General features: G+C 41.6%; 41 protein-coding genes and 2 pseudogenes (1 of these 43 running past the window's edge). 17 read left to right on the top strand and 26 right to left on the bottom strand.

Features of this window, described 5'->3' with window-relative positions; all coding sequences use genetic code 11:
• Positions 1–148: the 3' end of an aliphatic sulfonate ABC transporter substrate-binding protein gene (locus V7L12_RS14370; RefSeq protein ID WP_335085015.1), read on the top strand. Its footprint begins 890 nt before the window's first position; 148 of the gene's 1,038 nt are visible here — the last part of the coding sequence; its start codon lies beyond the left edge, outside the window; the stop codon is at positions 146–148.
• Positions 149–409: 261 nt separating this feature from the next.
• Here the strand turns inward: V7L12_RS14370 and V7L12_RS14365 are convergent, their stop codons facing one another.
• A complete protein-coding gene (locus V7L12_RS14365) occupies positions 410–3,448 on the bottom strand; it encodes a hybrid sensor histidine kinase/response regulator (protein WP_335085013.1) in 3,039 nt (1,012 codons plus the stop codon).
• A 506-nt stretch (positions 3,449–3,954) separates the two neighbouring features.
• On the opposite strand from V7L12_RS14365, the gene V7L12_RS14360 reads away from it, so the two are divergent.
• Both V7L12_RS14360 and V7L12_RS14355 read left to right on the top strand, forming a co-directional pair.
• On the top strand, positions 3,955–4,239 hold the full coding sequence (locus tag V7L12_RS14360; RefSeq protein ID WP_335049890.1) for a hypothetical protein: 285 nt from the start codon (positions 3,955–3,957) through the stop codon (positions 4,237–4,239).
• 180 nt (positions 4,240–4,419) lie between these two features.
• Positions 4,420–6,627 carry a CHASE2 domain-containing protein gene (locus V7L12_RS14355; protein ID WP_335085011.1) on the top strand — a complete coding sequence of 736 codons (2,208 nt, stop codon included), beginning with the start codon at positions 4,420–4,422 and terminating at the stop codon, positions 6,625–6,627.
• Positions 6,628–6,959: 332 nt separating this feature from the next.
• Here the strand turns inward: V7L12_RS14355 and V7L12_RS14350 are convergent, their stop codons facing one another.
• Positions 6,960–8,615: an NB-ARC domain-containing protein gene (locus tag V7L12_RS14350; protein ID WP_335085007.1), complete on the bottom strand. Its 1,656-nt coding sequence runs from the start codon at positions 8,613–8,615 to the stop codon at positions 6,960–6,962.
• 198 nt (positions 8,616–8,813) lie between these two features.
• On the opposite strand from V7L12_RS14350, the gene V7L12_RS14345 reads away from it, so the two are divergent.
• Positions 8,814–9,377: a calcium-binding protein gene (locus tag V7L12_RS14345; protein ID WP_335085004.1), complete on the top strand. Its 564-nt coding sequence runs from the start codon at positions 8,814–8,816 to the stop codon at positions 9,375–9,377.
• Between the two features lie 526 nt (positions 9,378–9,903).
• On the opposite strand, the gene V7L12_RS14340 is transcribed toward V7L12_RS14345, so the two are convergent.
• From V7L12_RS14340 to V7L12_RS14330, 3 genes are all read right to left on the bottom strand, one after another.
• A complete protein-coding gene (locus tag V7L12_RS14340; protein WP_334926631.1) occupies positions 9,904–10,887 on the bottom strand; it encodes an RNA polymerase sigma factor, RpoD/SigA family in 984 nt (327 codons plus the stop codon).
• 653 nt (positions 10,888–11,540) lie between these two features.
• Complete coding sequence (locus tag V7L12_RS14335) at positions 11,541–13,271, bottom strand: ATP-binding protein (protein WP_335085002.1); 1,731 nt, start codon at positions 13,269–13,271, stop codon at positions 11,541–11,543.
• Between the two features lie 148 nt (positions 13,272–13,419).
• Positions 13,420–14,214 carry a glutathione S-transferase gene (locus V7L12_RS14330; protein WP_335085000.1) on the bottom strand — a complete coding sequence of 265 codons (795 nt, stop codon included), beginning with the start codon at positions 14,212–14,214 and terminating at the stop codon, positions 13,420–13,422.
• A 745-nt stretch (positions 14,215–14,959) separates the two neighbouring features.
• Here V7L12_RS14330 and V7L12_RS14325 point away from each other — a divergent pair.
• On the top strand, positions 14,960–15,844 hold the full coding sequence (locus V7L12_RS14325) for a fasciclin domain-containing protein (RefSeq protein ID WP_335084998.1): 885 nt from the start codon (positions 14,960–14,962) through the stop codon (positions 15,842–15,844).
• Positions 15,845–15,920: 76 nt separating this feature from the next.
• On the opposite strand, the gene V7L12_RS14320 is transcribed toward V7L12_RS14325, so the two are convergent.
• Complete coding sequence (locus V7L12_RS14320) at positions 15,921–16,841, bottom strand: polysaccharide deacetylase family protein (protein ID WP_335084996.1); 921 nt, start codon at positions 16,839–16,841, stop codon at positions 15,921–15,923.
• A 725-nt stretch (positions 16,842–17,566) separates the two neighbouring features.
• Complete coding sequence (gene hemL / locus V7L12_RS14315; RefSeq protein ID WP_335084995.1) at positions 17,567–18,865, bottom strand: glutamate-1-semialdehyde 2,1-aminomutase; 1,299 nt, start codon at positions 18,863–18,865, stop codon at positions 17,567–17,569.
• Between the two features lie 229 nt (positions 18,866–19,094).
• Between hemL and hisIE the strand changes: the two genes are divergently transcribed.
• Positions 19,095–19,745: a bifunctional phosphoribosyl-AMP cyclohydrolase/phosphoribosyl-ATP diphosphatase HisIE gene (gene hisIE / locus V7L12_RS14310; RefSeq protein WP_335084993.1), complete on the top strand. Its 651-nt coding sequence runs from the start codon at positions 19,095–19,097 to the stop codon at positions 19,743–19,745.
• A gap of 16 nt (positions 19,746–19,761) precedes the next feature.
• On the opposite strand, the gene V7L12_RS14305 is transcribed toward hisIE, so the two are convergent.
• Positions 19,762–20,655, bottom strand: a complete 894-nt coding sequence (locus V7L12_RS14305) for a phosphotransferase family protein (protein ID WP_335084991.1) — start codon at positions 20,653–20,655, stop codon at positions 19,762–19,764.
• Positions 20,656–20,819: 164 nt separating this feature from the next.
• On the bottom strand, positions 20,820–22,079 hold the full coding sequence (locus tag V7L12_RS14300; protein WP_335084989.1) for an MFS transporter: 1,260 nt from the start codon (positions 22,077–22,079) through the stop codon (positions 20,820–20,822).
• Positions 22,080–22,565: 486 nt separating this feature from the next.
• On the opposite strand from V7L12_RS14300, the pseudogene V7L12_RS14295 reads away from it, so the two are divergent.
• Positions 22,566–22,757, top strand: a pseudogene (locus V7L12_RS14295) (DUF2811 domain-containing protein); the annotation flags it as partial.
• A gap of 684 nt (positions 22,758–23,441) precedes the next feature.
• Here the strand turns inward: V7L12_RS14295 and V7L12_RS14290 are convergent.
• Positions 23,442–24,869 (bottom strand): GUN4 domain-containing protein, encoded by a 1,428-nt coding sequence (locus tag V7L12_RS14290; protein ID WP_335084987.1) that lies wholly within the window; start codon positions 24,867–24,869, stop codon positions 23,442–23,444.
• 381 nt (positions 24,870–25,250) lie between these two features.
• Positions 25,251–25,970, bottom strand: coding sequence for a response regulator transcription factor (locus V7L12_RS14285; RefSeq protein WP_104905561.1), 720 nt, complete (start codon positions 25,968–25,970; stop codon positions 25,251–25,253).
• Between the two features lie 650 nt (positions 25,971–26,620).
• Here V7L12_RS14285 and V7L12_RS14280 point away from each other — a divergent pair.
• The gene (locus V7L12_RS14280; protein ID WP_289798780.1) at positions 26,621–27,247 is read left to right on the top strand and encodes a CPP1-like family protein; all 627 of its coding nucleotides are present in this window, start codon (positions 26,621–26,623) and stop codon (positions 27,245–27,247) included.
• A gap of 155 nt (positions 27,248–27,402) precedes the next feature.
• Here V7L12_RS14280 and V7L12_RS14275 read toward each other — a convergent pair whose 3' ends face one another.
• The 8 genes and pseudogenes from V7L12_RS14275 to V7L12_RS14240 form a co-directional block, all read right to left on the bottom strand.
• Positions 27,403–28,095, bottom strand: a complete 693-nt coding sequence (locus tag V7L12_RS14275; RefSeq protein WP_292856695.1) for an HAD family hydrolase — start codon at positions 28,093–28,095, stop codon at positions 27,403–27,405.
• A 67-nt stretch (positions 28,096–28,162) separates the two neighbouring features.
• Positions 28,163–28,603, bottom strand: a complete 441-nt coding sequence (locus V7L12_RS14270) for a GNAT family N-acetyltransferase (RefSeq protein ID WP_335084983.1) — start codon at positions 28,601–28,603, stop codon at positions 28,163–28,165.
• Positions 28,600–29,676 carry a 4-hydroxyphenylpyruvate dioxygenase gene (gene hppD, locus V7L12_RS14265; protein WP_335084981.1) on the bottom strand — a complete coding sequence of 359 codons (1,077 nt, stop codon included), beginning with the start codon at positions 29,674–29,676 and terminating at the stop codon, positions 28,600–28,602. Before hppD ends, V7L12_RS14270 begins: the two co-directional genes overlap by 4 nt.
• Before the next feature lie 106 nt (positions 29,677–29,782).
• Entirely contained in the window at positions 29,783–30,487 is a 705-nt protein-coding gene (locus V7L12_RS14260) for an SDR family oxidoreductase (RefSeq protein WP_335084979.1), read from the bottom strand.
• 81 nt (positions 30,488–30,568) lie between these two features.
• Positions 30,569–31,846 carry an IS1/IS1595 family N-terminal zinc-binding domain-containing protein gene (locus V7L12_RS14255; RefSeq protein WP_442947887.1) on the bottom strand — a complete coding sequence of 426 codons (1,278 nt, stop codon included), beginning with the start codon at positions 31,844–31,846 and terminating at the stop codon, positions 30,569–30,571.
• Positions 31,847–32,032: 186 nt separating this feature from the next.
• Positions 32,033–32,812 carry a phosphate ABC transporter ATP-binding protein PstB gene (gene pstB, locus V7L12_RS14250; protein ID WP_335084974.1) on the bottom strand — a complete coding sequence of 260 codons (780 nt, stop codon included), beginning with the start codon at positions 32,810–32,812 and terminating at the stop codon, positions 32,033–32,035.
• Between the two features lie 605 nt (positions 32,813–33,417).
• Positions 33,418–33,689, bottom strand: a pseudogene (locus V7L12_RS14245) (phosphate ABC transporter permease PstA); the annotation flags it as partial.
• 6 nt (positions 33,690–33,695) lie between these two features.
• On the bottom strand, positions 33,696–34,649 hold the full coding sequence (locus V7L12_RS14240) for a stage II sporulation protein M (protein WP_335084972.1): 954 nt from the start codon (positions 34,647–34,649) through the stop codon (positions 33,696–33,698).
• 80 nt (positions 34,650–34,729) lie between these two features.
• Between V7L12_RS14240 and V7L12_RS14235 the strand changes: the two genes are divergently transcribed.
• Together V7L12_RS14235 and V7L12_RS14230 are read left to right on the top strand one after the other, a co-directional pair.
• On the top strand, positions 34,730–35,575 hold the full coding sequence (locus V7L12_RS14235; protein WP_335084971.1) for a hypothetical protein: 846 nt from the start codon (positions 34,730–34,732) through the stop codon (positions 35,573–35,575).
• A 45-nt stretch (positions 35,576–35,620) separates the two neighbouring features.
• Positions 35,621–36,406, top strand: a complete 786-nt coding sequence (locus tag V7L12_RS14230) for an RDD family protein (protein WP_335084969.1) — start codon at positions 35,621–35,623, stop codon at positions 36,404–36,406.
• Positions 36,407–36,476: 70 nt separating this feature from the next.
• Here V7L12_RS14230 and V7L12_RS14225 read toward each other — a convergent pair whose 3' ends face one another.
• Positions 36,477–37,265 carry a DUF1868 domain-containing protein gene (locus tag V7L12_RS14225; protein WP_335084967.1) on the bottom strand — a complete coding sequence of 263 codons (789 nt, stop codon included), beginning with the start codon at positions 37,263–37,265 and terminating at the stop codon, positions 36,477–36,479.
• A gap of 365 nt (positions 37,266–37,630) precedes the next feature.
• Between V7L12_RS14225 and holA the strand changes: the two genes are divergently transcribed.
• Entirely contained in the window at positions 37,631–38,620 is a 990-nt protein-coding gene (gene holA / locus V7L12_RS14220) for a DNA polymerase III subunit delta (RefSeq protein WP_335084965.1), read from the top strand.
• Positions 38,621–38,729: 109 nt separating this feature from the next.
• Entirely contained in the window at positions 38,730–39,212 is a 483-nt protein-coding gene (locus V7L12_RS14215) for a DUF4168 domain-containing protein (RefSeq protein ID WP_335084963.1), read from the top strand.
• Between the two features lie 443 nt (positions 39,213–39,655).
• Here V7L12_RS14215 and V7L12_RS14210 read toward each other — a convergent pair whose 3' ends face one another.
• Entirely contained in the window at positions 39,656–44,074 is a 4,419-nt protein-coding gene (locus V7L12_RS14210; RefSeq protein ID WP_335084961.1) for a PAS domain S-box protein, read from the bottom strand.
• 187 nt (positions 44,075–44,261) lie between these two features.
• The gene (locus V7L12_RS14205) at positions 44,262–46,613 is read right to left on the bottom strand and encodes a glycoside hydrolase family 31 protein (RefSeq protein ID WP_335084959.1); all 2,352 of its coding nucleotides are present in this window, start codon (positions 46,611–46,613) and stop codon (positions 44,262–44,264) included.
• Between the two features lie 434 nt (positions 46,614–47,047).
• On the opposite strand from V7L12_RS14205, the gene rsgA reads away from it, so the two are divergent.
• The 4 genes from rsgA (at position 47,048) to nifH (ending at position 50,844) form a co-directional block, all read left to right on the top strand.
• On the top strand, positions 47,048–47,653 hold the full coding sequence (gene rsgA / locus V7L12_RS14200) for a ribosome small subunit-dependent GTPase A (protein WP_335084957.1): 606 nt from the start codon (positions 47,048–47,050) through the stop codon (positions 47,651–47,653).
• A gap of 47 nt (positions 47,654–47,700) precedes the next feature.
• Positions 47,701–48,327: an AraC family transcriptional regulator gene (locus V7L12_RS14195; RefSeq protein ID WP_335084956.1), complete on the top strand. Its 627-nt coding sequence runs from the start codon at positions 47,701–47,703 to the stop codon at positions 48,325–48,327.
• A gap of 9 nt (positions 48,328–48,336) precedes the next feature.
• Positions 48,337–48,525: an AraC family transcriptional regulator gene (locus V7L12_RS14190; protein ID WP_335084954.1), complete on the top strand. Its 189-nt coding sequence runs from the start codon at positions 48,337–48,339 to the stop codon at positions 48,523–48,525.
• A 1,428-nt stretch (positions 48,526–49,953) separates the two neighbouring features.
• Complete coding sequence (gene nifH / locus V7L12_RS14185; protein WP_334825644.1) at positions 49,954–50,844, top strand: nitrogenase iron protein; 891 nt, start codon at positions 49,954–49,956, stop codon at positions 50,842–50,844.
• Between the two features lie 285 nt (positions 50,845–51,129).
• On the opposite strand, the gene V7L12_RS14180 is transcribed toward nifH, so the two are convergent.
• Positions 51,130–51,426, bottom strand: a complete 297-nt coding sequence (locus V7L12_RS14180) for a hypothetical protein (RefSeq protein WP_335084952.1) — start codon at positions 51,424–51,426, stop codon at positions 51,130–51,132.
• Between the two features lie 222 nt (positions 51,427–51,648).
• A complete protein-coding gene (locus V7L12_RS14175) occupies positions 51,649–53,745 on the bottom strand; it encodes a TonB-dependent receptor plug domain-containing protein (RefSeq protein ID WP_335084950.1) in 2,097 nt (698 codons plus the stop codon).
• Between the two features lie 542 nt (positions 53,746–54,287).
• Here V7L12_RS14175 and glgX point away from each other — a divergent pair.
• The gene (glgX, locus tag V7L12_RS14170) at positions 54,288–56,414 is read left to right on the top strand and encodes a glycogen debranching protein GlgX (protein WP_335084948.1); all 2,127 of its coding nucleotides are present in this window, start codon (positions 54,288–54,290) and stop codon (positions 56,412–56,414) included.
• A gap of 73 nt (positions 56,415–56,487) precedes the next feature.
• Here the strand turns inward: glgX and V7L12_RS14165 are convergent, their stop codons facing one another.
• Together V7L12_RS14165 and V7L12_RS14160 are read right to left on the bottom strand one after the other, a co-directional pair.
• Positions 56,488–57,042 carry a hypothetical protein gene (locus V7L12_RS14165; protein WP_335084946.1) on the bottom strand — a complete coding sequence of 185 codons (555 nt, stop codon included), beginning with the start codon at positions 57,040–57,042 and terminating at the stop codon, positions 56,488–56,490.
• A gap of 12 nt (positions 57,043–57,054) precedes the next feature.
• Positions 57,055–57,671 (bottom strand): hypothetical protein (locus V7L12_RS14160; protein WP_335084944.1); only part of this gene is annotated, 617 nt, incomplete at its 5' end.

Here is a 57,671-nt window from a genome sequence, read left to right as displayed (position 1 = left end):
AAAAATTACACCTGCGATCATTGCCGAACAGCAGCGCGTTGCTGATTTTTATTTTGATGAAAAAGTCATCTCGCGTAAGATTGATATCAAACAAGGGATTCTTTCTGATCTAGAATATAAAGCGAGCATACCTGATAATATCAAGTAACGGTAAACAGGTAGAGGCAGGTTTATTCAGCTATTAATTTGGCTAGCTATTAGACTGTAGCGGAAGTTTGCCTAACTTCAACAAGGGGCTTAACAAGTTGCTTAACTAACTTGTTAAGCCTATTGTCTGGTTAAGTAAAAACCAAGGAAGGAACAAGCGATCGCAAATCTTCTTACAGATATGATTTGGGAGTGACTATTAGTTTTAACTAAAATGTTCCACTCAACGTATACAAGTAACGGTGAACAGGTAGAGGCAAGTTTATTCAGCGATTAAGTTGGCGATCGCATCTACTAATTCGCTTGGCTCTACTGGTTTGGCAATATGCTTGTTAAATCCGGCTCTTAGTACCTGTTGAGCGTTCATTTCTCCAGCATAGGCGGTAAGTGCGATCGCTCGAATTTGACCTCCCTGCTCTGCTGGCAGTGTTCTCAACTGTCGCATGAACATACATCCATCCACTTCTGGCATCCCAATATCGCTTAAAAGTATATCTGGCAAGGATTGGGCTAAAGCGGCTAGGGCTTCATTTGCTGATGTTACTGCTGTCACATTTGCCCCATACTGCTCTAGTAAGAAGACAATAAATTCTCGCGTATCTGTATCATCATCCACTACTAAAATTTTCACACCATTCAAATTTGAGGATGGCTCAGAATTGCTATTGTCTTGTTTAATCTCTAATTGATTTTGGATTAATGGTAGTCTTACAGTAAAAGTTGCCCCCCGATCTTCGCCCTCGCTTTCTACCTGGACTGTGCCGCCATGCAGTTCGACTAAGTGACGGACGATCGCTAATCCTAACCCCAATCCACCAAATTTTCTGGTGGTGCTGCTATTTTCTTGGCGAAAATATTCAAACACGTAAGGCAGAAAATTCGGGTCGATGCCTTTACCTGTGTCGCTGACTTGAATGATTGCTGAGTTGGAATTTGACTTAGAACATGATGATAGCCGAATATCAACCCGTCCGCCTTCTGGCGTAAATTTAACCGCATTTGAGAGCAGGTTCCAAACGATTTGCTGCAATCGGCTGGAGTCTCCCAAAACTTGTCCCAAATTTGGTTCCAGGCTGATGTGCATCTCAATTGACTTAGCTTCTGCCGATAGCCGCACTGTCTCCATTGCTGCGGAAATCACAGATGTCAGATCGACTGGGTAGATATTCAAGCTGATTTTACCTTGTAAAATCCGGGAGATATCCAGTAAGTCTTCAATCAGTTGAGCCTGTAACTTCGCATTTCGCTCAATAGTCTTTAGCGCTTGAGGAATTGTCTTTTCATCAAGTTTTTTGGTTTGGAGTAACTTTGACCAACCTAAAATTGGGTTAAGTGGCGATCGCAATTCATGAGAAAGTACTGCCAGAAACTCGTCTTTAATCCGGTTGGCGTTTTCTGCTGCTTTCCGGGCGGTTTGCTCTGCCTCGTATAGGCGGGCACGTTCCATCGCTTGAGCGCACTGCTGTGCTAGTGCCAGCATAAAGGCTCGATCATCTTGATTAAACTTCTGAATTTCGGTAAAAGCTAGAGACATTCCCCCGATAGCTCGTCCCTCGATGATCAATGGAATCGAAATCCAAGCGCCGTAGTTGTACTGGGCGTATTCCTGAGCCAGATTTGAGTAACGAGCCACCCTTGTTTCGGTTGGCTTTTGCCAAATAGGTTGCTTAGTTCTTACTGCTTCTGCCAGTGGCGCGGGTGCATTAATCGAGAATCGACGCGATGAATCGACTATTTCTTGTTGCTCGCCAACAGTTCGGACAATTTCTAATTCAGTGCCGCTTTGAGTCAGTAGTGCTACAAAAACAAAACTAGCTCCCAAAGCTGCCATACCTTGCTCCACAATTACTTCAGCGACTTGTGTCGGAGTTAAAGATTCAGAAAGTGCAGCGGTAATCGCTTGCAGACGGGTAGTGCGAGATGCTGCGCGTAAAGCCGCCTGTTGAGATTGCTGTGCTTCTCTGTAGAGTCGGGCATTATCAACAGCGATCGCCGCCCGCCCAGCCAACTCCTCAGCTAACATCAGGCTTTTGGTGTTGTAGCGACGACCTGAAGAAGATACCAAAGTCATAACTCCCAACACCCGTCCCCGAAGGATTAGCGGTACACTCATACCAGATGTCGGATTTAATTCTTGCAATATTTTAAAGTGACTGGCGTTGTGGGTTGCCTCTTGGATCTGTTGATCAGAAATCAAATGAATAATTTGTGATTTGCCTGTCTGTATTACCTCAGCAACACCTGCTGTTTGTGCTAAATCAGGCGGATAATTTTGTAACTGTTCTACCAATTCTTGTTTCTCTGGATTGGCATGGGTTGCTGCAACCCGACGGAGTAACTGATTGTCACTAATGATATCAACTAAGCACCAATCAGCTATTTCTGGCACAGCCAAACGCGCTAAACCTGCTAAGGTTGTCTCGTAGTCCAATGATGCAGCCAAAATCCCACTAGCCTCAGCCAGAAAACGCTGCTCTTCTTCCACCTGCTTACGCTTAGTAATATTTCGCGAAGACGCCTGCATCTCTAAAATTTCTTGAGTTTGGCGATCGCGGATAGCTCGAATAGTTGCTTCCAACCAGATATAATGCCCCTCGTAGTGACGCGCACGGTGAGTAACAGTATAAATATCTGGTAAATCGCCATTGACTGGGTAATTTCTCGCAATCTCTACCAAATCGTCTGGATGAACTAACTCATGGCTAGGATGACCGACTAATTCCTCTGGTTGATATCCCAGCACTGTGTAGCAAGCTGGTGAAACGTAGAGAAGAATTCCATCGACTGTATGGCGGGAAATAATATCAGTTGAATTCTCAGCCAGCAGCCGAAAACACGCCTCACTCTCGCGCAAGTTGGCCTCAGCCTGCTTGCGTTCGGTAATATCGACGCACATTCCCACCCATTCGCGGATTTCGCCTATTTCGTCGAGTATCGGCACACCGCGTATATTCATATAACGGTATTCGCCGTCATGCCGCAGAACTCGATACTCAGCAACTGCAACGCTGCGTGTAGGGAATGCCTGTTTCCAAATTTCCGCTATCGAGGCACGATCTTCTGGGTGCAGTGCTTTAACCCAACCCCATCCTTTATATTGTTCGGGATTTTGCCCTGTGAACGCCTGCCAAGTTGGAATATCATCAACAACGTTGCCCCAAGGTGCTGCCCTCCAGACAATTGATGCGCTTGCCTCTGCCAGTGAACGGTAACGTGCTTCACTATCGCGCAGTGCAGCTTGCTGTTCGCTCAAATATTGCTGCAATTCAATAACCTCTTGAGCTTTCAGGTTCTCACTCATTTTAAAAGTATTTGGCTAAAAGCGACTCACCGGGTTTTCTCATCTGCTGTAGTAGTTCTTTAATTTGTTTCATTGCCAGTAGTGAAGGTTGTATCCGTCCGTTTTACCATCGGTTTATAGTGTGGAATGAAACTCCTAACATGATTGCCAGTTTTACCTGTGTAAATTTGAGGCACTGCCGAGTCTCACGAACCAACTGTGCAATCCTTAGCCGTTAGATTGCAGCCATAAGCTAAATCTAAATATATTTTTATTTTTCTAATGCAATATAGCAGATGCTATAACTCTAACTGCACCCATCTAAGGTTATAGAGGTTGTCAAGAAGAGGTAGGGGAGGCAGGGGAGCAGTGGGGAAGAAGATCGCCTACAAGGGGCGGGGCTTGTACCGAAAATCATTTTTCTCCTCTGCCCCTCTGCTTTATTGTAAGTTGGTGATTATGTACTACATCAACTATCAGCTATTTAAGCTAGTAATAGAGTTGTTTCAATCCAGGGGGATAAGAATATGAAGGTTTGGCTTGCCTGCTTTTTGGTGCTATTTGCCTTGGCGGAACTGTTTGACTGGTTGCAAGAATTTAATCTGCCATTACCTATCTATATTTTGGGTGGCGCTTTTTTAGCTGTTGCTTCTAACTATGATAAAATTGTTGGCTCCTATTTTGCTGATTCAAGCATTGAAGCATCACTTGAACAACCCCAGTTAGATTCACTAACTCCATCTACTAATCCGATTTCTTTCCCAATTACCAGTCCTGTTGAAGATGTTCAAACATCTCAAACAGATGACTAGTGCTTGTTTTATTCTATGGTTGAGGCTGGGCGTTAAAAGTAGGAATATGTCAAAGTCTCTAACTAGCAAGTAAATTGCTACATTAATAGAAGCTCAGGTTAACTAGCTTTTCACCTAGATTCCGAAAATTAACTTCTGCGCCTGCAACATCTACCCAATTCAGGCTACCGCCCCAACGCCGTGATTAGTGGACTATTAGAAAAACTCCGTGTACCTTTTTTGAAAGTTCAGGATTCCCGTGAAACTTCTAAGAGCAAAAGCTGGCTGCAAATTATTTTTGTTACCAGTGTAGGAGTCACCGCCTTTATCTGGGGAGTTCGGGAACTCAAATGGTTACAGCCTTGGGAGTTAAGAGTTTATGACCAGATGTTGCGATCGCGTCCAGCACAAGCACCCGATCGACGGATTTTGCTAGTAACAATCACTGATAAGGATCTCAAACAAGAGAAATGGCCTTTATCAGATCGGACAATCAATCAGCTATTAAAGAAAATAGAATCTTATCAACCGCGAATTGTTGGTTTATATCTTTTCCGACCAGAAGACAATAATTTGGCGGCTAATTTCCAAAATCAAGATAACATTGTCACTACCTGTTTGTTCAGCAGCTTGGGTAGAGATGAAATTCCCCCGCCGCTGAATGTCCCTGTAGATAATGTTGGGTTTAGCGATGTGGTTGCTGACAATGAAAACGACCAAATTATCCGCCGCAGTTTGTTATTTGCTAACCCTACAGACAAGAAATGTACAACATCATTTGCATTTGGTGCATTAATTGCAATTAATTATCTGGCAAAACAAGGTATTGAATACGATTTCACTAAAAAAGGAGATTTTCTGTTAGGTAAAACCCTGTTTTTGCGTTTACAACCTAATTCTGGTGGCTACCAACATTTGGATGCAGAGGGCTATCAAATATTATTAAATTACCGTCACCCCAATAGCCTCGCCAACCAAGTAACCCTTACAGATGTACTTAGTGGTCGAGTCAACCCCAGTTTATTCAAAGACCGTCTGGTAATTATTGGCACTACGGCAGCTAATATCCCTCCAGGTGGCTTTTATACGCCCTACAGCGCTTTACCAGATCAACCAGCCAGAATGCCTGCTCTGTTTATTCATGCACAGATTGCAAGTCAACTCATCAGTACAGTGTTGGATGGGCGACCCTTGATTTGGTATTGGCCCGACTGGGCGGAACTTATTTGGGTATGGGGCTGGTCCCTATTAGGTAGTGTTTTAGCATGGCGGTGGCAAAATCCGCTGCTTTTGCTAGTGGTGGGAACGATAACTCTATTTGGCTTAGTAGTAATCTGCATTGCTTTGTTTTTGCAAGCTGGATGGGTGCCGTTAATCCCTCCTGCTCTTGCTTTGGTGATTAGTAGTATATGTGTGATTGCTTATACTAGCTACCAAAATCAACAGCAAACTCAGGTGATTGTTCTGCAAGTTGAAAAACAACAAGAAGCGATCGCTCAATTAAATGTACTCTTAGAAGATAAAACAGCACTTCCCGACTCGTCTATTGACTTTCTTCCCGCAGTTGATTCACCAGAAACAAAATCAGGTGATTTGCTTTTGAGTGGACGCTACAAAATCTCTCAAACTCTCGGTGCTGGTGGATTTGGTCGGACTTATTTAGCACAGGATACTCAACGACCTGGTAATCCTACTTGTGTAGTTAAAAAGTTAATGCCAGCCCGTCAAGATACACGATTTTTGCAAGTCGCTCGCAGGTTGTTTCATAGTGAAGCTGAAATTTTAGAAACTTTGGGTAAACATCATCAGATTCCCGAACTACTTGCTTATTTTGAAGATAACCACGAATTTTATTTAATTCAACAATATATCGAGGGACATACCCTAAGCGAAGAATTACCACCTGTACAAAATGTGCAAAACGAATCATTTGTGATGGAAATGCTCAAACAAGTTTTAGAAATTCTAGAATTTGTTCATCAACATCGAGTGATTCATCGCGACCTCAAACCAACTAATATTATTAGATGCGTTCAAAATAATCGACTGGTATTGATTGACTTTGGTGCTGTCAAATTGATGCAACCGTCGAGTAGTGAGCAAACAGAATTAGCGACAGTAGCCATCGGGACGCGGGGTTACACACCTCCAGAACAATTTGCCGGTCATCCCCGTTTATGCAGTGATATTTATGCTTTAGGAATGATTGCTATTCAAGCCATAACTGGGATACCACCGCAAGAACTCCACCCAGATCCAGAAACGGGGAATGTGATGTGGCGGCAAACAGCGCCAGTCAGCGAAGAATTAGCGGCAATTTTAGATAAGATGGTTTGCTATCATTTTAGCGATCGCTATCAATCAGCCACCGCAGTTTTACAAGATTTAAAACGTTTTTCAACTAAGTGATATCATGTCCGTATAATTAGTTATGATTTCCACAGTCATTGCACCCCACCCCCCAGCCCCTCCCCGCTCTTCGGGAGGGGAGACAAAGCATAGTTTTGGCGGGGTGGGGTTCTTTCTTCAGGTTTAATAAGTAATCTAGCGGACATGATATGAACTGGTAACTGGGGATTAGGGACTCGGACATATACACCAGATTTCAAGTTGGTAGGTACACACTCCTGAATTCTCAATTCTGAATTCTGCTGTATCAATCCACTTCTAGCGCTCCTAAAGTTTTTAAAGTTACTACCTCTGCTTCAGTCAACCCTGTCACCCTAGTAATAATCATGCCTTCATAAGTGCGGGCTGGTCTCAACGTTTGTTGACAATCTGGACTGCACCGCAACTGCCCAAACATGGTTTGAGTCTGCCTTGTTCCCGCGCCCTCTTATCTCGTTATCCCATTCCCCATGCCTAAAAACTTCATCCCCTTGTGGATAGGGTTTTTCATTTTGGAGCTTTCTAACTAGTCTGCTAAGTTTATCCTCAAGCTGATCAGCAGAGCCAAGGGTTATTCGTAGTTGATTTAGGATAGGTCTTACAATCAGATGAATTTGACTATTGTGAATGTAGTCTTTTGCTTGGGCTTGCATCGAAGCATAAGTCAGCAGATATTGCGGTGATTCTGTTATGATTTCCTCGCAGACTTGCTCAATCAAGCACTTTGTCACATATTCCATCACCACAGGTTGCTGTGTGAATCCTCCAGTATTGCTTTCTATCAAGCTACGCCAGCGTAAAGATTCGAGGACTGACATTAACTTAGGCTTAGGTAATATTGGTGTGAAAGCTGTTTGCAATTCTGTCGAGGAAAGCTTGCCCCGATTAATTGCCAGCCAGTACATCACTAACTGCTCAGACGTGGAGAGTCTTTTGAATTGTTGTTCTAGAAGATTGCCAATGCCCTGAAATACGGTTGTGCCTTCGGCAAAGAAGCAGGCGATGTTACCTTCATGTAAGTCCCGAATGGAAGTGGCGGCAATTTTCAAAGCTAGGGGATTACCAGCGTAACACTCAACCAGTTGACGGGTTTCTTCCTCGGAGCCTGATAGCCCTTTGAGTTTTAGAATTGTTTGCCCGGCTGCGACTTCTAATCCTGATAAAGCAAGGGTACGGACTGGCAAACCATCACCTTCCAAGGCAGCGACTTCAGTAGGTTTTTGCTGGCTGGTGAGTAGGACAGAGCTTTGATGCCCAGTTTCTCCTAATCGCCACAGAAGTTCGCCGTAGGGTTCGTAGCCCTCACGGTAACAGCCTGTCCCTTTACCTTGCTCCAATAATGTGTCGAAATTATCCAGAATCAGCAAGCATCGATATTTGCGGAGGTAATCGATTAAACAAGTAATTTGCTCATAGGGGGAAGCAGACAATGTGGTAACTTGTTGATGAGAAAGAATTTTGATGCACTCCGTCACCTTGTCGTGAAAAAAAGGTGCGTGTCGGAGCGATCGCCAAATCACATATTCAAATTTTCCCTGCAATTGTTCTGCTAACTTCACCGAGAGCGCGGTTTTGCCCATACCACCCATACCTAATAGTGTGACTACACGAGCGCGATCTCTCACAATCCATTGGCTGAGGGTTTCTAATTCTGTAGTACGTCCATAGAACTGGGAAACATCAATTGCTTCCCCCCAATTTGTATAGTTCGTAAAGGGTTGAAAGTTTAAGGTTGAGGAAGTGTTTATGTCCTGTTGTCGCTGTGCGGTTCGCTTCAGCACTCCTTGCAGGTTATTTTTGGTAACTTTTTCGCCCAAAGCTTGAGAGAGCGATCGCCATAATTCCGAGCCAACGTCTTTGATGTGACCTGGGTCATAAGTGACTGCTCGCGCCATTTCTAGATAAGTTTTCCCTTCCCAAGCGTAGCGAAATACAATCTCTTGCGCTCTCGTTAAGCGTCCTCGTTCCAATAATTGCTCGACTATTGCGATCGCTTCTTCAACCGTCATTTCTTTCGGTAATAATACAGGCTCACTACAATATTCACACCAGAAACTTGATTTTTTGTCAAAAGTTTACGTAAATCTACGAAAAAGAACCCGACCTTTTCCCGACCTTTTCCGACCGACAAATTTGATACTAGCCCTTTAGAATCTATCTAAGATCAGAGCGATCGAGAATGTAACCAAATTATTGAGGGCAAAGACATGGCTTCCTATTTCGGCACAAGTGGAAATGATTATTATAACTACAATGGTTCAGAGAGTTTTCAAGGTTATGGTTTTGGGGGAAATGATTCTATCTATGGCAATACTAACAATGATTACATCGCTGGATCTAGTGGCGATGACTACCTAATTGGTTACACAGGTGACGACCAATTATACGGGGACTCTGGTAGTGACACCTTATATGGCGGAGGTGGTAGCGATACTTTATACGGTTCTTACTCAACTGCCTACGACGGTTATGAATATGATGTCTTAAATGGTGGTGATGGCTACGATAGGTTTGTTTTGGGTACATCCGGTACATCCTATAGTGGAAACTATTATCAGGGAAATGGCTACGCTACGATACAAGACTACAATCCTGCGAATGACTATATCCAACTGAACGGAAGTGCAAGTTCTTTTTATCTTGGTACTGCAAATTATGAGGGAACTAGTGACCTTGATACACTCATATATCAGAATGATGGTGACTTGTTAGCAGTAGTTCAAGATAAGACTGGTATACAGTTAACCAACTATTATTTTAGCTTTGTCTAGTCCTACTACAGTTGGGAAATAACTCTACAGTTACAAATCTTTGATGACTTTAGAGCAACGTAATTTTATCTCGCTCCTCAGCTTTATTTATCTGAATTTACACTCTTATATCTACAATCAAGGAAGTTAAAAATCCACTTGCGAGGGGAGCATTCCAATTGTGGATAAAAGTTTGATCACTCTCATTCTCTAATCCAGTCTCCTAATACCAATTTGAAAAAAGAATGTAACAGATACATACGGATATACCTTTGTTCTGTCTGGCTTTCTTAATTTTGAATTGGTATAAGAGGTTGTTTGAAAAGTATCATTGCTCACATCTGAGCCTCAAAAACCTAGCCCCCATTCCCTACTAGTGAATGGGGGTTTTAAATTCAAAGCCTTTTGACCTTTAAACTGATAAAAAATTTGCCTACGGAGAAGCAAGCACACATTTTTCTAGTTTTCAGCATAAAAAATCGCCCCCTGAATTCAGGAGGCGGATCATCAAAGTGGTGTAGAGAGGCAAAATTCCGCGTCTCTATTTTTAGCTAGCAACGTATTCTTTGACATTGGCACGACGGCGACGCAGATGAGCTAAAGCTTGATGCTCTAACTGACGGACGCGTTCGCGGCTGAGATTTAATCTCTCACCCACTTTTGCCAATGACATTTCATTACCATCTTCTAAACCAAAGCGTAGGGCTACAACTTCTCGCTGTTGCGGGGTTAATTCTGCTAGCAGGTTGTTCAAGTCTTGGCGTAAGAATTCCTGGTTGGTGTAATACTCTGGTGATGGCCCATCATCTTCGAGCATTTCTTGCAACTCAGTATCCTGGTTCTCGCCAACTCGCACATCCAAAGACACAGGTTGACGAGCCATATTCAGATACTCACGAATCTGAGTCGGTTCTAGTTCCAGTTCTTTGGCAATTTCAGCCGGAGTCGGCGATCGCCCCAAGGTTTGAGCCAACTCGCGCTGCACTTTTTTGATTTTGTTCAGTTTCTCGGTAATGTGGATCGGTAAGCGAATAGTCCGACCTTGTTGAGCGATCGCACGAGTAATTGCTTGGCGAATCCACCAGTAAGCGTAAGTCGAGAACTTATAACCCCTCATCGGATCAAATTTCTCTACACCCCGCTCTAATCCTAGTGTTCCTTCCTGGATTAAATCCAGAAACTCCATATTCCGCTTTTGGTATTTTTTGGCAATAGCGACGACCAAGCGCAAATTCGCTTCGATCATTTTTTGCTTTGCCCGCTTACCTTGTGCCACCGTTTGTTGGACATCGGTTTCTGATTGTTGAACGTGATCGGCCCACTCTGACATCTCCGGTTCGCGTTGCAACTTCTTCGCCAAAGCTTCCTTGGCGTCGATGAGCTTCATCATTTGTTGCACTTGCTTCCCAAAGACAATTTCTTGTTCGCGGGTTAGCAGTGGTACACGACCAATTTCTCGCAGATAGGTTCGCACCATATCAGCCGTGAATTTGGTGTTGAGGTTTTCCGTTTGGGTATTGACAGTAGGCATTGGTGCGATGTCCTCTACTTCGTAAAGATAATGTATGTTTTATTACTAAAATGGATGGAAAAAAGTAGTACATCTATCACAAAATATCGGGAGCTACCAAAATCAATTAATTAATTGATACAGCCGTTGTTAAGACGGTAAGCCCCCAATGATCGGTTCCCCTACTTTCCCTAAATTTTCAATCTTTTATAAGCACGCTGGTTATTTTTGAGAATTCTTCTCTTGGACAGTTACTAACACCGATCGGCAAAACCGAAGTCGGTATGAGTTCTACTTAACTTATGATACGATAAATCAGGCAAATAGTAAACTATCTTAAGATAAAACCTATGATTATAATTCAAAAGCAGCCGTTATAGAAAAAATTTTTAAATTTCCTTTAAATTACTGACTACATCTATAGTGACGCCAAAAACCCCTCTTCTGTTGCCCAAAACTAGCCGGATAACCGAACTTAATTTGCTGTGACAATGGAGGGATGTCACGAATTAGTGATTAGTGATTAGTCATTAGTCACTTGTACTGAGTTTCGACTGCGCTCAACTACCGCTTAGTCATTGGCGCAGCCTCTCCAAGAGTTGTATTGGTCATTTGCAAAGGACATAGACGCATCAGCGGCTTCGCGCAGGGTAGGACAACTGACAAATGACAATCTAAAATCCAAGGTCAGCTTTAGCTAGTTCAGCAGCGGCGAATACTTCTGCGTCAGGTTTTTCTTCCCAGGCTGGCTCACCAATTTCTGCGTAAAAAGTTGCGTCGTAAGGACGGGTACGCACTACTACTGGCATAGGAACGGCGTGACCCAATATTAAAGCTTGTTGTTTCGAGTCTAGCTTTGCCAATACCGATCGCAGTCCGCTACCACCAGATACACCTGTAAAAATCGCGTCAATGTCTTTTTCATCATTCAGCAAAGCGGTAATGCGAGTCCCAATTTGGGACATAACTTCATTATCTATGCCTGATGGACGTTGATCAACTACCAAAAGTGTGACAAAATATTTCCGCAGTTCACGAGCAATAGTCCCAAAGATAGTACTTTGGACGATAGCCGGGTCAAGGAAACGGTGCGCCTCTTCGATGGTAATCATCAATGGCGTTGGGCGATCGCTAGGATTTTTGCTTTGCAGGAATTTGTCTGCTTTCTTGACATAATGCTCATGAATACGCCGGGTGATCATATTCGTCACCAACATATAAGAGAGCATATTAGACTGGGAACCAAATTCTATCACAACATTCTTCCCAGATTCCAGGCATTGCACAATTTTACTAATATAATTCTGGGGGCAAACTGCTCGCATATACTTCAAGCTATCCATCCGCAAGAGTTTGCGCTGCAATGCCATAATCGAGCCTTTGTGTCCGCGTTTCTCGTCGCAGAACATCTCGATTTCTTCGTTAGTCATATTCAGCAACTGGACAATCCAAGACTTGCCAAACTCGCTATACAAAATATTGGCGTTATCTAAGGCTGCGTCAGAGAGTCCTAAATCTCGGCTACATAATTTAATATCTTCAACTTCTATTTGCTCATAGCTCAAATAAAGTTCTTGAGCATCACGCACACCCCGACGCTTTGTCGATTCCGGGTCGAGGGTATAAACTTCCACTTTACTAGGAAAAAGTTGCTTTAAGCCTTTAACCGTATTGACATTCTTACCTTCTGCAACGGCTTCCCAGCCATACTCAGAGTGCATATCAAAAATCAAGTTTACTGCCGCATTTTTACGGATAACGCCAGCTAAAAGTAGCCGTGTTAAAAAAGATTTACCAGTACCAGATTTACCAAAAACCCCATTACTCCGTTCCACGAAGCGATTTAAATCGATACAAACTGGCACATCCATATCCAAAGGTTTACCGATGGAAAAGTTGCGCCTTTGGGGGTCATCTTCCCAACCAAATACCCGGCGAAAATCGTCAACACTTGCTTCGTAAACTTGACTAAAGTGACTAGGAATAGTTTTAACAGGCAACAATTCCATTGTCGTGCTGGTTTGTGGCACAAATGAAGCTAAACCCGTCACCGATGGGAGGAAAGGATTTGCCGATTTGCCATTTGTTGGGGAGAAAGATTCTTCAGTTTCGGGAGTGAACATCAACATCGGCGCGAGGTTGATAGTACCATAAATACCACTTCCGGCTAAAACATCTCGTAAAAAAGTGTCTTCCCAACTGGGGGGATTAGCAATAATTCGGGCATTAGCAGCTCCCAATGCTACATCTGTCAGCATACAAAAAAAACGCGATCGCATCCCTTGCACAACAAGAAACTTACCCACCCGCATATCTTCTACAGAAATGTCAGGATGCAATCGTACTTCTAAACCTTCAGTTAGAGAACCTTGAATGACTGAACCTAATGGCTGTGCCGAATTCATCTAATTAATTACACAATTGTTGGTGCTATCTCTTATGTTGAATTTTAATTGCATAGGGCAAAAGTTGCGAATTTGTCATCAGTCATTCGTCATTCGTCATTTGTGTTGAGTTATTCTCTCTCAATGCCCCATGCCAATTCCCCATTCCCTAATCAATCTGAATCGAGGTTGGCGCACTTCCCGTTGGTGGAGTGGTACTAATTAACGGTGTGCGGAATTGGGCGTAAAGGCGATCGCGCCAGCTAAAGAATGGTTCATAATTTATATTCTCGGCAAAGATTGGCAATCCTTTACCTCTGATAGAAGCTGGTAAATCCAGATAGGGTCCACGAGGAAACTTGAGTAATATCGATAAGCCAGCCACTGCTAAGTCAGCTAAAGTCGGCTCATCTCCTGTTAAATAGGGACTATCTGCCAATAATAACGTCAAGGCTTCCAAGTCTTGTTTTAAAGATGCGATCGCTGACTTTATCACATCTGGGCTGTAACCGACGCCAAAACCTAACACTGTCAGTAAGTCACTAGGAACACCTTGAACCAGACTTTTAAATATATCTGGTGTTGAGGTGGGTAATAAAGACTTACGGAAATTTTGATCTTGACTTATGGCAGCAAATAGTGCTTTACGACCTTTAATGCCTATGGACTCATCCGCCCATTCTTCTATTAATAAAGTTAAACCTCGTTGTTTAGGATCTTGCGGGATTATCGGGCGATCGGGATACTCTAAGTCTAAATACTTAGCTATTTCCGTAGAATCCGCAATATACTTATTACGATCCTTTAATACTGGCACTTGTTTTTGACCAGTTAGCCGGAACAGTTCTACCTGTCCAATCCCAGGCGTAACCTCGATTTTGCGGTAATTGAGTCCTTTAAAATCTAGAATTAGGCGCACTTTCTCTGAGTATTGAGAGAGTTCCCATTGGTATAATTCCAGCATGTGTTCTATCTCTTATAACTGGTCAACTTATTAACTTTACAATTGTATCTTTAGTTTAAGTAATTTTTATTGGTATTAGTTGGTTAATTGTCTATCTTATTGACATTAGAGTTTAACTGATGTCTGATTTTCGGCAAAATTATCGATTTAAAAAAATATTGCTTTCTGATTGATTAAAATATCGAATAACTAAGTAATTTAATTCAGCATATATAAATATAAACCTAACTTCTTATTCGTGGGTCTTCAACAGGTACTTCAACTTCTGTCACCGTTAACCTACGTTAAAAGATTTCAGTAATTGATTTCCATGCTTTTGCTGAATAATCAATGGTCAATTCTGAGATATAGCCTTTTTACTTATGTAATTTAGGATTTATAAATCAACTATTTATTTACGTACAAGTTTGTATATAAATTGTCTTTTAAGTATAATCTTTCTTTGAAGCTTATTCTAACTCATAACTTGTAGATATGAGATTTTCACACTTTCTGACAATTTACGTGACATCAAGTGGAGCTTTTTAACTTATTTTCGTGTGATAGAGAAAATTTACTCAATTTATATTAAATATATGGTAGATATATTTAATACTTATCAGTTTGGGTGGAGGTTAAACATTTTACTTCACTAGCACAAACTCTTCTAGAGAAAAATCTTACTTCCCTCTTGAGTTAGATTTTGTGCATAGCAAAATGTTATAAATCTTTATGTAATCTGTGGACAAAAAGAAAAACAAAATTTATGAAGACAAATTACAGCAAATTGCTGACCACGTTGGCAGGCATAGCAGGATTGAGTAGTTTCAGCGTCCTTATTACTTTACCATCTGACGCGAAAGAGGCACTAAATCCTAACCCCAGTATTTTCAACGAAGCCCCCTATAACCAGGGTCAACGCATTCAAGCAAACGCTCAATACACACCTGCTGAGGCTGTTTCCCAAATAGAAAAGGGCAATACTAAACGCAAACCGATAGCACAGAATAGTGGTGGAACGCTAAATCCCAAACCAAGTATTTTCAACGAGCCTCCCTATAACCGTGGTGGTGGTAGTGTGACACCTAGTGAACCTACACCCGCTAGCGAACCTACATCCCCTAGTGAATCTACACCCCGCACCCCACGTACTATCCCACAAACTCAACCTACCACACCACCGACTCAGACACCGACTACAACTCCACCAGGGCCAGGGGCAAGCGACAATCAAGGCAAAAACTTGTTAGCCTTGGCAGAGTCAAACGCTTCCTTTACCACCTTAACTAAGGCTTTGAAAGCAGCAGGATTAACCGGAGCTTTGCAAGGCAAAGATAACTTAACTATTTTTGCACCCACAGATGCAGCTTTTGCTAAGTTGCCACCAGATGCTTTGCAAGAATTGTTAAAGCCAGATAACAAAGAAGTATTGCTGAAGATTTTAACTTACCATGTAGTACCTGGTAAGGTATTATCCGCTGATTTGAAGTCTGGCGAAGTTAAAAGCCTTGAAGGCGGCACAATCAATGTAAAAGTTGATCCTGCTACTGGTGTTACCGTCAATGATGCTAAAGTCACACAGGCAGATATCACAGGTAGTAACGGCGTAATCCACGCAATCGATCAGGTGATTTTACCTCCTGACTTGTAGTTGTAAGATATCAGCACAACTGGCAACATAACTAGATTTGCATAAAATATTAATCTGTTAAAATTCCGTTCAGATATTAATTTTGGACGGTTTTTTTGTTTGCAGTCAGTTTTTGATCTTTATCTTGCATTTCTAAAAGTTCAGGAATCGTAACAAACCTATAGCCCTGTTTCCGAAAGTTGGCAATAATTTCTGGTAAAGCTTGCACAGTTTTAGAGCGATTACCACCACCATCATGCATTAGCACAATTCCACCTGGCTTGGCCCTCCTAAACACATTATTAATTAATTTTGGTACAGCAGGATGTGAGTAGTCTACGGAGTCAGATGACCAGAGAATGATGGCATATTTGCTATTTCTAGCGTAACTAGCCACCCCATTATGCATGATTCCCCCTGGTGGTCGAAATAAATTTGTTTTAATCCCTGCTACTTGATAAATCAAGTCTGCTGTGTGGTCAATTTCATAGGCAGCTGCTTGTGGATTCAAGAATTGATACCAATGATGCCAAGTATGATTACCAATTACGTGACCCTCAGCAATTTCCCGCTTCACTAAGCCTGGATAATTCTTCACGTTTTGCCCAATGAGAAAAAATGTCCCTTTTATCTGATTTTTTTTGAGAATATCCAGTACTTGCCCGGTACTCTCAGGCCATGGCCCATCATCAAAGGTGAGCGCAATTACTTTCTGTTCGGGAGTAAGTTTTGCCGCATTAACTATTGCTCCTTGAAAACGCTGTGGCACAGTAGATGAAAAACCTTTTGTTTGTACTTGTTGCTGCCAACTTCTAAGCATCATCGCTTTTAGTTCTTCAATCCGCTGCTGAATTCCAACTTTGCTTGGTAGATTGTTTACATTTATATTCTCTGTACTTTGAGCATTAGAGGAGCTTGATTTAATAAGCATCATCATGCCACAACTCACACTGCCACTCAAGACAAGCAACGTAACTAATATTTTTTGCAGACCAAAAAATGACTTATTGTCGTCCACTTCATAGCTCCTTCAAGGTCGAACCATCTTTTTTTTCACAATACTTATGGCAGCTTTTTATACTCTGGTAAGCCTTGCCATACAAGCTACAGTTATGATTAGTATATTTTTGAAAGTTAGCTCCAACCCTGACTCGGAAAAAATACCTTACCCGATGGATAATCTAATATTTATAAGCAAAACCCTCAGCATGAAGGTGAGAACCTTCTTACGCGTTAATTTTTATAACCTATGGGGTATGAGGGGAATTTCAAGAACTGTAAAAGGCAAGTAAAATAATTTGTAATTAAGTTAAGTTTTGCAACGGAGATCGAGACAAGAGCCACAAAAGTTGCCACTTCTTAGTTGCGAGGGACTTAATCCCTTATAATTTATTAATTCGTGCCTCATTAACTATAAATCTTAATGTAGGCTAAATATTGCATATTCTATTGACGAAGCCATTGCGAAATGATGACGAAGATATGACCTTCCTTGAGTAATGACGGTAGAGAGCAAACCTGTTAAAAAATTTCTTTGATTCTCAACCGCGTAAGACGATTGAACACCATTAACTGCTGAAAATTTTGCAAATAATGCTTTAGAGTGAGTCCGAAAATTCCGCACGCTTGTTTCTGTCTCAAAAAAGGGACTTCCTATAAATCATCCATTTTGTGGGGCAAGATGCCCACCCCACAAGAGTTAATAGGATACTTTTTATTTGGAAATCCCTTACCCTTAATAGGTTACAGGCTAGACATTACATCCCGTGCAACTGCTAAAGTCTGCTCAATGTCTTCTTCAGTGTGAGCAAAAGACGTAAACCCAGCTTCAAATTGAGAGGGTGCTAAGTAAACACCGCGCTCTAACATTCCGCGATGGAAGCGTCCGAATTTGGCTGTATCAGACTTTTTCGCATCTTCGTAGTTATGAACTGGGCCAGAGGTAAAGAATAAGCCGAACATGGCGCTGATTTGACCGCCACAAGCTGCATGACCAGTTTCTTTGGCAATTTGTAGCATACCATCTGCTAGCTTTTTAGTAATCTGCTCAAGAGACTCGTAAGTACCTGGCTTTTGCAGCAATTCTAAAGTCTTAATCCCAGCAGTCATTGCCAAAGGATTACCAGAAAGAGTCCCAGCTTGATATACGGGGCCAGCGGGCGCAACCATTGACATAATATCTCGACGGCCGCCATAAGCCCCTACTGGCAAACCACCACCAATCACCTTACCCAAGGTTGTTAAATCGGGAGTGACGCCAAATTTTTCTTGAGCGCCACCGTAAGCAATGCGGAAGCCTGTCATCACTTCGTCAAATACTAATAACGCTCCATACTCGTGAGTTAGTTCCCGTAACCCTTCAAGGAAGCCAGCGTCAGGTGCGATAAATCCAGCATTGCCGACGACTGGCTCAAGAATGACACCAGCAATCTCGTCGCGGTTTTCTTCAAATAAAGCTTTGACTGCTTCTAGGTCATTGAAAGGTGCAGTTAGAGTGGTGCTAGTTGCTGCTTTAGGTACTCCCGGTGAGTCTGGCAAGCCAAGTGTGGCAACACCAGAACCCGCCTTTACTAGAAACGTATCGGCGTGTCCGTGATAGCAGCCTTCAAATTTAATGATTTTGTCTCGGTTGGTGAAAGCCCGCATCAGCCGCAAAACTCCCATACAGGCTTCAGTCCCCGAATTAACAAATCTGACCATTTCGATGCTAGGAACGGCATCGATGACCATTTCTGCCAAAACATTTTCTAGAACTGAGGGAGCGCCGAAACTGGTGCCTTTTTCTAAAGCTTCATGCAACGCTGCAATTACTTCTGGATGAGCATGACCGCAAATAGCTGGCCCCCAAGTGCCTACATAGTCTATGTATTTATTGCCATCTACATCCCAAATATACGCGCCTTTAACACGATCAAAAACGATGGGTTGTCCACCCACCGATTTAAAGGCACGAACTGGAGAACTGACTCCTCCGGGCATGAGGTTTTGAGCAGCGGCGAAGACTTCTTGTGATTTTGTTGTTTTAATTGTGGTATTTACCAAAGTTCTCTCCTAACAGTGGGCAATAAAACGCTCTATCTTAGAATAGGGTCAAACACTGCTTAGAATTTCTATCCTATAAAATTAGCTGAACCAAAAAAATAACAATATGTTATGCAAGTCCAATGAAGACTTGATTTTAGATATTTAATTCCAAAAAATATATCAGCTAGTCTATTCTGAATGGTATCGTGAATCCATAAATCATTCTCATGAGAGCAAACTAGCTGGTATGTCTTCTAACGATTCGCGATCGCTGCATTACACCATCCCGGTTGAGAAAATTCGCTACGATGAACGGGGTCTGGTGCCTGCAATTGTCCAAGACTATCTAGATGGTACTGTCCTGATGATGGCGTGGATGAATCAGGAGTCGTTACAAAAGACTTTAGAAACTGAAGAAACTTGGTTTTGGAGCCGTTCCCGACAAGAATTGTGGCACAAGGGGGCGACTTCTGGGCATATCCAAAAAGTGCAAAGTATCCGTTATGACTGTGATAGTGATGCGCTGCTCATTGGGGTAGAACAATTAGGAGATGTTGCCTGCCATACTGGAGAGCGCAGTTGTTTTCACCAAGTAGAAGGCAAAATTGCTGCACCACCAGGGGATACATTGTCACAATTGTTTCAAATAATATGCGAGCGCCGCGATAATCCTACTGAAAGTTCTTATACTTGTAAACTATTTGCAGGTGGCGATAACAAAATTTTGAAAAAGATCGGTGAGGAAACTGCTGAGGTGGTAATGGCTTTTAAGGATGATCAAGAAGATGCGATCGCAGGTGAAGTGGCTGATTTGCTATATCATACTTTGGTTGCCTTAGCTCACCATCAAGTGGATTTAAAATCGGTATATCGCAAGCTCCAAGAACGTCGTCAATAAAGAATCTAGGCAAAGGTTAACTTAACCGTGTACCCATAGGTTGAACCTCTCTGGCTAAACCAATATGTGCCAACGACAATGAGATATGGTTAAACTTTACTCCAGCCAAAGCCCACTGAAGTTCAAGTGTCCCCACCCAGAAACGCGCCCGGTCGATGACATTCGGTAACATAGGATAGTCGCTTTCCATACGCCGCACAATACTTTCTCCGTAATTACCAAGTTGCACTGCAATATCACAAGCTGCATCTCCCAAACCAGCTGTACCAAAATCAATCAGACCGCTGATGCTCTCTGAGATCGGGTCAAACAGAATGTGATACACTGGCTTGTCGCCGTCGATCAGTACGGGTGTGTAGCTGAGGTCAAGTTCACTTGTAATTACGGGCGCAAAAAGTTCGTGTATCCAAGTTTGCTGATGACGCCACAGGTGAGGAAAGAGAGTTTCCTGAACTTGCTCATACAACTGCAACCAATCTTCAAGGGAACGCTCTGCACCAGAACAAGACACCCCAGCATTAACTAAAACTTCATTTGGAATGCTGTGTAATTGTTGATGAAATCTGGCTAGTTGCGAGATGACACGCGCTTGTGATGCTTCACTCAACTTCAGCAAGGTGTTACGAGATAGCGGTTCACCTTTAATAAATCTATAGCTAGCAAAGCCTTCTTCCAGGTGTTCAAAGTGCGGAACTCGCAGATCGACATAATTTTGCACCACTTCCAACACCTTAGCTTCATGGGAAAGTACCTGTTTTCCCCAGTCATCTTTGGCAAAGCGACATACAAGCTCATGATTAACAATTACTATATCGTTAACCATTCCATCTTGATTAAAGTCAAGATGCTCAATAGAGATATTAGGATAGACAGCATGAATTTTTTCGAGATACGAGGAAGGAATATTCACAGTAAATTCTGACGCAATCACAACAAACAAAAAATCAAAACTTATCGGACTTTTAGCCCGATCGCAGCAACTTATAATAATTTGCCTATTTGTTGTATCAACGTACCACTGTGATTTAACTCCCTAAAAAATCGCTAAACATGAGCATAATACCATTTTGGTGGTTAATCAGCCAAAATTCGATTGAGGTACTGTAAAATTGCTACAGCGATCGCTACGCTCAAGATGAAACCTAGCCAGTAAGTATTGGTAATAATTTGTGGTTGATCTAATGCCCATCCACCCAAAGGATGACCAATAAAAGAGCCAACAGCCCAGCACAAAGCGTTAATGGAGAAATAAACGCCGCGTTGATTTTCTGGGGCTAACTCAGTCACTAAAGAAGCAGCAGATGGGGTATAAGAAACAATTGCCACAGCAAATACTCCCAATGCCAATGTTACCCAAAGCAGATGATCAGATGGGGCTGTACCGCTTACCCAAATCAGTCCAAAACCAATTGCCCAGAAAATCGCAGAAACAGTGAGTGCGAGTGTGTGAGAACAGCGTTTTAAGATGCTGGTGACAGGCAACTGACAAATAATTGCGAACACCAGATGCCAAGCAAATAGTCCGCTAATGGTAGTTTCGGTAAATCCCTTGGCAGTACTTTCGACAAGGACAAAATTTTTGAAGTAAAGCGGCAGGGTGCTGTGGATTTGAGAAATATAGATTGTAAAGAATATATTAACTGCTATGTAGACCAGGAAACGCCCATCTCTTAATACTGCCATCCAAGCAGCAAAAAGTTCTACCTTTTCAGATTCTCCTATCTGCTGTTGTTCAGTTTCACTAATCCCTACATAGACAACTCCAAAAAATACCATAAAAGAGATGGCATCAATCACAAATAGCCATCGATAACTCCCAATTATCGCGATCAAAAACCCTGCTAGGACAATTCCGATCGCTAATCCAAGGTTATCAGCTAGTCGGGCGATCGCAAAAGTTTCCCGACGATTGTCAATTTGGCTAGCGTCAGCAACCACAGCTTCAGCCGCTGGCCAATAGAAACCTATTCCTAAACCGCTAATCAAGCTACCGATTACCAAGGAAGTGAAATTATTGGTTGCAGCTAAAACTAGAGAAGCAATTGCTAAAATCGCCGTCGCTAGCAACAGAGTGCGGCGGCGTCCCCAATATCCAGAATCAGCCAAAGAACCACCTGCAATCCGCCCGACGATGCCGGAAATCGAAGCGCTACCCAAGGCTACCCCAACACTGGTTGCAGATAAACCAAGTTCATTGACAAAAAAGATGGGGGCGTAAAACAGGGTACAGCCGGTGCCAACTTCCGAGAAAAATCTACCAATTGCGAAAATCCAGACTTGGGGATGTATCGAGGGCAACCACGATGACAAGTGAGATTGAGAAGCTAATTTCATGAGTTTAAATGTCATGCTTTGTTGACATTTTGGTAATTCTTATCATTGGCTGCAATTTTCCTCACTAATTCCACAGGGTTTCCACAGGGATTTTAGCAGTTTTCCACAGGTGCTATACGAGCTAATAGGCTTCTTGCTGTCTTACTGGGGATTGTTGATTATAAGTAGCAAAGAAGTTTAAGGACTGAGTTTTTATGAAGTAAAGTAACAAAAAACCAACTTAAATCCCGATTCTTTCGTTCGCATTTATTTTTTATACAATCGTTTTTAACATTTCGCAGCATTGACAAACCCACCCCCTCTTGGCGCACAATGATGCGGCTTGCTTTTATAATCCTGTTCAACCGTTGGCATCAAATGTGTAAAATATATTACCACCAGATTTCAGCGGAGATTGTCGGGATAGCGAAAGAGCGTGTGAAGCCCTAAACCGCTTTACCGCAAGCAACTTGTCCCTCTTGATTATCCTCATAGGAGGAAAATCTCATGAAATCAACGGTTAGTATCTTTACAGAAATTCCTGAAACACTCCACGAATCCTTAAAAAACTACTTAGAAACCCATCCCGATTGGGATGAAAACAGAGTATTGACGGCGGCGCTATCATTGTTTTTACTCCAAAATGGAGATAGCGATCGCCGTGCTGCGCGAGTCTATCTAGAAACTTTGTTTCACCACTCCACAGTAGAAATGCCCTGTACCGACTCACCAGCAACAGCTAATTTACTAGACACCCCATAGGTACTGGTATGAAGGGCGTTATTCCCCGATTAATGGGGCACGGTATGCCGTGCCCCATTAACGGGATTTTAAGCTAATAGCGAGCGATCGGCCATATCGCAATACGGTTCAGTTAAGCCCAAAAAAGAAAAATGCGTAGGTTGGGTTGAGGAACGAAACCCAACATTTTGCGGGGTTTGTTGGGTAACACTAAAGTTCAACCCAACCTACAAATATTTTTAACCGAACCGTATTGGGGCATATCGGGGTAATATTACAACAAAAAAGATCAGTAGATTCTGATCCTTAAAAAGGTTCCAATAGTTTCTCGTGTTGCTAAAACTAGTTGGCAATAGCGCAATATTTACAATTGAGGCAAGACTTGAATATATTAGCTGACCCTTAGTACTTGTTATAAGAATGCAGGGTGAAAGCTCCGAAGTTCAATCTTCAAAACCCAAAAATTTTTGAAGATTGAACGTCTTTTAAGTCGGGGATGAAAGCTGCTAGTTGACTCTAGCTCTCAGTGACAATGAATGACGATTAGCTTATCTTGCGGATGGTACGACATTTTGAGTTGAATCAGTAGGCGATGCTCCCATTGGCTACTGATTAGTCGTTATACTCTCAATAGCTATTTGTTTAGTCATCACTATTAACATCTGGTGATTGCTCACTACTATTAACAATTATAGGTTCCGCATCGTCTATTCCCATTACTTTTACTGGTAGGCTAGAAACGTACTTAAAAAAAACTGTTAGCCAATCTGCTATTGTGTTATCCGGCTCGATAGGAAAGTCAGGATATAACCAAAATCCTGGTAAATGGCCTTTAGGAGAATCTATGTCAAAAGTTAATTGATTGTAGGATTTTAATTCAGAATTAATTTTCCACCCCACACCCTGATAAAAACATTCTAGGCTTTGGGTTTGCATATATATTTGACTCTGAATAGCAAATCCAAAGTGACCATCACTATTTTTTATCCAAATATTATTAAGAATCTCTAGATCCTCATAATCCAGTTTTGATATCCAGACTGTAGAAGAAAATTTTGCATTTGCAAGAAGCACTGCTTCACACAATTTAAGCTTTTTCCTACTCATTATTTTTAAGAAAATGTCAAAAGTCTCTCTGTCGGCTTCTTTCCACGATTTTGCTTCTAGTAAGTCACATAGCTTATGATACTCAATAGGAAATGCTTTTTCGATTTCCTTTGATACCATCTTCTTAATTTTTGCTTCTGAATTGAATAGTTTTAGGTAGTTTTGGGCTTGTCTGCTTATTTTACTGAAGGCATTAGCTTTTTTAAAGGGATTGAAGTCATGAAAATGTATTTTTTCATAAAATAGGCAAGCTGTCTCTCCTATAGCGTAGATCATTAAAGCTTTTATTTCAGATGAAATGCTTTTCTCTGGGCTAGTACCAAACTTAAGCCAATCTATTCCATATTGAGTCGCAACATCACCTAAAAGCGCTGCATAAAAAACCGAAATAACTTCTACTTCCCAATTTAGATAGCGGAAAGGAAGACCGTATATCAGAGCAATTTGATAAATCATTTCCGCTGAAAATCTGACGATTCGAGGTATCTGAACGGTTTCCATTCCCTCAAGAATTTCTTTTGCACTTTTATCAGCAAAAGCTCCGGGATCTCTACTATCCAAAGCTACATTAGCTAAAGCAAACGATTTTTTAACAATTAGGATACGAGCAAGTTCACGATTAGTTTTGTAGGAATACTGCTTCTGTAATTTTTCTACCGATGATTCTGCACGGTCTAACTTAACCTGCTTTAAGCAGTTAACTATTAGTTGGCAAGCGTTCTTATCATAATTTTCTGGTTTTTGCCAAAGTGGTTGAAGAGATTGCTCTTTTTTAACAGGAGGGGTATATTGTTTTTTGCTGCTGATAGCAGATGAATTTTTATTAAGCTTAGGCTTCTCTTTTCTTGATGTGGCAGTAGTGGAAGCTTGATAAGAAGATAAATAGCGATCTCCGCTATCATCGCTGCGTCTAAAGATACCGATAAAATCAGAAATCCCTGAAAAAATATTTCCGATTCCCATAAAAAATGCTCCGGGTTTTGTACTTAGTTATTACTTTTACAAATAACCAACTATTATAAGCGGTATTTTTAGCGTTGCTCCCTTTTCACCTTAAGTTAAAACCAATGCACAGCTATAGCTAGGCACCGCTACAAACTCCAAGTTAAGTACCCTTATATCTACCAAAACTGTCAGATGCCAAGAAATATTTTCCAGTGGACTCTCCCCTGTCCACTGTCTTAAATGGATAAATAAATATCTCAAATAACTGTTTGGTCTGTATTTGAGAAATATCTACTTATTTTGATTGTCTAAATTTGTCTTTTACTAAAGCCAAAGAAATTCACTAATGGCTCCCCCAAGAGTTAACAGTCAAGAGTTAAAAAACTCTAGACTATAAACTCAGGATTTGCCTTCCAACTGCTGGGGGTGAGCAGCAGATTCAAACTTATAACCTACGCCACGTACAGTTTGAATTAATGCTGGCTGACTAGCATCAATTTCAATCTTCTTGCGAATTTGGCCAATATGTACATCTACAACCCGCTGGTCGCCGACATATTCATAGTCCCACACCTCTTGGATTAGTTCTGCCCGCCGCCAAACTCGACCTGGATGACTAGCTAAAAAATGCAACAAGTCAAATTCCAGAGCAGTTAAGGGTACTGCTTGGTTATTAAGTGCTACCTCCCGTCGCACTGGATCAATCATAAGTTTTTCAAATACCAAGCGTTTCTGCTCGGCCGTAGTTATCACTCGTTGACGCCTCAAAATAGCTCCAACTCGGACTTCTAGCTCACCTAGCCCAAAAGGCTTGGTGAGATAGTCGTCAGCACCTTTAGCAAAGCCGCGAATTTTATCAGCTTCGTCAGCCCGGCTAGTCAACATCAAAACAAAAACACCATTACGACTTTGCATCTCTTGGCAGAGGTTAAACCCTGTGACATCTGGTAAATTCACATCTAGAATCACCAAATCAGGGTTAAATTGCTCAAATAGAGTTAAGGCTGTCTTTCCATCTTCGGCAGCCTCCACCTGATAGTTCTGCTTAATCAAAAAGCGTTGGATTAAATTCCGAACCGCAGGGTCGTCGTCAACAACAAGAATCTTGGCAGGAGCCATGACCATTACTTTGCACAAAAATTCGTAAGATTAACAAGAGAGTTGCGTAAAAACGCAGTTGCCACTTTGGGACTAACTAAGAATCTACATGGCTACGGTATAAGAATCCCGATCGTTCAAAAATAAATACTCTAATCAGGATTGTGGGCAATGAGAAGGCGAAACTTCTATTAGCCAACAGTATATAAGCGCTCTGACTTTAACTGCAACCGTTCTTGATAGCAAGACACCTTCTTGATCCCAGTTAGGTGGTAACTTAAAACGTTTCAATTTTAAATCGATATGTGGATATATACCACAAGCGATTATTCAGTATAATTAAAAAAAACTCTTTTAGGGCACAGTAAGTTGCCAAATTTGAAACAATAAAGTTGATTTTTTCATAAAAACCATGAATTTTAAGTACTCTCCGTTCAAATTCTAGATTAGAGCCAGAATTAGACAACGACATGAGGGTATACACGGAGTTCTAGCGATATGTTAAAGTGACTATAGTTGAAATTACAAAGTCGATCAAACTAACCCGTGCTACTATCCTGGTAGGGCATATAAATAGGTCGAGACTTTAGTTTCGATCAAAATTAAAACCTAAAGCTGTTTTTTATTCGATAAAAGACTGCCGCTGACTGAGGCTGAAGTAACAAACTCCCATGAGCGATCAAAATCCCTACGAAAAACTTGGGGTATCAGAAGAGGCTAGCTTCGATGAAATTCAGGATGCTCGTAATCGCCTATTCGAGCAACATAATGGCGATGCCAAGCATTTGGAAGTGATTGAGGCGGCTTACGATGCGATTTTAATGGATCGCTTACGGATGCGCCAGGAAGGTAAAATCAAAGTCCCTGAGCGGATACGGTTTCCAGAGTTGCGAGTGCAATCGCCTCCTAAAGAAAGTCCAACCCCTCGCGAGCAGTCACCTGCATGGCTGCAACGGATGCTGGATCAGCCAACGCCTGCGGATATACTCTTACCAGGAGCTTGGTTTCTCGGTTTGAGTTCTATTAGCCTGTTCTATCCAGAGGGAGGCGATCAGGTTTTGCAGTTAGCATTGGTGGTTGGCGTCGGCACTAGTATTTACTTTCTTAATCGCAAGGAAGGCAAATTTGGCCGAGCAGTTTTGTTCACCCTGGTCAGTTTAATAATTGGCCTAATCGCTGGGGGACTAGTTGCTAGCTGGCTCTTACCACAAATATCATTTATCAGTCTGGAAACGAATCAATTCTCTACTGTAGTGACGTTTATATTGTTGTGGTTAGTTAGTAGTTTTCTACGTTAAACCACTCCTGTAAGCAGGTTTGTATAAAGAAGACATAGTTTATGTGTGTTCTTCTGAGATAAAAAAGTCAGGAGTCAGAATAGGTATTCTGACTCCTATTTTAATTTGCAACCCGAATGCTGATTAATTGAATCTGTTGCAGCTACAGAGCCTTTTTAGACAAGGTGTTTAGCTTTTAAAACTATATCTACAGCAGCGCTAAAATCCTTAACGATTAAGTCGGGGTGGTAAAGTTCTAGTTGGGTGCGATCGCGAATTCCAGATTCCACAGCCATCACCTTAATCCCATAATTTTTCGCAGCGGTGATGTCGGCTTCCGTATCCCCCACCATCCAGGTATCAGCAGACGGGGGCAGTTCTTTTAATGCCCTAGCCATCAACAAGGGCTTATCTTCAATATCGCGAGTTTTAACGTAGTCGTTAGTCAAGCAATAACAACGATTTTCTGGGAAAAATCTCCCTAAATCGTGTTTTTGGAAGGCATAATCTAGTTCGCGAAATCGGCGCATCGTCATCACTGCCAAATCAATTCCAGCTTGTTGAATTTTTAACAGTGCATCCACAGCACCAGGCGCGAGAGTGTCATAGTGAAAGTAAGGTTCTGTATGCACAGTTTGCCGCCGCAACTGGGCGAATTCTTGGGCTTGAGCTTCGTCTAACCCGGAATTTAAGGCGATTTGTTTTTCAGGAACACGCGATCGCTTGAACTGCCAAAATTCTGCTTTCGGAAGTTCTTGAACTACTTGATCTGGGCGACGGGTTTTATCTAAACAGAATTGGTAAACGCGGTAGTAGCGTTCGGAAACATCAATAATTGGGCCGTCGAAGTCAGTAATCAGTCTTAGCATCGGCGGAAAATGTTAATTTTTATTAAAATTATCTCAGATGTATGGCTATTTTTGGAGACTATCAAGTTTAGCTAAGGGTTTTTTGTAAATTCTTTTTAAGAAAGTATCGACGATGACCTGGAGGAAAATCCGCTAACTCTCCAAAAACTTCATACCCCAAGTGCTGATAAAATTCAGGAGCTTGGAAGCTGTAAGTAAAAACATATACGTTTAAGCAGCTACGATTAACAGCTTCTTGCTCTGCTACCAAAAGTAGTGCTTTTCCATATCCATCACCTCTGAACTCCTCTGCAATCCAAAGAGTACCGATATGAAGCCATCCCAAGCCGATAAAACCTTCCAAGCCACCCACTACATTTTCTTCTGAATCACGAAGCAATAGAAACAGTGGCGTATATTGGTAATCTCCAATCTTACTTACATTAAATTTATGAAGTTGCTTATCTACAAAATCAACTTGTTTGGAGTCTGGCTGAATTTCAATTGATATTTTGTACTCAGGCATCATTGCAAAGTACCACGTTTGATTTGTTCGCTTTCAATAGCTTCAAATAAGGCGCGAAAGTTACCTTCACCAAAACCTTGAGCTTGGAAACGGCGTTCAATAAACTCAAAGAAAAATGTCGGCTGTTCAAAAATGGGCTGCGTGAAAATTTGCAGTAGTAGGGGCGCGGTTTGTTTTGTCCCTACGGGAGTATATTCTTGCCAGTCCACCAGAATTTCCTGTTGAGCGATCGCTTCTAATTCTAAGGGTGACAGTGTAAGTCCTGGTCGCTGTTTTAGCTGCGAGTAGTAGGTTTGGGGAACCGAGAGTAAGGATAAACCACTGGCACGAAATTTAGCGATCGCACTTACAAGATTAGTCGTCCGCAAAGCAATATGTTGAATTCCTGGCCCCCGATTGACATCAAGAAACTCCTGAATTTGAGAATTGCTGGTAGCCGGCTCATTAATGGGCAATTGAACGCTACCATTGCGCGAAACCATCACCTGGCTGTGTAAAGCAGAGCGATTGGTTTTAATTTTAAATGCCTGCTGGGGTTGAAAATCTAGGATTTTTTCGTACCAAGCCACAGCACGATCCAATTCACCAACTGCTACATTTAGCACTATGTGATCTATGGCGGTAAAAGTGTTGTCATTAGTCATTTGTCCTCTGTCATAAACCAATGACAAATGACCGCTGACTAATGACCTTTCTATCAAAGTATGAGTCAGTCCACCCCAAGCGGCAATTTTGCCACATTTGATGAATACCTTACCCTCCTGGCGTTCCTGGATGGGTTGTAGGATTGTAGCACCATGTTTTTGAGCTAGGGCGATCGCGCCTTCGACATCTTCGACTGCAAAAGCGACATCTGCCACACCAGGTGGATATTGACGCAGAAACTCAGCTACTGGACTTGTAGGCAACAGTGGTGAAGACAGAAAAAAGCAGACATCACCATTTTTCACCACTTCTGTACAAGTGTGAAATGAACTGATGCGATCGGTTACTGCTTGAAAACCAAGATGGCGTACAAACCAATCCCGCCACAGTTTGGCGTCTTCTACATAGAAATGAACGTGATCAATTTTCATAGATATTGAAAATCCAGCATAACAGTTTATATATCTGTAAATTTTGGCTTATTTGCTAGATTTTCACTTCTTTCCTAAGCAAGAATTATGTAAGCGTACTCCCACTTTAAAAGAATAAATGACTATCAGGTTGAATGTTAATTTCCATTGGCACAGCTTGCGGTTCGGCAGAAAGAGCAAAGAAAATTGCATTGGCAGCAGTTTCAGGACTGAGCATTTTTTTTCGGTCTACTTTTAGGTTGACGTTATCCCAAAAAGGAGAATCTACCCCACCAAAGTAGAATAGCGTGAACTTGATACCAAAACGCTTGAGTTCTTCTGCCATGCACTTGCTAAAACCGACAACACCAAACTTAGAAGCAGAATAAGCCGCTGCCATCCCCATCGAGTGCTTGCCTAGAATTCCTACCACATTACAGATGTGACCAGACTTGCGCTTTTGCATCTCTTCAGCAGCCGCCTGAGTGGTGTAAAAACTACCTTTTAAGTTGACATCTAACATCTTGTCTAAATCAGCGGGTTCCAGGCTGTTGTAGGGCTTGAGTATACCAGCACCAGCTGCATTCACTAAAATATCAATTTGACCCAACTCAGCGATAGTCTTTTCTATCAAAGTATCTACCTGTTGAGGGTCAGTAATATCAGTGCCAACAGTCAAAACTTGTCCTGGTAAATCAGCAGCCAGTGTGGTTAAACGAACTGTATCTCTGGCAGCTAGTACTAACCGGACTCCGGTAGGCGCAAGTTTTTGTGTTAAAGCTGAACCAATACCACCAGTAGCACCGACAATAACAACAACTTTATCCTGCATCGTATTATTTATATTTCTTTACATCTTTTTAGATAATACAGAATTACAGGCTCAAATTGTAGGTAGACATCTAGAAAGTATCTATTCAGAGAGTAGCGGCATTACCTCATATTCCTTGCCATTCATTTTTAATGTAAATGTGGGAGATGATTCTAGATATTTGGTAAAATTGGAACCTAACTTTAATTTTTTAATAATTGAATTAGGAGATTCTCCAGTTATTTTACGTAACTCTGAACCTAGTTTGGACACAGATAATTTAGTTTGGGGAGACTTTGTTTGTATATCTTGAATAATTTTTAATAGTAATTTATCTAATGTTTTTTCATTAGGGATTTCCGCAGAATCTTCTTCTTGAATAGATTGTAGAGATGAATTATCTATAATAGGGACAATTTCTTCAATTTCTGGTTGCTTATGATTAGATTTATTATTGATATTGGATCTTTCTTGAAATAAACTTGTAATAGTTGCTAAACTGTGTAATCGAGTATTAATAGAATCTTGTTCGTTTTTAATTAAGTCTTGAATTTGCTCAACCAATTTTTCCAAGGATGGAACTTCTGTTGCCATTGCTAAAGAATAATGAGTTGATTTGCCAGTATTCCGGTTTTCTATATGTAAAGTTTGCCCTTGTCTACGTACCCAATAGACAATTAATCCCTGGTTTTGGAGTTCGTTGCAAAGGTGAATTAAAATTCCATCGTTAGAGCAGACTAATATTTCTTTAACTGTTGGATAAGAGCGTAAAACACAAGCACCGAAAGCGATCATTTTTGCATCAGCACTATCCTTACCCTCTGGTACGTGGACAAGTTGATAGCCACGGTTATATAGTTCAATATCTTGCTTTCCAACACTTGGATTTCTCCAGTTAGCAAATGCCATTTTAAATTGGAGAGGATACTTGCAGACACTAGCTAAAAATAATTCTGAACTAACATCTAGTTTTAAGTTTTCTACATCCAAAAGTAGAAGTGATATTCCTGTTTCTAATTGATGTTTTATTTCAGTTTTTTGTTGAAATTTTTGGATAAATTGGCTGAACGCAGCAGATTCTAACCAACCAGGCGATAAGATCGTTTGCAGCAGTTGTTCAGCTAATGTCAAACTAAAAGAGCCAAGACTTTTCTCTGTGATTTTTTTTTCTGGCAGGTTTTTTACTAAAGAAAGTTCTGTCGCTTCAGACGTAGATACTTTAGTATGTCCGTTGCTGTTAGCAAGCAAGTCAGTTTCTAAGGAATGAGAGAATGCAGGCTCAAGGAATTGTTTACCACAATTTTTGCAGAGGTAATTCTGCTTGTCATTCCGACGACCATTTTTACGATATGAAGTAGATTCGCACCGGGGACATTTCATTTTGTGATTCAGGTGGTCTAGAGCAAATACTTGTCTTTAAATATATAGTATAAAAAAATACTGTCAATATCAGATTGCGTTGCTCAACACCAGAAAAACTTAAAGCAAGCGGAAATTCAATTTAACCCCTGATTTCCGCTTGCACTATGTAGTAACCCTCTGAATAGCTAGAATTTAAGAAACACTTCAAATGATGCGAGCGAAAATGTAGTCGCGGGTGCGAGAATCCACAGGGTTAGTAAAGATTTTATTTGTAGTACCAAATTCAACCATTTGAGTAATCCGATTTTCATTACTATAAAAGAAAGCCGCAAAATCAGATAGGCGAGTAACTTGCTGCATATTGTGAGTAACAATCACAATTGTCAACTCAGAACGCAAGTTATGGATCAAATTCTCGATTTTCATACTACCCATAGGATCGAGACCTGAACAAGGTTCATCCATCAATAAAACGTTAGGTTTGACTGCTAAAGCACGAGCAATACATAATCTTTGCTGTTGACCGCCAGAAAGCTCTAAAGCAGATTTGTGCAGCTTATTTTTTACTTCATCCCAAAGTTCGGCAGCTTTGATGGCAGATTCAACAATTCCATCTAATTCTATTTTCGGATGCCATCCAACTAATTTCACCCCATAAGCAACATTATCGTAAACGCTCATGGGAAAAAGATTTGGTTTGGGAAAAACCATACTAACTTGGCGACGTAAGCGATTGATGTTGACACGACGCTCATAAATACTCTGCCCGAAAAATTCTACTCTTCCTTCAACCCTTACTTCTGCTTCTAATTCGCTCATGCGATTTAACGATTTAAGAAAAGTAGACTTCCCACAACCACTAGAACCAATAATTGCCGTGACTTGGTTTTGATAAATATCCATTGACACGGCTTCAACTATCTTTTTAGTTTCGTAATAGAAGCTGAAGTTTTTGACTCTGATGGCTGGAATTAGTTTACTCATATTCCCAAAACGTATGAAACAAAACTTGACAAACTAAAACAGTACAAATCAGCAATGCTGTTTCACTATGTTACTCCCAAAAGGATATATTCATGGAACTTACGTAGCTATACAGCAAATAAAGTGTTATTAGCTATTTGTATCAAGACTGTGTTTCAAAATGTATCTTTTGCAGACTTTTTATACCCATTTTTTGCACCTTGACTTAGAGGTTGTTTGAAAAGTAGTATGTTGTGATTTTAATCGAATTATTACCCCCCTTAATCCCCCCTTATAAAGGGGGGAAACAAGAAAATCCGGTTCCCTCACGCCACATGCTTCAAGTCGGGCATTGCCCGCCCAACGCAGTGGCTCCCCTTTATAAGGGGAGGGTTAGGGTGAGGTAAAAAAATATTTGATACATCAATCATGACTTTTAAAACATCCTTTACATAGCATCCTTGCTTATGAAAAAGGATTAGGTCTATTTCGATTTAAAATATTTATGTATAAATCAAAACATCAGTATCATATATCCTCATGGATAGTGAGGAGTTAGTTTTTTGTAAAGATAAATTAGTAACTTTTTTAAACCTTCTAATTCGCTAATGCGATTAAGAATTTTCTGCGATCGCACTAAATCCTTTAGTTACCAAAACTATCACACCATAAGCAAATACGCCTACAACAATTGAAGGCACGGCTGTAATAATACTAGTGAAAAAACGAACAATACTAGCAACTGGGTTAGTTTGACCAAATTCTGCTAAGAAAATTCCCACAAAATTGATAATAAAGGAATGAGTACTAGACCTGTCAAACCAAAAGCGATCGCATTCATTGCATAGGTAAATATTACTCGCTCTGTTGGCAGAGGACTGCATAATTCTGCCGCCAAATAATTTTATTTTTGCTTGCGGCTACAATACATTACTAAAAGTATAAATAATCCTATTCCTGCTAGATATTTAATCGGCTCAGGTACGCTCGGATTAGGGGAGAAAAAGCCTTCGATCGCACCAGCAATAATCAACATTGGTACAATCCCAAATACTAGCTGCACTGCTTGATAACCATAAAATTTCAGTGCATCTCCACGGCGATATTTACCAGGAAATAAAATTGCTCTTGCTAATAATAATCCCGCCCCCCCAGCAAAAAAGATTGCAGGTAATTCCAAGGAACCATGCGGAAACACAAAGGCCCAAAAAGGATAAGCCAGATTATTTTGGGCAACTAAAGTACCAACAGCACCAATTAATAAACCATTAAATATCATCAAATAGGCTGTGTATGCTCCAGCCGTTATACCACCAGCGACAGCCCCAAAAGACACCGACAAATTATTGATTGCGATCCCGCTAGATGCCAGAGGTTCAACACCGACAATTGAACCCATCCATAATTTATGCTCATCTCGCACCTTGGTAATCAAGCTTTCAGGTACAATCAAAGGCATAAAGCTGGGGTTTTGCCAGGAATACCACCAAGCCACTAGTGCGCCTAGTAAAAACAGTGCCGTTGCCGCAGCAATGTATACAAATGCTTTCTGGACTACAGATGGTAATCCCCAACGGTAAAATTCTAGGATTGCCTGCCATTCTTGTCGCCGCGAACCTTGGTAAATCTGCGTATAGGCACGAGTTGTTAAAGATTGTAAACTTTGGATCAAAGTATTGCCGATTTGCTGAGTGCGGGCACGTGCTAAATCTGCGGACACTGAACGATACAAACTCGCTAGCTCTCTAATTTCTGCTGCCCGTAAGGACTTTAACCCTTTTTTTTCTATCTGCCTTAATAGGGCATCTAAACGCTGCCAATTTGGTTCTCGTCGCGCAATCCAACGTTGAATATTCATGAATTTTGGGAACACTGAGTTTAATTTAGCTTAAGATAGCCTCAAATTCATCTCCGTAATTTAAAGGGAAATTTAGCATTATGTCTGAAAACTTTGGATCTTCCGGCCAGATACAACCACTGAGTATCGGTAACGTTGTCAGTGCTGCGGTACGGTTGTATCGTTCTCATTTGAAGACTTATCTTAATCTAGCTGCGATCGCTCACTTGTGGATTCTCGTTCCTGTGTATGGTTGGGCAAAATATGCAGCCATTTCTGGACTAATTTCACGCTTGGCTTTTGGAGAATTGATTTACCAGCCTGAAGGTGTTCAAACTGCCAGAAGCCATGTTAATCCACGTCTTTGGTCATTTTTAAGAGTTGCTTTGCAAGTAGGTATATCTTTACTGGTAATTTATATTGGACTAGCGATCGTCGGCGGTGTACTAGCTGGCTTGATCGGAGTAGCATTAGGAGGAATATTAGGTACTTCAGGCATTATAGTCATAACCACATTGGCAATAATTGTAACGGCAGGCATTATATTATTAGGACTAACCTGGTTCTACTCCCGTTGGATAGTAGCTGAAGTGCCTTTAGCAGTTGAGGAAAATATCAATGGTGGCGAAAGTGTTGCCAGAAGTTGGGAGCTAACTAAAGCCTCAGTTTTTCGCATTCAAGGCATTGTTTTAGTTGCTTTTATCGTTACAATGCCGTTGGTGTTTGTATTAAACTATATACCTAGCTTATTCCTAATCAGGCTTGAGCCTGGTACTGCTATTTACTCGATTGTGTATATTATTTCTGTGATTGGAAGCTTGATCGGTGGAGTTTTAGTCATGCCATTCTGGCAAGCACTAAAAGCTGTTTTATACTTGGACTTGCGTAGTCGGCGTGAAGGTCTAGGTTTACAATTACGAGAACCTCCCTCGCAAGATTTTCGTTAACCCAACACCTTAATCCAACTCTATTAATTTTGAATTAGTTAAAATATGCGCTTTTTTAATCGCATCACATTCCAGACTCCAGAAAGTGTAGAGTTGGAATTCACTCTAGCGGGAATCGGTAATCGAGCCTTGGCACTCCTGATTGACTATACAGTGTTGGGTGTAACTTTGCTTCTGTTTGTCCTTACTTGGAGTGTCTTCTCGACACAGCTGTTAAATTTTGTTGAATACTTTTTTACAAATTTACCAAGTTTAGACATTTGGTTGTTAGCAATTTTTTTCATTATCACCTTTGCAATTTACATCGGCTATTTTGTATTTTTTGAAACATTATGGTTTGGGCAAACTCCTGGTAAACGGGTTGCTAAAATTCGCGTAGTTCGAGATGATGGTAGACTCATCGGGCTACAACAAGCAACGCTACGTGCTTTACTGCGGCCCTTTGATGAAACTTTGTTTATTGGTGCTTTTTTAATTATGTTGGGTAGCCGCGAAAAGCGCTTAGGTGATTTGGCTGCTGGCACAATTGTCATTCAAGCCCAAACACCGACTGTATCTGCAAGATTGACAATTTCAGAACAGGCAAAAGGACTTCATCAACAGTTAATCGAAATTGCTGATTTCTCGCAATTGATGCCAGATGATTTCGCTGTGATTCGCGAGTATTTACAGCGACGTGGTGCAATGTCGTTAAAGGCAAGAGCCTCACTATCTCTAAAGCTAGCCGATCAAGTTAAAGCTATTATTAATTTAGAAAAATTGCCAGAAGCTGTTACGCCTGATGTATTTTTAGAAGCAATTTACCTTGGTTATCAACAACCGAAATTTTAAGCTAATTAATAATGAGTAGTCAGTAGTCAGTGAGTGGAAACTACTGACTACTAACGTACTAACTGATTACTTAAAAATCCAAAATCGGCCAGTCTGGTTCACGATAATAGCGTGTCATGTTGTCAAACTTTCGTAATTCAACACCATCGATCAAAAATTCTGGCAAATTCAACAGCCATTGTTCATTCAATTGAGAAAGCATAGTGCTGAAGCTTATGCGGTCTAGGTCAGATGAAACCTCCCCAAAATAGGCTAATGTAATATGGGCTGTGAAGTGATAATGCTGCTCAATACCCAAGGCAATTAAGTTGGGATTTTGATAAATTGTTCGGCGAAATTGAATAATTTCCTCGTAACAGCGTTCATCTTGGGGGACTAAACAAATGGCTACAGCTCTTGGCATCAGTATTAGTCCCAGCATTTGCCATTTAATTGGATGACTCCTGTTTGTCATCAATTGTTGATATTTTTGAAATATTTCAGCTAAACAAGAGTGTAACTCCTCGTCAAATTGAGGATTTTTTTCGTAGGCATCAAGGTAAGCATTGTCCCAAATTAAATCCGCTAAAGTCAGATGGAAGCTAGCAGGAGGTACAGGTACAATCAAATTACGGTTTACAGGCAACTGCAAAAGTTCCTGTTGATAAGTCTGTAATTTGGCATAGAAAGCAGAGTTGTGTGATTCTTCTTCTGCCGGCGGGGTAATTAGCGTATAGCCAGGAAAGGATGCTGCTTGTCTCAACCCAGAATGTGGCTGAAACTTAGAAGATTCCTGAATATGCTGGGCTTGGGATCTGTAGGCTTCTGGCAGCGTCAGTCTTGCTAACCGATTTAAGTAAGTTTGATAGTTGTCGTCCAATCTTCATAGCCTCACGCTCTCACTTGATAGATTTTAGGGAAAATTACCTTGATTAACAGGATGATTTCAAAAGTATTTAATTTTTGGGAGTGGGGAGATGAAGAAGCAGGGGAGCAGAGGAGCAGGGGAGACGAAAAGACAAGGGGAACAAGGGGGAATTATTGAACAAGTCTCTCCCTTATCTCCCCCCTCTTCCTTGTCTACCTTGTCTCTTCTCAATGCCCAATGACGCCAGTTGCTTCTCCTGTCGGAGACGCTGCGCGAACAACGGATAGCGCAGCGTTAGCGAGTAATCGAGCGTCGGGAACCTCCGCAACGCACTGGCTCCCCAATGCCCCATTCCCAATCTACTACAAGGTTTATCTATGCCAATCTATGTTTACTGGGGTGAAGATGATTTTGCGATAGAAAAAGCGATCGCTGTTTTGCGCGATCGCGTCCTCGATCCCCAATGGACAAGTTTTAATTACACTGCATTCTCGCCAGATCAAGCTGATGCTGCTATCCAGGGGTTAAATCAGGTGATGACGCCTACTTTTGGCGCTGGTGGGCGCTTGGTATGGCTGATAAACACTACTCTGTGTCAGCACTGTCCAGAGAATGTGTTGGCAGAATTGGGGCGATCGCTAAGAGTCATTCCCGAAAACTCATTTTTATTGCTCACCAGCCGTAATAAGCCAGATGAACGCCTCAAATCCACGAAATTATTAAAACAGTTTGCTACCGAATTCCGAGAATTTCCCCTCATTCCCCCTTGGAAAACAGAATTACTGGTGCAATCTGTTAATCAAGCAGCCCAGACTGTGGGCGTGAAACTGACTGCCAATACTTCCCATCTGTTGGCAGAATCTGTTGGCAATGATACACGGCTTCTCTACAATGAGCTAGAGAAATTACGGTTATATGTCCAAGGTAGCAATAAGCCTTTAGACATAGATACTGTTACGAAGTTAGTAAGAAATACTACTCAAAATAGCTTACAATTAGCAGCAGCAATCAGAACAGGAGATACAGCTAAAGCTTTGACAACCTTGGCAGATTTGAGCAATGCTTCCGAGCCAGGATTACGGATAGTTGCGACGCTGATTGGACAATTTCGCACCTGGCTGTGGGTAAAGATTATGATAGAAAGTGGGGAACGGAATCAACAAGCGATAGCTATTGCCGCTGATATCGGTAATCCCAAACGGATTTACTTCTTACAGCAAGAAATCAAGCTGCTTTCTGTGCAACAGTTAATCTCTTGCTTACCCCTACTGCTGGAGTTAGAAGTTAGCCTCAAGCAAGGAGCATCAGAAATGTCAACACTCCAGACTAAAGTAATCGAACTTTGCCAAGTATGCCGAGGAAATTGACAATCAAATATAAAAGCCTGATGTATTGAGCAGTTCCTGGAACTTCCAACTCCGAAAATAATTCAAAGTTCTTATAATATCCCTGATGTAGTTTTGTGTCACACACTATATGAAGAAAATTTCCGATTTATTTTCTCGAACTAGCCGAAAGCGAACCCTTTTGCGATCGTTATTTTTCGGCGCGATCGCTACTGTGAGTGTGATTTCCAACGCTTTTTTATTAAGTTCCAAAGCTGACGCTCAAACTCCACCACCAATAGTTAACAATACTGAAATCAACAGTTACGCTCAAGCCGTGCTAGCAATGGAGCCAGCCCGTCAAAATGCCTTTGAAGAAATTAAAAAACTTATTGGCGATGGAGAAATTCCCAATATTGTCTGCAACGATTCTAATAGCATAAATGGTCTTCCAAAGAAGGCTCAAGATATTGCAGTGAACTACTGTAACCACGCTCAAAAAATTGTCGAAGATAATGGTTTGAAATTTGAACAGTTCAACAAAATTACTATAGAACTACAAAATAATACCATCTTAAAAACGCAGGTTTACAATACCCTATTACGCTTGCAACAACCTCCTGAGTCTCGGTAAGTAGAAGGGCTACTTCAATCAAAGCACGTAGTAAGGAAGTGGCTAATTACTATGGTAATCATAACTCAATTATTCTGACATTACAGCAGTCCTATCTAATTCATGAAAAATATAGAAAAGGAAACGAACCGCCTTCTCTAGGAGACACTATGTCTAGCTTGCTTTCCTGTAGAGGTACGCGCAGTGTGTTGTAGAGAAGGGCGCAAAGGTAAGAAAAAGATATATCATTCAATACAGTTCAGATCAGCCCAAAACCCAGATGTAGAGACGCGATAAATCGCGTCTTGAAAGACCAAGTATCTACACCAATAACCCTTAACCCAAGCGGATTGATATATATTTTCATAAATGATTTAAGACTGCTATTTATAAATTTTGATATTAGAAAAAAAGCGAATGAGGCATTGGGCAGAATTTAATTCATATTCCCCAATGCTCCATTTCTAAGTCCGTCCAACAAGTCTGGCGACTACTGTAGCTAACTCATCTGCTTCAATAGGTTTAGGTAAATGCAGTTGATAACCCTCTTGTATAGCTCGCATCCGATCCTCTGCCCTAGTATCAGCTATCAAAGCTGCGGCTGGAATATTTCCCCCTAGTTCTGGTGGTTGCGATCGCACTTTACGGATCAAAGAGTAACCATCTTCCTGGAGCATACCGATGTCGCTGACTAAAGCATCTGGTTTCCACTGTATAATTAACTGCAATGCTTCTGGAACTGATGCTACAGCTGTAACTTCGGCTTGGCACTGTTCGAGGACTGTGGTGATAAATTCACGGGTATCGGCTTGGTCATCTACAACCAGTACGCGCACACCAAGCAGGGAGAGGGGCAGAGGGGCAGAGGGGGGCAGAGGGGCAAAAGGATGGAGGTGGGCACTCTTGAGAAGTGGTAGTTTGACTGTAAACGTCGCTCCTTGTTCTTTACCTGGGCTATCTGCGTGGATAGTACCGCCATGTAATTCTACTAAATGACGGACGATCGCTAATCCTAGTCCTAATCCACCATAGATTCTAGTGCTAGAACTATCAGCTTGACGAAAGCGATCGAAAACGTAAGCAAGAAAATCAGGACTGATACCAATGCCTGTATCAATCACTTGAATTTGGGCATATTTATCCGTTGTCTGTTGTTTTTTTTGTCCATTGACTACTGACAATTGCACCTCTACCCTTCCTCCAACGGGTGTGAATTTGATGGCATTGGATAGCAGATTCCAGATAATTTGTTGCAAGCGCTCAAAATCCCCGGAAACTAAATATTGAGAATTTTCACCCAGCTTGCTGTCCTCTGAATGTTGATTGGTTTGGGATTGTGCTTTTGGAAATTCGAGATTTTCGTGATTAATTCCTAATCCCCAATCTGAATTTCGCGTTTCTTTTGAGGGAATCAGAGAAAATCTCAAATCGATTTCCTTGGATTGGGCGGCTAAACTAACAGTCTTGATGGCTGACTCAATTATGGGAACCAAATTACAAGTACGGACATCGAGGCGTAACTTGCCTCTACTCATCCGCGATATATCCAGCAAGTCTTCAATTAGCTGGGTTTGCGCTTTGGCGTTGCGCTCAATTGTCTCCGTAGCCCTAGCCATTTGGGTTTCACTGAGCTTGCTTCGTTGCAGTAATTGCGCCCAGCCAAGGATGGCATTGAGAGGCGATCGCAATTCGTGGGATAATATTCCTAGAAACTCATCCTTCATCCGGTTGGCCTCTTGCAACTGCTCAGTTTGTTGTTGCAAAGAAGCAATTAAACTAGCCCGTTCCATTGCGATCGCTATTTGGTCACATACTGCTTGCATCATCCCTTTTTGATTGTCGGTGAAGCTTAACAGAGTGCGGCTGCCAAAAGAAAGAGTACCCAATAGCCGTCCTTGGGCGATCAATGGGTATGCATAATAAGCAGTAATGCTTAAAGAGCGAATCAATTCTGTTTTTTCTTCAGTTGATTGCTGCACATTCTCTACAGCTATAGGATGGCGTGAGAGCGCTACACTACCACAAACCCCTTCACCAAATGCCAAACATTCAATTTCCTTTGCTATTTCCTGGGAAATACCACTGTAAGACCTCAACCGCATTACCTGAGAGTTATCCTCAACCAAATAGTTAAAGTAAATATCTAAACCAATTTGCTCTCTTAGTTTTCGGTAGACGCTATCGATTAGTAGTACTGGTTCCTGACTCGATAGTAAATCGTTGGCTGTGTCAAATAGTAGCTTTAGCCTTTTGTAACCTAACGAGAGTGCTTTTTCTGCCTGTTTGAGGTTGCTGATTTCTTGGAACACTAAGATACAGGTAGCCGGATGACCGTGCATTGCTGGCAAGGTATCAGCAAATACTAGTAGAGAGCGCACACCAGTGGGAGTGTGCCAGTCCACCTCCAATCCATTCAGGCGTTCGCCACGGGCAACCCGCACCCCTGGCATAAGTTCATTGGGGATGCGATCGCCAGCTGCATCTGTATATTGGTAGACTGTGTGATACTCTGCGGCTGGTACACCTTTGGGAAATTCGCCCCCAGCTAATTCGTTAGCAGAGCGATTGGCAAAAGTTACCCGCGCCGTTCCTGGTTCGATAAACAGCAACGGTCTTGGCATCAGATTTAGCACATCCTCTAGCCATTTTTGCTGATTTAGGAGTCCTTCCTGTGCCTGTTTGCGCTCCGTAATATCTAAAAATGCACCAACGCTTCCTCTGGTTTTACCCTCTTCGTCAAACAAGGGTGCAACGTACTCCAACAGGTTGACAATTTTTCCATTTTCATGTCTTACATCGAGTTCACTATCTAGAACTTCAACACCATGAGTTGCAGAGTATTGCATTGGGAGTTCCTCTGCTGAGAGTTCCCTTCCTTCTCGGTAGATTTTAAAGCTTGTCGATTTTTCCTCCAAGGGAGCGTTGAGGGAGGCATTTGTGTCTGAGGATATTCCCAGCTGCTTGGCAAAAGCAGGGTTGACCTTGATATTTTGGCATTCTCGATCTTCGGCAATGCCAATTCCAATGGGAATTACCTCCAACAGAGTTTGTAACTCAGTAATGCGGCGCTGTAGATCCTTGTTTAGTTGTAGGATTTGTTCCTTGGCTTGTTTTTGCTCGCTGATGTCGCGAGTCACAGTTGCTAAGGCAATTGGCTCACCTGTCTTCTTGTCTGTAACAGTGAAGATATTGTAATCAACTGGTATCGGTTGACCTGTTTGAAGATGCCGGAAGCAGAATTCTCCCTGCCAGCGCCCTTCTAATAGCACAGTCGGCAGTATATATTCTTGAAAATAGGTTTTGTCTTTGGGCATGAAGTAATCTAATACTGCTTTTTGCCTCACTTCATCAAGGTTGGCAAGACCTACCAGCTTTTGACCTGCATCATTTATGTAGAGTAATTGACCTTCAAGGGTGGCGATGCCGATAAAATCAGAGCTATTTTCTACTACCGACACTAATTTTTGTTGCTCTGCCTCTGCTTGTTTGCGTTCGCTCAAATCAAGGATAAAGGCTACTGACTCTTCCCGGTTTTCTCCTAGCAGGACGTAACCAATTAAAACCGGGATGCGGCTACCATCCTTGCGAATATATTCTTTCTCGTAGGGCGTACAAGCAGCGTTGGTATTTCCTTGGGCTTCGGCAACACCTCGCTCATCCAAGTATAGATACTCTGGTGGTGTGATATTGCTCCAACTTAACTTACCTACTGACAAATCCTCCTGCGTGTAACCAATCATCCTCAGAAATTCGTCGTTTGCCTGCTGGATACCGCCATACACATCGCCAAACAGAATGCCGATGACGTTAGCATCTACAAAACTTCCTAGTTTAGCTTCGTAGGTTCTCAGTGCTTCTTGGGCAAGGTCGCGTTGATAGCTGAGGCGTTCAATAACCCTGGCACTTTGCCAAATCAAAACAGTAAAAATTACAATCAGAACGATCGCAAACACCGATACTGCAAATGCCGGATCGTATTGTCCTGCCCGTTGACCTTCAACGATTACCCACCCCAATATAAAAGGTACTGCGATCGCGGCAATTAATAAACGACGTGCAAGTAAGCCGCCGTAACTATCACTTGTAACTATCCTCATTAAGCCATGTTCTGCCCGCACCCACAGAATACCCATACTTAGTAAGAGGAACAACACCGCTGTGTGTAATGCCATTGATGTTGTATAAGGGGCAAGTCCGTAGAGAACTTTCACTTTGTAGGCATAGCCCATTAGCGCTTGAAAGGAAATTAAAGTAGCAATCAGAACGATAATCTGGGCATACCAATAACTGCGGTGGGTTTTTGGATGAATCAGAATCTGTAGAGCGACACTAACCAGTATAAAGTTCAGTGCTGTGTTCACCCCCATTCGCCCCGGATGCGATGTCGCTATACTAGTTTGCGAATCACGGAACACCAGCTCATCAATGCCGAGATTCCAGCCGAACAGATATTGACAGAGGGTAAGCGCTGCAATTGTGATGACAGCTATTGCACAGACCTGAGAGATTAGAAGAGTAGGGAAATGGGTAAATAATTTTGTTAGCGCAGGGTTAGCGAGTCCGCGTTCGCGCAGCGTCTCGTAGAGAGCGTCATTTTGAATTTTGAATTTTGAATTGTTTCCCCCTGCTCCCCTGCTCCCCTGCTCTCCTTCTAAAAATAGCCACAGCGACACACCACACAGCACAAAACATAACGCTGTGTTGACTTTCATTGTGGCAGGACTACCAGGGAAGCCGCGCTTAAGAACTTCAATGCCAAGACACCAGCCAACTAATACCAAGCTGCCAACAAAAACAGCGATCGCACTTGCGACTCTTGCCACAAGTGCATTTGTAGAGATTTTAAATCTATCTTGCAGCCGCAAGCGGTTAATATTTAACATTGAGTGTTCTCTAACCGCATCTATCTAGCGTAGTAAACTTACGTATTTCTTACGGTTTAACCATTTATGTCCTTTGTATTGTATGTTACCCCTTGACTTGGTTTTCATCTACCTCTATGCATATTTTTTCTTGCACAATTTAAAGTAGGAAATAATGGTGGTTCAAAAAACCACCTTTGCGAGTATTTCAAAATTGCAGAGTATGACGCTTACCATCATCTTGAAACCGTTGCTCTCCAACACCTACAAGTTCTACAATCACTTCTCGCAGTGCAGGTGTCCACTCTCCAATTCTTGCTTCAATTTCCACTACTGTTTGGCTTACCTGGGTAAATACACGGATGTTAGTTATTGAGAAGTTATTATCTTGATACTTGCTTGTCTGTCCATCATCTTCAAATAGCTGATATTCGTTATTACCAGGCCAAATCCGTAAGCGGATCTCGTTGAGTGGGGCTTGATCAACGTATTGGCTGACAGGTTGCATAGGAACGATCGCACCGCTACGAACATACAGTGGCATTTTTTCCAATGGTGCATGAGCAAGAATGTGAATCGGGCCTTCATAGCGATCGCCACTCCACCAATCATACCAAGTGCCAGCGGGTAAGTAGACAGATCGATGCTCAACTCCAGGGCGGTAAATTGGTGCAGCCATCAGCGATGCACCTAGCAATACTTGATCGTAGAGGCTATAGGTTTGCGGATCGTTAGGGAAATGGTACAATAATGGTCTTAAAATCGGCGCGCCTGTTGTTGTCGCTTCCCAGAAAAGACTATAAATGTAGGGAAGTAGTTGGTAACGGAGATTAATGTATTCTCGACAGATATTTTCAACGCGATCACCAAATACCCAAGGTTCATGACGAGCAGTAGACATTGCCGAGTGACCGCGCATCAATGGGTAAAGCATTCCTACTTGCATCCACCGAGCGAATAATTCAGCTGTGGCGTTACCAGCAAACCCGCCAATATCGCAACCCACAAACCCCACACCCGAAAGTCCCATGTTACAAAGCATCGGCAGAGACATTTCTAAATGCTCCCACAACGATTGGTTATCTCCCATCCACACAGAAGACCAGCGTTGCACACCAGCATAACCCGATCGCGTTAACACAAAAGATCGCTCTGAACTTCGATGCCGTCGTAACCCTTCATAGCAAGCTTTAGCCATCATCAACCCATACAAGTTATGCACTTCTATATGAATGGACGTAGGTAAATTCTCCTCTGCCCCTCTGCTCCCCTGCGGTGCATCTAGAGGAAACCAAATCTTTTCACCATCATCCCCGAAAGGGCGATCGTTTATGGCAGGTTCATTCATATCATTCCAAATTCCTGCCACACCAATATCAGTTAGGCTTTTGTGTAAATCAGCCCACCAGTTACTCACATCAGGACGTAAAAAATCAGGAAAAACAGCTTTCTCAGGCCAAACGTAGCCGTGGAACAACGTACCATCAGCTTTACGCACAAAATAGTCGTTTTCTATGCCTTGGTCAAAAACGTGATAATTACCTTCTGGTTCATACTTCACCCCAGGATCGATAATTGTGACTGTTTTGAAACCATCCTCTGCTAAATCACTAATGAGTTTTGCCGCGTTGGCAAAGCGTTGAGGACTCCAAGTAAACACTCGATAGCCCTGCATATAGTCAATATCCAAGTGAATAACATCACAGGGAATGCGGCGTTGACGAAATTCCTTTGCTAGTTCCCGCACAACGGTTTCTGATTCGTAACTCCAGCGACATTGATGATAACCTAGCGCCCATTTCGGCGGTAATGGCATTCTCCCAGTTAGCTGAGTATAAGTCTCCAGGATTTGGGCTGGTTCGGGGCCGTAGATAATGTAATAATCCAATTCACCGCCACGAGTTTCCATCTTCCAAATACCTGGTTGTTCAGCACCGATATCGAACTGACTCCAAAAAGTGGTATTGAAAAAGATGCCATAGCTTACCTGCGGACGCAAAGCCATAAAAAATGGAATTGCTTGGTACATTTCATCAGTGAGTGAATCATAATCTAAGGCATCCGTTGTCCAGTTAGTTTTTACTTCGCTGAGTTTATCCAGAAAGCCTGTACGTTCACCAAAGCCATAGAAATGTTCGTCGGCTGCAATTTCCTTCCAGCCTGCAACTGCACCCATCCGCCAACCTATCCCCATCTCTGCATCTTGAGCAAAGGGGCGATTAGCTTTGTCAAAATAGGCGATGCGACATTTTTCTCGCTGGACGCACACACGAATCTGTGCTGTTTCAATTTCGACCGTTGCTTCAGTTTCCCGGACTGCAAAAGGTGTTGTCGCCCATTCTGCATCATCCAGCGTAACTGCCCAAGAGCGGCGAGGCATAAATTCCCCAGTTGGTGCGAAACGCACGCGGATTAAATTCGGAGTAAGTACGCTGATGGTTAGGCGTGAGTCGCCACAGTCAAAATTAACAATATTATTTTCCCAGCTTACAGCTTTTACATTGCTAACAGTTGTCCAAGCTTGGTTCGTGGTGGGTAGTTTTCCGAAATATTGCGGCATATCAGTTATTTAGCAGATAAATACTTGTCCGCATTCATGATTACAGAGATACTCAGCCTCAAACTCTTTCTTTCGCTAGAGGTTGGTGAAAGATCAGCAGATATTTTTTACCAAGATTATTTTTGTAATGTGCAAACTTGTGCATTGGTCTTGCAAGACGCGATAAATCGTCTCTCTACATCAGGGTTCAAATCAGATAATTTAAACGAATTTTCTGGAATAGGCTAATGTAGTAATGGAGATTATTTACTGTAGTACACAAGGAGGACGAACTATGACTGAGTTGCTAGCAGTCCGGGTTACTTTGACCATCCCAACTCAAAGAACACAAGGCGCAGAGATTCTGTTCAGTCCTCTTTCCTACAGGAATGAAAACTAGAATTCACAGACATTCTGGTGCGGGGAGTTGCCCTGCGTAGAAGTGTCTTCCTCTTTTGTGCAATTCTCTAGAAGAGTATTTAACCCAAGTAGAAGCAGTTGCTTTGGGTGTACCAATTGCAGTTTTAAGTGCCACCAATCATCAAGGTTTGGATGCCTTAAAACCTTACTTGCAACCAGGACAGACAGTTGCTTTGTTGGGGTCTTCTGGTGTTGGTAAATCCACCATCACCAACCAACTGCAAGGTGCATCTGTCCAAGTTGTACAAGCAGTACGGCAAGGTGATGACCGAGGTAGACACACGACAACTCATCGTGAATTGATTTTGCTCTCTACTGGCGGATTAATTATTGATACTCCAGGAATGCGGGAAATCCAAATTTGGGCAGGTGATGAAGGTTTGCAAGAAACTTTTACAGACATCGAAACCTTGGCGCAAGAATGCCATTTCCGCAATTGTCAGCATAATAATGAACCCGGTTGTGTCGTGCAGCAGGCTTTGGCTGAGGGAGAACTTGATTATTCCAGGTTTCTTAGCTACCAAAAGTTACAAAAAGAACTCGACTACCTGACCCGCAAACAAGACCAGAGGGCGCAATTAGCTGAGAAAGAAAGATGGAAGAAGATTCATAAATCTATGCGAAATCATCATAAGCGCTAGTTGCACAGGCTATTCGTCATGATGGGACGATTGAGCCGCACAAAGGATTGCACTTCAACCGCTCCTCCTCGCCTTCGGAATCCTGTCATAGTGTCTCTATCCCTGCCTTTTGTGCGATCGCTCAGGGCAGTAAAGAAGTTCTTCTGGGTAGCGATCGCTACCCAGAAGACCCAATGCATTATCTGCTTACTACGGTCGAACTGCCGATTGTCAGCCAAATTCTGGAAGCGTCAAAGGCACAACCGTACTTTAGCCTTCGCCTCGATCTTGACCCCACCCTCGTTGGCTCAGTGATGGTCGAGGCAGGGTATCCCTCATCGCGCAGCCGTGCTGATGTGAAAGCGATTGACGTAAGTCCGTTGAATGCACATCTGTTGGACGCTGTGGTGCGGCTCGTCAGGCTTCTAGATTCCCCTGCTGAAGCTCATGTTCTCGCACCACTGATTAAGCGGGAAATTATTTATCGGCTCCTGATGGGAGAGCAAGGTAATCGGCTCTGTCATATTGCAGTTCTGGGTGGCTATACTTACCACATCGCCAGAGCCGTCGAGCGACTTCGTAAAGACTTTAACGAGCCGATCAAGATTGAAAGTATCGCACGAGAGCTGGGAATGAGTGTTTCGGGCTTTCACCATCACTTCAAGTCTGTCACTGCAATGAGTCCCTTGCAGTGACAGAAGCAATTGCGGCTCCAGGAGGCTCGCCGTCTGATGCTGGGGGAAAACCTTGATGCTACCAGTGCTGCCTATCGAGTAGGGTACGATGATGCCTCGCACTTCAACCGAGAGTACAAGCGGCTCTTTGGTGCCCCACCGATGCGCGATGTGGAGCGGTTGCGAGAAGCTGCTAGGGAGACTGCTAGTTCAATATGATCGGCCCTTTCAAGGTCTTGTAATTTCCCTGAAATTATAGTTAGTTGAAAAAATATAGTTGTTAGATAGGGAACAGCTAGAATGTTTCTAGGTCAAGTGTTTGAGCGTTTTGTAGAAGAAAGTCCGGTTTTGGTATAAGCTTTTCTACTTATTACTGTGTGAAATTTTGTGAGTTATTTAATCTACTTTATTTCTAACATTTTTTACTGCAAAAATAAGAAATTCTATTTTCTTTATCAAACATTAGTTTTAAATACTTTTATCAAATATCCAAAAGTATCTAACTGCACATATTGGTTATGAGAAATAATTTTATTAACTAGCAACCAGTGAGGGTGTAAGTTATGACTAGTAAAGGTTATAAGGATAATGTTTTATTAAATAGATCAATAATTTGAGATTCGGCAAATTAATTAGTGAGATGTATGTTATGGTTTTTATAGGAATCAAACAAGTGAAAACACGAAAAGACTTCAAGACAAGTTTGAGGCAAGCTCAAGAAAGTTTTTTTGCTCTGGTAAGTCCCCTTCAATTAGCTACATCTTTTTTTAACGAAAATCTAAAACTAGATTGAGTAGGATAGTAGCCTTTGTAACAACTTGAAGTCAATCAAAATTTATCTGGGTATGAGCCAATAAGAGTTGGCTAACCTAGCTAGAGCATTACCCGCCAAAAACAATTACTCTTGGAGTTTGGGAAGAAAGACTCTTAGTACAGCCTGACAATTCAATAGAAATACAGAATATTTACTAACTTCGTCTTGCGGGGGTAAACATTTTCAACCGCGAACTAAGTTGAAGCAGTTACTGACTTTTGCAACGAAAACTTCAAGCAGAATGGTGTAGTTCCATAATTTCGAGGAATTTAACCATACTGTCAAAAGTTATTAAGATATTATCTAAGCCAGAGTATCAAATGTTGCCTGTGTAGGTATTATATTACTGCACTGGTAGCTACCACTTTTAGGCTGGAATTTATCCTGCTGCATCAATCACGAAACGAGAAGCGCTATAGATTTTCTTGGTTACTTGACATCAGCAAAATCAGAAAAGTTGTAGCGACCATTTAAGAGTGGATTGCAATTTGGTTGGTTGTGTGGTTCAGGGAACAAATCTGCGTTCATTTGAATTCCTGCTGCAACCACTCTTGAGGCTTGAGCAACCATTTGGGATTCGTTACAACAACTGATAATGCTGAAGTCATAGTTTCAAAGGCTTCGTTATTAGGAGATTAGATTTCTCTATCTCTTAAGCCATCGCTTCCTGGGTAAATATGTTCTGATTTTAACTGTTTTTGCCAGGGTGCGATGCCTAGCGACAAGTCGCTAGGCATCTACGCCAACAGGCTCTACTTCCCTACAGCGCCAAGGGTGAATATTTCACATCAAGCTTACGAACCATCAATTAAATCATTGTAGGAAACACAACCATGACTGACCCAAAGATTAGACAAATAGCTTTCTATGGTAAAGGCGGTATTGGTAAATCTACCACTTCTCAAAACACCCTAGCAGCAATGGCTGAAATGGGTCAGCGCGTCCTGATTGTCGGTTGCGACCCCAAAGCTGACTCTACCCGTTTGATGCTACACAGTAAAGCTCAAACAAGCGTTCTTCAATTGGCTGCTGAACGAGGCGCTGTAGAAGATATTGAACTCGAAGAAGTAATGCTCACCGGTTTCCGGGATGTACGTTGTGTGGAGTCTGGCGGCCCTGAACCTGGTGTGGGTTGCGCTGGTCGTGGTATTATCACCGCTATCAACTTCTTAGAAGAAAACGGTGCTTACAAAGATGTTGACTTTGTAAGTTACGACGTTTTGGGTGACGTTGTGTGCGGTGGTTTCGCTATGCCTATCCGTGAAGGTAAGGCACAAGAAATCTACATCGTTACCTCTGGTGAAATGATGGCGATGTATGCAGCTAACAACATCGCTCGTGGTGTTCTCAAATATGCTCACACTGGCGGTGTGCGCTTGGGTGGTTTGATTTGTAACAGCCGTAACGTTGACCGGGAAATCGACCTAATCGAAACCCTGGCAAAACGTTTGAACACCCAAATGATTCACTACGTACCTCGTGACAACATTGTGCAACACGCAGAATTGCGCCGCATGACTGTTAACGAGTATGCACCTGACAGCAACCAAGCTAATGAATATCGGACATTAGGTACAAAGATCATCAACAACAAGAGTCTGACTGTCCCCACACCTATCGAGATGGAAGAGTTAGAAGACTTGTTGATTGAATTCGGTATCTTGGAAAGCGAGGAAAATGCTGCAATGCTAGTAGGCAAGACTGCTACTGAAGCACCTGTTTAAAGTATTGCTAAGTAAATAATGGTTTAGGGTGGGCAGCAGCCCACCTTTTTCCCAATCTTTGCATTTCTTTGTTTGAATCCTTAATAGGAATATATAGCGATCGCTCATACTCTGCAAGAAGCCGCTACGTGTCTATGTAGAAGATATATTTCGAGATTTCCAAAGCGGTGGTTACAAATTAGAAGATATGAATGTTTCTGGCAATCGCTTGATATCTCTAATCTTAATCATTTTCAACCAGAAGCTTATACAGGGTTTGTTAACAACAATGATAGCTATACATCCCTACTCCCATGTGGAAACATCTCGCAGCAAATTAGGAATTTCTCCTTGAGATAAGGGAAACTCTAGTAAAGTTTCTCTAATACCCAAATATCCAGATTCAGCAAACGATAAAAGCATTCGTGAAAGCGCTAGCCAAACCTCCGGTTCGTATTCCCAATCACGATAACGTGAAGCTTGACCAGCTATTGAACGTAGTGCCCAAAAATAAGAGTTTCTCACCACCGAACCACCCTTCTTAAACTCTGGCAAATCTTCGTGGTGGATAAAAAGTATTTTATTTTCAATTCTGGCTATCATAGCAATTTTAGATTTTAGATTTTAGATTAAAAGTAAATTTTAAGTAGGGTCATTATGGCTTTAGCTTAACGCACTATGTTCTACGGCAGTGCGTCGCCTTTACAAAAAAAATGCTGTGAAACCTAATATTCTACATTTATCAGAAAGTGAGGTTTTCCAAATCATCTGCAAAGACATAAGAATGTAGAGACTTTGCAATGATAAAATCTCTACATTGAATACCTAAAAATTGGCGCTTAAACCAACACGAAAAGTAAATCCAGGGCTATATATGCGATTAACTCGCTCATATTGCTCACCGAGTAGATTTTCTAAGTAAACTGTCAGTCCTAAATTGCTAGTTAGAGGTATACGCCCGCTCAAATCTAAATTCACAAAAGACGGTGCAAAATCTGTGGGCTTGTCAGTAGGGTTAGCGAAGATGGATCTGCGAGCGCCACTATTGTAGGTAACATACAAGTTAGCTTGCCAACCTGAATTTTGATAACCCACACCAGTTTGCAGTACAGAATAGGGAATCAAACCTAATTGTAAACCTTTCTCTGTCCCTGTTTTTATTTGGGAATCTGTATAAGTATAGTTGAGAAAAGTTGACCAGCCAGCCGCAATTTTTAATTGCAATGCAGCCTCTAAACCATTGGTATCTACTAATCCAATGTTTGCCCATTTTCCGGCGATGACTCCCAAGCGATCGCCTATACTACTACCAAAGTAAGTAAACTGTCCAATCAGATTTTCCGAAAAATTAACATCCACTCCCGCAGTCCAAGTTGAGCCAATTTCTGGGCTTAAATCAGGATTAGGTTCCCAACCATGAACTGTATCATAAATATACAACTGATCTAACCCAGGATTGCGTTGTCCCCCTGCCCAACTTCCACGCACTGCTAGCATTGGTGTGACAGCATAACGTAACCCAACACTCGGGTTGAGATAATTTCCAAATTGGCTGTCAAAGCTTTGCCTTAGTCCTAAATCTATCAGAAATTTATCGCTAATATTCCAAGTATTGACAGCGAATAAAGCTGCATTGAACAAACTCTTATCTTCAGTTTCGTTATTGGCAATCCTACTAGGATTTGTACTCAAAACATCACCGGTTAAATCGGTGTTTTTCAAATCTAATCCCCAGCGCAATTTATTATTGGCAGTAACTTTCCACTCATGATCTACCCTGGCTGTGAGTTGTTGGGTATCTAAAGCTCCTGTACGGTAAAATGCTCCTGTAGGCCCATAAGTGCTGAAATAATCTTGGTTATAACCAATTGAAGTTGTAAGATTGGAGCTTTCGCCATTACCTAACCGAGTTTTCCAAGATAAGCCAAGGTTTAAACCATCGTGGTCTAATCTATCTTGTTGGAGAGGAAATCCAAAATAAATTAAGCCGCGACGACTGCTGAGTTTAGTAACATCTAAATTCAAATAATTTTTTTGATCTAAATCTAGTCCAATGCTACCAAAGTATGTACTTGTTGCTGTATCTGCATTTGATAAAAATCCATTTTCATCACGATTTGCTGCACCGATAGGAACTGGGTAACGGTTATCTGTAAAGAATCTTTCAAAGCTAAAGTTGTACTTGACCTTATCAGATGAACCACCATAGCTCACTTGTTGATTATTTAAATTCAATGAGCCAAATTCTGCACTAGCGCTCAATTTAGGTTTGCCATAACCTTCTTTGGTAATAATATTCACAACTCCCCCAAAGGCTGAGGAACCATATAAAGCGGAGGCTGTACCGCTATATAATTCTACTCGTTCAATCTCCTCTACAGGAATACTATTTAAATCAGTTCCACCATGATAAGTGTTGACATTATTGTTAATTGGTCTGCCATTAATTAGAAATACAGACTGATTAATTGAAGCTCCCCGATAGTATGTACCTGTGTGAGTATCTGCACCATGACCGACATCATTGATTGCAAAACCAGGCATTCTTTTCAAAATATCGGCTAAACTGGTAGCGCCCTGCTTTTGAATTTCTTCTTTATCAATGACGTAAGTTGGAGTAGATTGGGGTAGGTTGTCTGGTTCTGCGATCGTTTCTATAGTAATGTCTGCATCATCACTCGGAGTTTGCTCTGTTTCTGGCTGAGTTTCTTCTGGATTGATTTCAATTGGTACAGATTGTTGAGATAATAATTCGGCATTAGTGGCGGGTAGCTCAATTTCACTCAAACTCCGAATATCTGAAATGACTTCGGTTGATTTATTAGTATTTCTCTGCTCAATTTCACTTTCAACAGCATAACTAGGAGACGCTATCAGTAAACTCGGTAAAGCAACTGTTAGCAACAAAAAATCCTTTTTCACGTTATCTTTCACACTAAGTAAAAACAGTCACTACGTAGCATTGTTGCTGTAATAGTAAAATCGTGTCAAAAGACACGCTGTCATATTTCCACAGTTCAGATGAGATTGTTGGTCAATTCACTATGTGTTAAACTTAAGAGCAAATGCATTTGAAGAAGGCAGAAGGGGATTCGACCCCGGATGATTTGGAGCTATGTAAAGAGCCGTACCTTGCGGGAAGATGACGCAATATAGAGGGTTTCCAAGCCTTACTTTTTAGCGTTGGCGCAGCCTGCTGTAGGCATCGCTTTACCGAAGCAGATCGCCCTGCGCGTCGCAAATAGGGCAGTTTTCCTTCAGCCTGTTGCCCTCTACATTAATTTTTCCAACTTAAGGAATAGAGATTTTTATTACTAATGGGAGAGCAAATAATATTATTTAGAAGTTAGATTGTAATGTTAGTGATTTTAACGAATAATTAGTAATTTTAGATTTTAACTAATTATTCAAAAAAGTCGAACTCAATAATATTTGCCGAAAAAGTAATTATTCAAGATTTACTTATGTATGTAACTTTATGGCCAGGGAATGTATATCCTTTAGGTGCAACTTGGGATGGAAAAGGAACAAACTTTGCTTTATTTTCGGAAAATGCAACAGGGGTAGAGCTTTGTTTATTTGATAACGATGACGAAGAAATTCGCATACCTTTGACAGAAAAAAACAATTTTGTTTGGCATGGTTACTTACCAGGAGTTGCCCCAGGCCAAAAGTATGGGTTTAGAGTACATGGGATGTGGGCACCGGAAGTAGGTCATCGATTTAATCCAAATAAACTATTAATTGACCCCTACGCCAAGGCAATTGACGGTGAGTTTAATAACGATCCCTCTGTCTTTGGCTACTCTCTAGACGCTGAGGAAAAAGACTTAGTTTTTTCTGAACTAGATGATGCCAAATTAATGCCCAAGTGTGTTGTGGTCGATCAATTTTTTGATTGGGAAGGCGATAAACTCCTTGCTACACCTTGGTATAAAACTGTTATTTATGAAACTCACGTCAAAGGTTTTACTAAACTACATCCAGGTATTCCAGAAGAGTTGCGCGGCACTTATGCCGGGTTGGCGCATCCTGCTGCAATTCAACACTTACTGCAATTAGGAATTACAGCAGTTGAGTTGATGCCAGTACATCATTTTCTATCTCATCCGGGACATTTAGAAGGAAAAGGATTAAGCAATTACTGGGGCTACGATTCCATCAACTATTTTGCTCCTTATTCTAGTTACAGTGCTAGTGGAACTGGGGGAGAACAAGTCACCGAATTCAAGCAAATGGTCAAGGCACTACATTTTGCCGGAATTGAAGTGATTTTAGATGTAGTGTACAACCACACTGGCGAAGGAAATCATTTCGGGCCAACGCTATCTTTGCGAGGTATTGATAATTCTGTATATTACCGTTTGATAAAGGATGATCCTCGCCACTACATGGACTTTACAGGCTGCGGTAACTCTCTGAATGTGCGTCATGCTCAAGTTCTGAAGTTAATTATGGATAGCCTGCGCTATTGGGTAATAGAAATGCATGTAGATGGCTTCCGATTTGATTTGGCCTCGGCGCTGGCGCGGGAATTATATGAGGTAGATAATCTATCAGCTTTCTTTGATATTATTCATCAAGATCCAATCTTGGCAGATGTGAAGCTGATTGCTGAACCTTGGGACTTAGGAGAAGGCGGCTATCAAGTCGGGAACTTTCCACTGCGTTGGTCTGAATGGAATGGTAGATATCGGGATACAGTCAGAGATTTTTGGCGTGGTGTAGATGATAGTTTAGGACAATTTGCCTACTGTTTTACAGGTAGTCCTGACCTGTATCAAACAAACGGGCGTAACCCGAATGCAAGTATTAATTTCGTGACTGCTCATGATGGTTTTACGTTAAATGATTTGGTCAGCTACAACGAAAAGCATAACGAGGCAAACGGGGAAGACAGTAGAGATGGTGAAAGCCATAATAGATCCTGGAATTGTGGTGCAGAAGGCGAAACTGACGATACAGAAGTAATGCCTTTGCGCGAACGGCAACGACGAAACTTTTTAGCAACCCTAATGCTATCTCAAGGTGTCCCAATGCTATTAGAGGGGGATGAAATTGGCTGTAGTCAAAAGGGAAATAATAATGTCTACTGCCAAGACAATGAAATTTCCTGGCGGCATTGGGATTTGCATAAAGCGAACGCAGATTTATTAGACTTTACACGTGAACTGATTAATTTTCGCCATCAGCATCCAGTATTCCGACGACGTAAGTGGTTTCAAGGTCGCCCCATTCACGGTTCAGGTATTAATGATATTGCTTGGTTTAATTCTGATGGCAGTGAAATGACTGAGAAGCAGTGGCTTATTAGCTATGCCAAAGTAATGGAGATTTTTTTTAATGGACAGGGAATTGCTACTCCAGGGGATCGTGGTGAGCGGATTATTGATGAAAGTTTTCTGCTATTTTTTAACGCTCATTATGAGTTAATTGAGTTTGCTTTACCCAATGAATTTAAAGAAAAGGTATGGGAGATAGTAATTGACACTAATGAACCTCGCTTCCTAGATAGAGGAAAATTAGTTTCAGGCTCTCAAACTTTACCAGTCACAGATCGTTCTCTGATGGTGTTACGCCTTATCAGTTAGTAATAAGAGAAGAAAAGATCCGATATTCAACTTTATAGAAAAATATATTTTTCTATAAAGTTGCTAAAATGCTTCAACTATTTTTACTTGTAACTCTAATTAGAAAACGCAGAGCTTCATTTACAGCTTCCGAATTGGGAAACATTTTTGCAACATCAGGTTCTAAAAAAACTGTCAATTTTTCAATATTATTAAAATTATATTCACCATTTATCATATTAGTGTCTGCCAAACCCTGATTTAATTGAGGTTTATTTTGTATTATGGTTGTTTGGCAAGATACGGCATTTAATTTATTAACTAGTAATTCCCAACTAGTAACTTTCAGATTAAAGTGAGCCTTTGCATCCCGTAAAGTTTTAAACTGTTGCTTCAGAATATCAACACTATAAATATGCTTTTGAGATAGCTGTTTCTCTGCATTAAGGTCTGACTCAACCATATCAACTACTTCATTAATAAGTCTGTCATGATTTTCGGCAATTTGAGCAGCAGCTCCTAAAATCCGAGAAGTTGCTTGTATCTGTACATCAGTCTCTTGTTTAAGGCGATCGGCAATACTGCGAATTTGATCTCCCAGCCTCGCTTTACCTTTTTTTTGCGTAGATGGTAGTGATTTTTTGCTCATAAGTATGCTTGTTTATTCAGAAAGTATGTCTTTAATTGCCAGCCAGATGCGTTTAAATTTTTGTACCAAACCTATAGGATTGTTAGTTGTTTCTTCTTCCACCGAATCAACTAGAGATTGAATTCTATCCATACGCTCTGCAACAACGTAAAGATTATTTACTGCTTCATCCTTACTTGCTAAAGAGTCACGCAGTAGCACAACCATCTGGGCAATTTCTCGTTTTAGTTTTTCATTCTCGGCTTTCCGGCGAGTTTCCCATCCCTTAATACTAGCTTTGGAACGACGCTCATGTTTGAGTTCTGCTTTGGCCTCATTGTATAAAGTCAAATACATTTCTCGTTCGGAGTTGGCGGCATCATATTTTGTGAGCAATTCAGTTGCTCTAGCTTTTTCTTCATTGTAGAGACAGAGCGTTTGTTGATGATTTTCTTGCTCATCAATATAGAAACGATAATTTTCAGTGACTTGCTCTTTTAGCTCATTAGCTTCGAGTTTACAAGTTTGAATCTCTCGCTGATGAACATGAACTAGCTGGGATATTTTCGCTTTTTCTTCGTTGTAAAGATAGAGTGTCTTTTGATGATTTTCTTGCTCATCAATATAGAAACGATAATTTTCAGTGACTT

The organism is Nostoc sp. (genome assembly GCF_036918245.1).
GTDB lineage: Bacteria > Cyanobacteriota > Cyanobacteriia > Cyanobacteriales > Nostocaceae > Nostoc.
This window is presented reverse-complemented; position numbering and strand designations above follow the sequence as displayed.

Excerpts from the sequence above, each read along its gene's own strand:
- V7L12_RS14365 (WP_335085013.1), bottom strand. The coding sequence starts at position 3,448 with ATGAGTGAGAACCTGAAAGCTCAAGAGGTTATTGAATTGCAGCAATAT.
- V7L12_RS14360 (WP_335049890.1), top strand. The coding sequence starts at position 3,955 with ATGAAGGTTTGGCTTGCCTGCTTTTTGGTGCTATTTGCCTTGGCGGAA.
- V7L12_RS14350 (WP_335085007.1), bottom strand. The coding sequence starts at position 8,615 with ATGACGGTTGAAGAAGCGATCGCAATAGTCGAGCAATTATTGGAACGA.
- V7L12_RS14345 (WP_335085004.1), top strand. The coding sequence starts at position 8,814 with ATGGCTTCCTATTTCGGCACAAGTGGAAATGATTATTATAACTACAAT.
- V7L12_RS14340 (WP_334926631.1), bottom strand. The coding sequence starts at position 10,887 with ATGCCTACTGTCAATACCCAAACGGAAAACCTCAACACCAAATTCACG.
- V7L12_RS14335 (WP_335085002.1), bottom strand. The coding sequence starts at position 13,271 with ATGAATTCGGCACAGCCATTAGGTTCAGTCATTCAAGGTTCTCTAACT.
- V7L12_RS14330 (WP_335085000.1), bottom strand. The coding sequence starts at position 14,214 with ATGCTGGAATTATACCAATGGGAACTCTCTCAATACTCAGAGAAAGTG.
- V7L12_RS14325 (WP_335084998.1), top strand. The coding sequence starts at position 14,960 with ATGAAGACAAATTACAGCAAATTGCTGACCACGTTGGCAGGCATAGCA.
- hisIE (WP_335084993.1), top strand. The coding sequence starts at position 19,095 with ATGTCTTCTAACGATTCGCGATCGCTGCATTACACCATCCCGGTTGAG.
- V7L12_RS14300 (WP_335084989.1), bottom strand. The coding sequence starts at position 22,079 with ATGAAATTAGCTTCTCAATCTCACTTGTCATCGTGGTTGCCCTCGATA.
- V7L12_RS14290 (WP_335084987.1), bottom strand. The coding sequence starts at position 24,869 with ATGGGAATCGGAAATATTTTTTCAGGGATTTCTGATTTTATCGGTATC.
- V7L12_RS14285 (WP_104905561.1), bottom strand. The coding sequence starts at position 25,970 with ATGGCTCCTGCCAAGATTCTTGTTGTTGACGACGACCCTGCGGTTCGG.
- V7L12_RS14280 (WP_289798780.1), top strand. The coding sequence starts at position 26,621 with ATGAGCGATCAAAATCCCTACGAAAAACTTGGGGTATCAGAAGAGGCT.
- V7L12_RS14275 (WP_292856695.1), bottom strand. The coding sequence starts at position 28,095 with ATGCTAAGACTGATTACTGACTTCGACGGCCCAATTATTGATGTTTCC.
- V7L12_RS14270 (WP_335084983.1), bottom strand. The coding sequence starts at position 28,603 with ATGATGCCTGAGTACAAAATATCAATTGAAATTCAGCCAGACTCCAAA.
- hppD (WP_335084981.1), bottom strand. The coding sequence starts at position 29,676 with ATGAAAATTGATCACGTTCATTTCTATGTAGAAGACGCCAAACTGTGG.
- V7L12_RS14260 (WP_335084979.1), bottom strand. The coding sequence starts at position 30,487 with ATGCAGGATAAAGTTGTTGTTATTGTCGGTGCTACTGGTGGTATTGGT.
- V7L12_RS14255 (WP_442947887.1), bottom strand. The coding sequence starts at position 31,846 with ATGAAATGTCCCCGGTGCGAATCTACTTCATATCGTAAAAATGGTCGT.
- pstB (WP_335084974.1), bottom strand. The coding sequence starts at position 32,812 with ATGAGTAAACTAATTCCAGCCATCAGAGTCAAAAACTTCAGCTTCTAT.
- V7L12_RS14240 (WP_335084972.1), bottom strand. The coding sequence starts at position 34,649 with ATGAATATTCAACGTTGGATTGCGCGACGAGAACCAAATTGGCAGCGT.
- V7L12_RS14235 (WP_335084971.1), top strand. The coding sequence starts at position 34,730 with ATGTCTGAAAACTTTGGATCTTCCGGCCAGATACAACCACTGAGTATC.
- V7L12_RS14230 (WP_335084969.1), top strand. The coding sequence starts at position 35,621 with ATGCGCTTTTTTAATCGCATCACATTCCAGACTCCAGAAAGTGTAGAG.
- holA (WP_335084965.1), top strand. The coding sequence starts at position 37,631 with ATGCCAATCTATGTTTACTGGGGTGAAGATGATTTTGCGATAGAAAAA.
- V7L12_RS14215 (WP_335084963.1), top strand. The coding sequence starts at position 38,730 with ATGAAGAAAATTTCCGATTTATTTTCTCGAACTAGCCGAAAGCGAACC.
- V7L12_RS14210 (WP_335084961.1), bottom strand. The coding sequence starts at position 44,074 with ATGTTAAATATTAACCGCTTGCGGCTGCAAGATAGATTTAAAATCTCT.
- V7L12_RS14205 (WP_335084959.1), bottom strand. The coding sequence starts at position 46,613 with ATGCCGCAATATTTCGGAAAACTACCCACCACGAACCAAGCTTGGACA.
- nifH (WP_334825644.1), top strand. The coding sequence starts at position 49,954 with ATGACTGACCCAAAGATTAGACAAATAGCTTTCTATGGTAAAGGCGGT.
- V7L12_RS14180 (WP_335084952.1), bottom strand. The coding sequence starts at position 51,426 with ATGATAGCCAGAATTGAAAATAAAATACTTTTTATCCACCACGAAGAT.
- glgX (WP_335084948.1), top strand. The coding sequence starts at position 54,288 with ATGTATGTAACTTTATGGCCAGGGAATGTATATCCTTTAGGTGCAACT.
- V7L12_RS14165 (WP_335084946.1), bottom strand. The coding sequence starts at position 57,042 with ATGAGCAAAAAATCACTACCATCTACGCAAAAAAAAGGTAAAGCGAGG.